48 protein-coding genes, 1 pseudogene and 1 riboswitch (1 of these 50 running past the window's edge) are annotated in these 57,303 nt (G+C 72.9%); of the genes and pseudogenes, 14 read left to right on the forward strand and 35 right to left on the reverse strand.

All coding sequences use genetic code 11. From position 1 onward, the window contains the following. Window positions 1–226 precede the first annotated feature (226 nt). Both ACGFZS_RS13185 and ACGFZS_RS13190 read right to left on the reverse strand, forming a co-directional pair. Window positions 227–715 carry a carboxymuconolactone decarboxylase family protein gene (locus ACGFZS_RS13185; protein WP_365694363.1) on the reverse strand — a complete coding sequence of 163 codons (489 nt, stop codon included), beginning with the start codon at window positions 713–715 and terminating at the stop codon, window positions 227–229. Window positions 716–767: 52 nt separating this feature from the next. Continuing rightward, a complete protein-coding gene (locus ACGFZS_RS13190; RefSeq protein ID WP_393795157.1) occupies window positions 768–2,195 on the reverse strand; it encodes a PLP-dependent aminotransferase family protein in 1,428 nt (475 codons plus the stop codon). 47 nt (window positions 2,196–2,242) lie between these two features. On the opposite strand from ACGFZS_RS13190, the gene ACGFZS_RS13195 reads away from it, so the two are divergent. Beyond that, a complete protein-coding gene (locus tag ACGFZS_RS13195; protein WP_365694360.1) occupies window positions 2,243–2,740 on the forward strand; it encodes a carboxymuconolactone decarboxylase family protein in 498 nt (165 codons plus the stop codon). Then, the gene (locus ACGFZS_RS13200) at window positions 2,737–3,447 is read left to right on the forward strand and encodes an isocitrate lyase/phosphoenolpyruvate mutase family protein (RefSeq protein WP_393795158.1); all 711 of its coding nucleotides are present in this window, start codon (window positions 2,737–2,739) and stop codon (window positions 3,445–3,447) included. The genes ACGFZS_RS13195 and ACGFZS_RS13200 overlap by 4 nt, the downstream gene beginning before the upstream one ends. Here ACGFZS_RS13200 and ACGFZS_RS13205 read toward each other — a convergent pair. From ACGFZS_RS13205 to ACGFZS_RS13255, 11 genes and pseudogenes are all read right to left on the reverse strand, one after another. Then, window positions 3,444–4,394, reverse strand: a complete 951-nt coding sequence (locus ACGFZS_RS13205; RefSeq protein WP_393795159.1) for an ABC transporter substrate-binding protein — start codon at window positions 4,392–4,394, stop codon at window positions 3,444–3,446. The genes ACGFZS_RS13200 and ACGFZS_RS13205 overlap by 4 nt on opposite strands. Before the next feature lie 2 nt (window positions 4,395–4,396). Beyond that, window positions 4,397–6,328: an ABC transporter permease gene (locus ACGFZS_RS13210; protein WP_393795160.1), complete on the reverse strand. Its 1,932-nt coding sequence runs from the start codon at window positions 6,326–6,328 to the stop codon at window positions 4,397–4,399. Beyond that, a complete protein-coding gene (locus tag ACGFZS_RS13215; RefSeq protein ID WP_393795161.1) occupies window positions 6,328–7,515 on the reverse strand; it encodes a glycine betaine/L-proline ABC transporter ATP-binding protein in 1,188 nt (395 codons plus the stop codon). Before ACGFZS_RS13215 ends, ACGFZS_RS13210 begins: the two co-directional genes overlap by 1 nt. Beyond that, window positions 7,515–9,038 (reverse strand): GMC family oxidoreductase, encoded by a 1,524-nt coding sequence (locus ACGFZS_RS13220; protein WP_393795162.1) that lies wholly within the window; start codon window positions 9,036–9,038, stop codon window positions 7,515–7,517. The genes ACGFZS_RS13215 and ACGFZS_RS13220 overlap by 1 nt, the downstream gene beginning before the upstream one ends. Before the next feature lie 61 nt (window positions 9,039–9,099). Continuing rightward, entirely contained in the window at window positions 9,100–10,611 is a 1,512-nt protein-coding gene (locus ACGFZS_RS13225; protein ID WP_393795163.1) for an aldehyde dehydrogenase family protein, read from the reverse strand. A 172-nt stretch (window positions 10,612–10,783) separates the two neighbouring features. After that, the gene (locus tag ACGFZS_RS13230; protein WP_393795164.1) at window positions 10,784–11,506 is read right to left on the reverse strand and encodes a DUF2637 domain-containing protein; all 723 of its coding nucleotides are present in this window, start codon (window positions 11,504–11,506) and stop codon (window positions 10,784–10,786) included. 369 nt (window positions 11,507–11,875) lie between these two features. Further along, window positions 11,876–12,037: a hypothetical protein gene (locus ACGFZS_RS13235; RefSeq protein WP_393795165.1), complete on the reverse strand. Its 162-nt coding sequence runs from the start codon at window positions 12,035–12,037 to the stop codon at window positions 11,876–11,878. A gap of 2 nt (window positions 12,038–12,039) precedes the next feature. Next, on the reverse strand, window positions 12,040–12,444 hold the full coding sequence (locus tag ACGFZS_RS13240) for a hypothetical protein (RefSeq protein WP_393795166.1): 405 nt from the start codon (window positions 12,442–12,444) through the stop codon (window positions 12,040–12,042). 33 nt (window positions 12,445–12,477) lie between these two features. Next, window positions 12,478–12,969: pseudogene (locus tag ACGFZS_RS13245) on the reverse strand (hypothetical protein); the annotation flags it as partial. A 100-nt stretch (window positions 12,970–13,069) separates the two neighbouring features. Then, a complete protein-coding gene (locus tag ACGFZS_RS13250) occupies window positions 13,070–13,630 on the reverse strand; it encodes a DinB family protein (protein WP_393795167.1) in 561 nt (186 codons plus the stop codon). Between the two features lie 10 nt (window positions 13,631–13,640). Next, the gene (locus tag ACGFZS_RS13255; protein ID WP_393795168.1) at window positions 13,641–14,579 is read right to left on the reverse strand and encodes a LysR substrate-binding domain-containing protein; all 939 of its coding nucleotides are present in this window, start codon (window positions 14,577–14,579) and stop codon (window positions 13,641–13,643) included. A gap of 100 nt (window positions 14,580–14,679) precedes the next feature. On the opposite strand from ACGFZS_RS13255, the gene ACGFZS_RS13260 reads away from it, so the two are divergent. Beyond that, complete coding sequence (locus ACGFZS_RS13260; protein WP_393795169.1) at window positions 14,680–16,083, forward strand: MFS transporter; 1,404 nt, start codon at window positions 14,680–14,682, stop codon at window positions 16,081–16,083. A 38-nt stretch (window positions 16,084–16,121) separates the two neighbouring features. Next, window positions 16,122–16,808, forward strand: a complete 687-nt coding sequence (locus ACGFZS_RS13265) for a siderophore-interacting protein (protein ID WP_393795170.1) — start codon at window positions 16,122–16,124, stop codon at window positions 16,806–16,808. Window positions 16,809–16,811: 3 nt separating this feature from the next. On the opposite strand, the gene ACGFZS_RS13270 is transcribed toward ACGFZS_RS13265, so the two are convergent. The 8 genes from ACGFZS_RS13270 to ACGFZS_RS13305 all read right to left on the reverse strand — a co-directional run bounded on the left by ACGFZS_RS13270 (window position 16,812) and on the right by ACGFZS_RS13305 (window position 25,276). Next, window positions 16,812–17,687, reverse strand: a complete 876-nt coding sequence (locus ACGFZS_RS13270) for a hypothetical protein (RefSeq protein ID WP_393795171.1) — start codon at window positions 17,685–17,687, stop codon at window positions 16,812–16,814. Between the two features lie 926 nt (window positions 17,688–18,613). Next, window positions 18,614–19,603, reverse strand: coding sequence for a malate dehydrogenase (locus tag ACGFZS_RS13275; RefSeq protein WP_393795172.1), 990 nt, complete (start codon window positions 19,601–19,603; stop codon window positions 18,614–18,616). A gap of 318 nt (window positions 19,604–19,921) precedes the next feature. Further along, window positions 19,922–20,962, reverse strand: coding sequence for a DUF2690 domain-containing protein (locus ACGFZS_RS13280; RefSeq protein ID WP_393795173.1), 1,041 nt, complete (start codon window positions 20,960–20,962; stop codon window positions 19,922–19,924). Window positions 20,963–21,293: 331 nt separating this feature from the next. Then, window positions 21,294–21,755, reverse strand: a complete 462-nt coding sequence (locus ACGFZS_RS13285; RefSeq protein ID WP_393795174.1) for a helix-turn-helix domain-containing protein — start codon at window positions 21,753–21,755, stop codon at window positions 21,294–21,296. A gap of 234 nt (window positions 21,756–21,989) precedes the next feature. Then, complete coding sequence (locus ACGFZS_RS13290) at window positions 21,990–22,667, reverse strand: response regulator (RefSeq protein ID WP_393795175.1); 678 nt, start codon at window positions 22,665–22,667, stop codon at window positions 21,990–21,992. After that, window positions 22,664–23,827: a sensor histidine kinase gene (locus ACGFZS_RS13295; protein WP_393795176.1), complete on the reverse strand. Its 1,164-nt coding sequence runs from the start codon at window positions 23,825–23,827 to the stop codon at window positions 22,664–22,666. The genes ACGFZS_RS13290 and ACGFZS_RS13295 overlap by 4 nt, the downstream gene beginning before the upstream one ends. A 197-nt stretch (window positions 23,828–24,024) precedes the next feature. Beyond that, window positions 24,025–24,432 carry a DUF3017 domain-containing protein gene (locus ACGFZS_RS13300; protein WP_355711180.1) on the reverse strand — a complete coding sequence of 136 codons (408 nt, stop codon included), beginning with the start codon at window positions 24,430–24,432 and terminating at the stop codon, window positions 24,025–24,027. Continuing rightward, window positions 24,422–25,276 (reverse strand): bifunctional methylenetetrahydrofolate dehydrogenase/methenyltetrahydrofolate cyclohydrolase, encoded by an 855-nt coding sequence (locus tag ACGFZS_RS13305; RefSeq protein ID WP_355711181.1) that lies wholly within the window; start codon window positions 25,274–25,276, stop codon window positions 24,422–24,424. Before ACGFZS_RS13305 ends, ACGFZS_RS13300 begins: the two co-directional genes overlap by 11 nt. Window positions 25,277–25,505: 229 nt before the next feature. Between ACGFZS_RS13305 and ACGFZS_RS13310 the strand changes: the two genes are divergently transcribed. Beyond that, on the forward strand, window positions 25,506–26,129 hold the full coding sequence (locus ACGFZS_RS13310) for an RDD family protein (RefSeq protein WP_393795177.1): 624 nt from the start codon (window positions 25,506–25,508) through the stop codon (window positions 26,127–26,129). Between the two features lie 93 nt (window positions 26,130–26,222). On the opposite strand, the gene purH is transcribed toward ACGFZS_RS13310, so the two are convergent. Then, window positions 26,223–27,794: a bifunctional phosphoribosylaminoimidazolecarboxamide formyltransferase/IMP cyclohydrolase gene (gene purH / locus ACGFZS_RS13315; RefSeq protein ID WP_393795178.1), complete on the reverse strand. Its 1,572-nt coding sequence runs from the start codon at window positions 27,792–27,794 to the stop codon at window positions 26,223–26,225. Beyond that, on the reverse strand, window positions 27,791–28,420 hold the full coding sequence (gene purN / locus ACGFZS_RS13320; protein ID WP_365694322.1) for a phosphoribosylglycinamide formyltransferase: 630 nt from the start codon (window positions 28,418–28,420) through the stop codon (window positions 27,791–27,793). The genes purH and purN overlap by 4 nt, the downstream gene beginning before the upstream one ends. Window positions 28,421–28,788: 368 nt before the next feature. Between purN and ACGFZS_RS13325 the strand changes: the two genes are divergently transcribed. Then, on the forward strand, window positions 28,789–29,523 hold the full coding sequence (locus tag ACGFZS_RS13325; protein WP_393795179.1) for a hypothetical protein: 735 nt from the start codon (window positions 28,789–28,791) through the stop codon (window positions 29,521–29,523). A 12-nt stretch (window positions 29,524–29,535) separates the two neighbouring features. Here ACGFZS_RS13325 and ACGFZS_RS13330 read toward each other — a convergent pair whose 3' ends face one another. Beyond that, window positions 29,536–31,278, reverse strand: coding sequence for a DUF6350 family protein (locus tag ACGFZS_RS13330; RefSeq protein ID WP_393795180.1), 1,743 nt, complete (start codon window positions 31,276–31,278; stop codon window positions 29,536–29,538). Window positions 31,279–31,347: 69 nt separating this feature from the next. On the opposite strand from ACGFZS_RS13330, the gene ACGFZS_RS13335 reads away from it, so the two are divergent. Further along, the gene (locus tag ACGFZS_RS13335; protein WP_393795181.1) at window positions 31,348–32,202 is read left to right on the forward strand and encodes an RNA polymerase sigma factor; all 855 of its coding nucleotides are present in this window, start codon (window positions 31,348–31,350) and stop codon (window positions 32,200–32,202) included. A gap of 120 nt (window positions 32,203–32,322) precedes the next feature. On the opposite strand, the gene sucD is transcribed toward ACGFZS_RS13335, so the two are convergent. The 7 genes from sucD to ACGFZS_RS13370 form a co-directional block, all read right to left on the reverse strand. Further along, window positions 32,323–33,207 (reverse strand): succinate--CoA ligase subunit alpha, encoded by an 885-nt coding sequence (sucD, locus tag ACGFZS_RS13340; RefSeq protein ID WP_355711188.1) that lies wholly within the window; start codon window positions 33,205–33,207, stop codon window positions 32,323–32,325. A gap of 20 nt (window positions 33,208–33,227) precedes the next feature. Further along, window positions 33,228–34,406 (reverse strand): ADP-forming succinate--CoA ligase subunit beta, encoded by a 1,179-nt coding sequence (sucC, locus tag ACGFZS_RS13345; protein ID WP_359215277.1) that lies wholly within the window; start codon window positions 34,404–34,406, stop codon window positions 33,228–33,230. Window positions 34,407–34,881: 475 nt separating this feature from the next. Continuing rightward, complete coding sequence (locus ACGFZS_RS13350; protein ID WP_393795182.1) at window positions 34,882–36,486, reverse strand: hypothetical protein; 1,605 nt, start codon at window positions 36,484–36,486, stop codon at window positions 34,882–34,884. 216 nt (window positions 36,487–36,702) lie between these two features. Next, complete coding sequence (locus ACGFZS_RS13355) at window positions 36,703–37,623, reverse strand: hypothetical protein (protein WP_393795183.1); 921 nt, start codon at window positions 37,621–37,623, stop codon at window positions 36,703–36,705. Between the two features lie 202 nt (window positions 37,624–37,825). Beyond that, window positions 37,826–39,019, reverse strand: a complete 1,194-nt coding sequence (locus tag ACGFZS_RS13360) for a VWA domain-containing protein (protein WP_393795184.1) — start codon at window positions 39,017–39,019, stop codon at window positions 37,826–37,828. After that, a complete protein-coding gene (locus ACGFZS_RS13365; RefSeq protein WP_393795185.1) occupies window positions 39,016–41,706 on the reverse strand; it encodes a DUF5682 family protein in 2,691 nt (896 codons plus the stop codon). The genes ACGFZS_RS13360 and ACGFZS_RS13365 overlap by 4 nt, the downstream gene beginning before the upstream one ends. Beyond that, window positions 41,703–42,821 carry an AAA family ATPase gene (locus ACGFZS_RS13370; RefSeq protein ID WP_393795186.1) on the reverse strand — a complete coding sequence of 373 codons (1,119 nt, stop codon included), beginning with the start codon at window positions 42,819–42,821 and terminating at the stop codon, window positions 41,703–41,705. Before ACGFZS_RS13370 ends, ACGFZS_RS13365 begins: the two co-directional genes overlap by 4 nt. Before the next feature lie 132 nt (window positions 42,822–42,953). Between ACGFZS_RS13370 and ACGFZS_RS13375 the strand changes: the two genes are divergently transcribed. Both ACGFZS_RS13375 and ACGFZS_RS13380 read left to right on the forward strand, forming a co-directional pair. After that, window positions 42,954–44,309, forward strand: a complete 1,356-nt coding sequence (locus ACGFZS_RS13375; RefSeq protein ID WP_393795187.1) for an SWIM zinc finger family protein — start codon at window positions 42,954–42,956, stop codon at window positions 44,307–44,309. 2 nt (window positions 44,310–44,311) lie between these two features. Then, a complete protein-coding gene (locus ACGFZS_RS13380; protein WP_393795466.1) occupies window positions 44,312–45,943 on the forward strand; it encodes a DUF5691 domain-containing protein in 1,632 nt (543 codons plus the stop codon). A gap of 161 nt (window positions 45,944–46,104) precedes the next feature. Here the strand turns inward: ACGFZS_RS13380 and ACGFZS_RS13385 are convergent, their stop codons facing one another. After that, window positions 46,105–46,521: a cobalamin B12-binding domain-containing protein gene (locus tag ACGFZS_RS13385; protein WP_393795188.1), complete on the reverse strand. Its 417-nt coding sequence runs from the start codon at window positions 46,519–46,521 to the stop codon at window positions 46,105–46,107. A 316-nt stretch (window positions 46,522–46,837) separates the two neighbouring features. Between ACGFZS_RS13385 and ACGFZS_RS13390 the strand changes: the two genes are divergently transcribed. Both ACGFZS_RS13390 and ACGFZS_RS13395 read left to right on the forward strand, forming a co-directional pair. Next, window positions 46,838–47,701: an esterase/lipase family protein gene (locus ACGFZS_RS13390; RefSeq protein ID WP_393795189.1), complete on the forward strand. Its 864-nt coding sequence runs from the start codon at window positions 46,838–46,840 to the stop codon at window positions 47,699–47,701. Window positions 47,702–47,943: 242 nt separating this feature from the next. Then, complete coding sequence (locus tag ACGFZS_RS13395; protein ID WP_393795190.1) at window positions 47,944–49,467, forward strand: M23 family metallopeptidase; 1,524 nt, start codon at window positions 47,944–47,946, stop codon at window positions 49,465–49,467. A gap of 55 nt (window positions 49,468–49,522) precedes the next feature. Here the strand turns inward: ACGFZS_RS13395 and pcrA are convergent, their stop codons facing one another. Beyond that, window positions 49,523–52,009, reverse strand: a complete 2,487-nt coding sequence (gene pcrA, locus ACGFZS_RS13400; RefSeq protein WP_393795191.1) for a DNA helicase PcrA — start codon at window positions 52,007–52,009, stop codon at window positions 49,523–49,525. Window positions 52,010–52,342: 333 nt separating this feature from the next. Next, window positions 52,343–52,515, forward strand: a riboswitch (cyclic di-AMP (ydaO/yuaA leader). An 8-nt stretch (window positions 52,516–52,523) separates the two neighbouring features. Between pcrA and ACGFZS_RS13405 the strand changes: the two genes are divergently transcribed. Both ACGFZS_RS13405 and ACGFZS_RS13410 read left to right on the forward strand, forming a co-directional pair. Beyond that, the gene (locus ACGFZS_RS13405; protein WP_393795192.1) at window positions 52,524–53,678 is read left to right on the forward strand and encodes an NlpC/P60 family protein; all 1,155 of its coding nucleotides are present in this window, start codon (window positions 52,524–52,526) and stop codon (window positions 53,676–53,678) included. Window positions 53,679–53,851: 173 nt separating this feature from the next. Further along, a complete protein-coding gene (locus tag ACGFZS_RS13410) occupies window positions 53,852–54,820 on the forward strand; it encodes a tellurite resistance/C4-dicarboxylate transporter family protein (RefSeq protein WP_393795193.1) in 969 nt (322 codons plus the stop codon). A gap of 23 nt (window positions 54,821–54,843) precedes the next feature. Here the strand turns inward: ACGFZS_RS13410 and ACGFZS_RS13415 are convergent, their stop codons facing one another. After that, window positions 54,844–55,197 (reverse strand): hypothetical protein, encoded by a 354-nt coding sequence (locus tag ACGFZS_RS13415; RefSeq protein WP_393538042.1) that lies wholly within the window; start codon window positions 55,195–55,197, stop codon window positions 54,844–54,846. 447 nt (window positions 55,198–55,644) lie between these two features. Here ACGFZS_RS13415 and ACGFZS_RS13420 point away from each other — a divergent pair, with 447 nt between their 5' ends. Continuing rightward, a complete protein-coding gene (locus tag ACGFZS_RS13420; protein WP_393795467.1) occupies window positions 55,645–56,703 on the forward strand; it encodes an NlpC/P60 family protein in 1,059 nt (352 codons plus the stop codon). A gap of 35 nt (window positions 56,704–56,738) precedes the next feature. On the opposite strand, the gene ACGFZS_RS13425 is transcribed toward ACGFZS_RS13420, so the two are convergent. Then, window positions 56,739–57,303 carry the 3' portion of a response regulator transcription factor gene (locus tag ACGFZS_RS13425; protein ID WP_359215235.1) on the reverse strand. 149 nt of this gene lie beyond the right edge of the window, so the window shows 565 of its 714 coding nt (coding positions 150–714); its start codon lies beyond the right edge, outside the window; it ends in the stop codon at window positions 56,739–56,741.

The following is a 57,303-nucleotide window of genomic DNA, read 5'->3' on the forward strand; positions in this document are numbered from 1 at the left end:
GCGTGCGCCGCGCGCGGCGCACGCCGGGGAATGGCGGACCTGGCTGGACGAGGAGGTGCCGGAGCAGCTGGAAACAAGCGGCTGAACAGCGCCCCTTCAGGGGCGCGGGGCTGTATCGATATGCGGCTCCGCCGCGTGGGCGCGACCAGCCCCCACTCACCCTCAGCCGAAACACACGAAAAACCGGCCCGGCGATAATTCACCGGGCCGGATAAAGGGCTGTTTTTTATTCGGCTCGCTTGGGCTGATAAGCCCCCGGCACCATCCGGGTGGCGATCGCGATCCGGTTGTAGGCGTTGATGACGGTGGCCGCCCAGACGAGGGCCGCGACCTGCGCCTCGTCGAAGACCCCGGCGGCCTCGGCATACACCGCGTCCGGGACCCGGCCGTCGGCGACGAAGGTCACGGCCTCGGTCAACGCCAGCGCGGCGCGCTCCCGTTCGGTGAAGAAGGGGGTCTCCCGCCAGGCGTTCAGCGCGTAGATCCGCTGCTCGGTCTCGCCCTGCGCACGGGCGTCCTTGGTATGCATGTCGAGGCAGAACGCGCAGCCGTTCAGCTGGGAGGCGCGAATTCTGACCAGTTCCAGGATTTCCGGTTCGACCTTCGCGTCCTGGGCCGCGGTGACGGCGGCGGCATGCAGCGAACCCATCGCCGAGGAGACGTCCGGGGTGATTTTCTTGAGGGCCACGCGGGATATCTGATCGCCATTGCTCATGAGGGAGACTCTAGCCTCCGGAATTCCATTCGGGGGACCATTGCCGGGGAATTCATCGGGCGCCGGTCACGGCCGGGTCCGAGAGGACCGTGCACAGGATGTCCAGCGCTCCCGACCAGGCGTGGTCGGCGGGGGTGCCGTAGCCGAGGACGAGGGCGTCCGGCGCCTGGCCGGTGGCGTCGGGGTGGCGGTGGCGGGGGGTGAGGCCCTCGATGGCGAGGCCGCGTTCGGCGGCGGCCCGGACCACCCGCTCCTGGCTGCCGGGCGGCAACCGCAGGACGACGTGCAGGCCGGCCGCGATGCCGGTGACCCGGATCGCCGGGGCGCGCGCGGCGAGGGCCGCGACCAGCCCGTCCCGGCGCCGCCGGTAACGGGAGCGGGAGGCGCGGACATGACGGTCGTAGGCGCCGGAGGCGATGAACTCGGCGAGCGTCAGCTGGTCCGGCGCCCCGCAGGTGTCCACCCCGCCCTTGACCGCCGTCACCTCCTCGGCGACGGCCGGCGGCAGCACCATCCAGCCCAGCCGCAGCCCGGGGGCGAGGGACTTGCTGGCCGTGCCGAGGTAGACCACCTCGTCGGGGGCGAGGCCCTGGAGGGCGCCGACGGGCCGGCGGTCGTAGCGGAACTCGCCGTCGTAGTCGTCCTCCAGGACCAGGCCGCCGGTGCGCCGCGCCCAGTCCACGACGGCCGCCCGCCGGTCGTGGTGCAGCGCCACCCCCATCGGGAACTGGTGGGAGGGAGTGAGCAGCACCGCGGCCGGTCCCGGGGTCAACTTGCCGGTGTCCGTGCCGAGTTCGTCCAGGGGCAGGGCGCGCATGCGGAATCCGGCCGCCGCCAGCAGCTGCCAGTGCTCGTCGAGGCCGTACGACTCCACGGCGACCGTGTCCGCCCCGCGCGCCCGCAGCATCCGGCCGAGCAGGCTCAGGCCGTGCGAGAACCCGGCGCAGATCACGATGCGTTCGGGGTCGGCGCGCACCCCCCGGGCGCGGGCGAGGTAGGCGGCGAGCGCGGTGCGCAGTTCGACGCGGCCGCGGGGGTCGCCGTAGCCGAAGGCGTCGTGAGGGGCGGCGGTGAGGGCGCGGCGGGCCGCCTTGAGCCACTCGGTGCGCGGGAAGGAGGAGACGTCGGGGAACCCGGCCCGCAGGTCGTAGGCGGGGTGATGGTCGGTCGTACCGGCGGCGGGGGCCGTGGGGCGCGGTCCCGGCGGCAGGGCCGGTACCCCGGTCGCCACCCTGGTGCCGGAGCCCTGCCGGGCGGTGAGCCAGCCCTCGGCGACCAGGTCGGCGAAGGCGTCGGCGACGGTGTTGCGGGCGATGCCCAGGTCGGCGGCGAGGGAACGGGACGAGGGCAGCCGGGTGCCGGGGACCAGCCGGCCGCTGCGGACGGCCTCGCGCAGGGCGTCGGTCAGACCCCTGCGCAGCCCTGGACCGGCCGGTTCAAGATGGAGGTCGACACCCAAAGTGGCCCATGATTCTGCCATGGAAATGGACCATACTCCTGGGCTGCCCGACGCCTAGAGTCGACATCATGAGCAATCAGGAAAACGCCGAGTACGTCCCGGAGCACACCCCCCGCCTCGCCTGGGCGCAGCACGCCCCCGAGGTGTACAAGGCGATGGTCCGGCTGGACGGAGCCGCCCGTAAGGGCCTGGACGCCAAGCTGTTCGAACTGGTGAAGATCCGTGCCTCGCAGCTCAACCACTGCGCGTACTGCCTCGACATGCACACCAAGGACGCGCTCGCGGCGGGCGAGAGCGTCGAGCGGATCGTCCAGCTCAGCGCGTGGGAGGAGTCGAAGCACTTCTACACCGCGCAGGAGCTCGCCGCGATCGAGCTGACCGAGGCCATCACCGTGCTGACCGACGGCTTCGTGCCGGACGAGGTCTACGAGCGGGCCGCCAAGCACTTCGACGAGGCGCAGCTGACCCAGCTGATCGCCTCGATCATCGTGATCAACTCCTGGAACCGGTTCGCCGTGACCACCCGGATGGTCCCCGGGCACTACACCCCGGGGCAGCACGGGTGAGCAAGGCCGAGGCCTTCCGGGCGCTGCACCACGGGCGCCCGCCGGGTGACCCGCTGATCCTGCCGGGCCCCTGGGACGCGGCGAGCGCCCGGGCCCTGGCGGCGGCCGGGTTCCCGGCGCTGGCGACACCCAGCGCGGGGGTCGCGGCCTCGCTCGGGTACGCGGACGGGCACACCCCGGCCGAGGAGATGTTCGCGGCGGTCACGCGGATCGCCCGCGCGGTGGACGTGCCGGTGTCGGCGGACGTGGAGGACGGCTACGGCCTCGCGCCGAAGGAGCTGGCCGAGCGCCTGCTGGAGGCGGGCGCGGTCGGCTGCAATCTGGAGGACTCCAGCGGGGGCGCCCTCAAGGACCCGCGCCGGCACGCCGACTGGCTGGCCGAGTTCCGCTCGGCGGCCGGCGGCGAACTCTTCCTCAACGCCCGCGTGGACACCTTCGTCCTCGGGGGCACCGACCCCGACCGGGTCATCGAGCGGGCCGCGCTGTACGTCGCGGCCGGCGCCGACTGCGTGTACCCGATCGAGGCGCCGGCCGCCCTGCTGCCCCTCCTGCGCTCCGGTATCCAGGGCCCGCTGAACATGTACGCCCGTCTGGACGGCGTCGGCCCCTCGCCCGCCGAACTGGGCGAACTCGGGGCCACGCGCGTCACGTTCGGACCGGGGCTGCTGCGGCGGGCGCTGCGGGCGGTCCACGAGGTACCGGCCTAGGACAGCCACTCCTTCCACACGGAGGGATGGCTGTCCACCCACTTCTTCGCGGCCTCCTCGGGGCTCAGCTTCTGGTCGGCGATCATCAGGGAGACCTGGTCCTGGTCCTCGGTCGTCCACCTGAACTTCTTCAGGAAGGCCGCCGCCTTGCCGCCGGTCCGCGCGAAGTCCGCGTTGAGGTACTTCCGCAGCGGGGTGTGCGGATAGGCGCAGGCGACCTTCGCCGCGTCGGCGTCGCACCCGTCCTTGTACGCCGGCAGTCGCACCTCGGTCATCGGCACCTTCCTGAACAGCCACTGGGGTGCGTACCAGTAGGTCAGGAAGGGCTTCTTCTCCTTGGCGAACTGCTTGATCTGGGTGATCTGGGCGGCCTCGGACCCGGCGAAGACGACCTGGTAGTCCAGCTTCAGATTGCTCACCAGCGCCTTGTCGTTGGTGACGTACGACGGCGAGCCGTCAAGGAGCTGCCCCTTGCCGCCGCTCTCCGCGGTGCGGAACAGCGAGGCGTACTTGTTCAGGTTCCTCCAGTCGGTGATGTCGGGATGCTGCTTGACCAGATAGGTCGGCACGAACCACCCGATGTGCCCGGTGACCCCGAGCTCCCCGGCACCGCTGATGGTCTTCTTGTCCCGGACGTACCGCTTCTCCTGGTCCGGGTGCCCCCAGTCCTCCAGGATCGCGTCGACCCGCCCCTGGCTGAGCGCGTCCCAGGCCGGGACCTCGTCGACCTGCACGGTGTCGACGCGATAGCCGAGCTTGTGCTCAAGGAGGTACTGGGCGACGGCCACATTGGACTGCGCGCCCACCCAGGACTGCACGGACAGCGTCAGGGTCTTCGCGCCCTGCGCGTTGGCGAACGGCGAGGCCTGCCTGGTCATGTCGGCGGCACCGCACCCGGTGGCGAGCACCAGCACGGAGGCGGCCGCGACAAGTGTCGTACGACGCATGGTCACGCTCCCTTCTCCGTACGGCGCTCCGTGGGCTGGGTGACCCGGTCGAGCATCAGCCCCAGGCAGACGATGGCGGCACCGGCCACCAGCCCGGTCGCCAGGTCGCCCTGCGCGAGCCCGAAGGCGACGTCGTAGCCGAGCGCCCCGCCGCCGACCAGACCGCCGATGATGACGACGGCGAGGACGAGCACCACACCCTGGTTCACGGCGAGCAGCAACGCGGGCCGGGCGAGCGGGAGTTGCACCTGCCACAGCTGCTGCCGGCCGGTCGCGCCGAGCGACCGCGCGGACTCCAGGGCGGCCGGGTCCACCTGGCGCAGCCCCTGCGCGGTGATCCGTACGACGGCGGGCAGCGCGTAGACCACGGCGGCGGCCACGGCGGGCGCGCGGCCGACACCGAACAGCGCGACGACCGGGATCAGGTACACGAACTGCGGCATGGTCTGGAAGACGTCCAGCACAGGACGGAGCGCGCGCTCCACCCGATCGCTGCGGGCGGCCGCGACCCCGATGCCGAAGCCGAGGACGAGCGTCACGGCGACGGCCGCGAGCACCTGCGAGAGCGTGTCCAGCGACGGCTCCCACACCCCCAGCACCCCGATCGCGGCCATCGCGAGGACGGCGGTGAGCGCGGTGCGCCAGGTGCCGATCGGCCAGGCCAGGGCGGCGACGATCAGCAGCACCGCCCACCAGGGCAGCCACTGCAGCCCGTCGCGGACGGGGTCGAGGACCCAGGTGGTGAAGTGCCCCGCCCAGTCGGCGGTGCCGCCGACGACCGGGACGCCCGAGTACAGATGGGCGGTCATCCAGTCGACGGCACGGTTGACCGGTTCGGTGAAGTTCAGGGTCCAGGCGGTGGGCCAGTCCAGGCGGCCGAGAAGACGGGCGGCGAGGGCTACGGCCACGGTGGCACCGAGGGCGTACGCCCAGGCGCGGGGCCGGGGCCGGGCGTCGGTGCGCTCGCCCGCGGCCGCCGTGATCCGGTCCAGTACGACCGCGAGGAGCACGATCGGGATACCGGCGGCGAGGGCCGCGCCGACGTCGACCGACGCGAGGGCCTGGTAGACGCGGTCACCGAGGCCGCCGGCGCCGATGACGGAGGCGATGACCGCCATCGACAACGCCATCATGATCGTCTGGTTGAGGCCGAGGAGCAGCTCCTTGCGGGCCAGCGGGACCCGGGCGGTCAGCAGCCGCTGCCTGCCGGTGGCGCCCAGCGACTCCACGGCCTCCAGGACCTCGGGGTCGGCTCCGCGCAGGCCGAGGGCGGTGAGCCGGGCCATCGGCGGAGCGGCGTAGACGACGGTGGCGAGCACGGCCGCGGGCACCCCGATGCCGAAGACCAGGACGACGGGCAGGAGGTACGCGAAGGCGGGCAGCACCTGCATCGTGTCCAGCACCGGGCGCAGCGCGCGGTGCAGCCGGTCCGAGAGCCCGGCCCCCAGCCCGAGCCCGAACCCGACCACGACGGACGCGGCGACGGCCACCACCATCAGCGCGAGCGTCTGCATCGTCGGCACCCACATGCCGAGCACCCCACACGCCAGAAACGCGACACCCGTACCGGCGGCCAGCCTCACCCCGGCCACCCGGTGCGCGACCGCGGCGGCGAGCACCGTGACCCCGGGCCAGCCGGCCGCGAGGAGCGCGAGGTAGACACCGCGCACGGTCAGCACCACGGCGTTGCTGATGTACCCGAAGAAGTAGAGGAACAGGGGGTGCGTGTCACGGTTGTCGATGACCCAGTCACTGGCCGAGGTCAGCGGCTTGGACAGATCGACGGTGAGACTGTGCGGCCACGCGGCGGACGCCCAGCGGGAGTCGGCGAGCGGGACGAGCAGGGCCGCGACCACGGCGAGGACGAGCAGCTTGCGTACGGCGGGATGCACCGTACGCACGGCTCGCGGCACGGGAAGAGTGATCGTCGCCATCAGACGCCCTCCGGATCCGTACCGGGGGCAGGGGGTGTCACTCGCCCGCGCTGGCGGGGTACCGCCTTACTGCCGACGGCTGTGGAGCGCCCCGTCAGGGGCGCGGGGAACTGCGCGACCGGCCCACGACTGCCCGCGGCCGAACGACCACCCGCATCTGTCTTCGCCACGACGCCGAGCAACGCGTCGGCGTCCACGACACCGACGCACCGGTCCCCCTCCACGACCCGTGCCGGGGCACCGGCCACCGCGACCGCGTCGATCGCCTCGGCGACCGTCGCGGATGGGCTGACCACCGGGCCCGCCTCGGCCTCGCCCGGCTCCGCCGCCCGCATGGCACGGCGGACCGTCATCACCTGCTCGCGCGGCACGTCCCGCACGAACTCGCGGACGTAGTCGTCGGCGGGCGAGCCCACGATCTCCTCCGGGGTGCCCAGCTGGACCACCCGGCCGTCGCGCATGAGCGCGATGCGGTCGCCGAGCCTGAGCGCCTCCGACAGGTCGTGGGTGATGAAGACCATCGTGCGGCCCTCCTCCCGGTGCAGGCGGACGACCTCCTCCTGCATGTCCCGCCGGATCAGCGGATCGAGCGCGCTGAACGGCTCGTCGAACAGCAGGACCTCGGGGTCGACGGCCAACGCCCGTGCCAGGCCCACGCGTTGGCGCTGACCGCCGGACAGCTGCGCGGGGCGGCGCTGCTCCATGCCGTCCAGGCCGACCTTGGCGACGACCTGGGCGGCCCGCTCGCGCCGCTCGGACTTCCGGACGCCCTGGATCTCCAGGCCGTAGGCCACGTTGTCGAGCACGGACCGGTGCGGAAGGAGCCCGAAGTGCTGGAAGACCATCGCGGCCCGGTGCCGGCGCAGCTCACGCAGCCGGCCCTTGTCCATCGCCCGGACGTCCTCGCCGTCGATGGCGATCGTGCCGGCCGTCGGTTCGATGAGCCGGGTGAGGCAGCGCACCAGCGTCGACTTCCCGGACCCCGACAGGCCCATCACCACGAAGACCTCGCCCTTGCGCACGTCGAAGGAGACGTCGCGGACGGCGGCCGTGCAGCCGGTGCGGGCGCGCAGGTCGGCGGGCGGGAGCGCGGTCAGCTCGGGGTCCGCGGGGACGCGGTCGGCCTTGGGGCCGAACACCTTCCACAGGCCGTCGACGGAGAACACCGGGGCAGGGGTCGTACTCATCACGCACCGCCCTTCATCAGGTCCACGGCCCGCTCACCGACCATCAGCACCCCGATCATCGGGTTCACGGCCGGCATGGTCGGGAAGACGGACGCGTCGGCGATCCGGATGCCGTCCAGGCCCCGGATCCGCAACTCGGGGTCGACGACGGCCAGTCGGTCGTCGGACGGCCCCATCCGGCAGGTGCCGGCCGGGTGGTACACGGTGTGCGCGACCTTGCGGGCGTACTCGCTCAGCTCGGCGTCGCCCTGGACCTCGGGGCCGGGGCACACCTCGCGCTTCAGCCAGCCGGCCAGCGGCTCGGTCCTCGCGACCTCGCGGGCGATCCGGATGCCGTCGACGAGGGTGCGGCCGTCGTAGTCGTCCTCGTCGGTGAAGTAGCGGAAGTCCAGCGCGGGCTTGACGGCCGGGTCGGCGCTGGTGAGGTGGAGGCGGCCGCGGCTGCGGGGCTTGGGGATGTTCGGGGTCATCGAGACGCCGTGCGCGGGGCGTTCGTAGCCCAGCCGCTCGGGGTTGTCGGTGAACGGCACCTGGTAGAAGTGGAACATCAGGTCCGGGCCCGCGTGTTCGGGGTCGCGGCGGACGAACAGTCCGGCGTCGGAGTCCATCGCGGAGTTCTCGGGGATCGGGCCGTGGGTCTCCCAGACGATCACCGACTCGGGGTGGTCGAGGAGGTTCTCGCCGACGCCCGGGAGGTCGTGGACGACCGGGATGCCGAGCGCTTCGAGGTCCTCCCGGCGGCCGATGCCGGAGTGCAGCAGCAGGCGCGGGGAGTCGACGGCGCCGGCGCACAGGACGACCTCGTTCCGGGCCCGTATCAGCAGGTCCTCGCCGTCCTTGGTGCGCACGCGCACGCCCTCGGCGCGGGTGCCGTCCAGCTCCAGCCGGTACGCCCAGGTCTCCAGCAGGATCGTCAGGTTCGGGCGTTCGTCCATCACGGGGTGGAGGTAGGCCACCGAGGCGCTGGAGCGCTTGTTGTTCTCGGGGTGGTAGGCGAGGTCGAAGAAGCCGGTGCCCTCGGTGAACGGCTTGCGGTTGAAGCCCTCCACGCGCGGGACGCCCAGCGCCTGCTGCGCCGCGTCGACGAAGTCACGGGCGATGGCGTTCCGGTCCTGCTCGTCGACCGGGACGATGTGGTTGAGGAGACGGGCGTAGTACGCCTCCATCGGGACCGCGCCCCAGCCCTTGGCCCCCGCCTCCTCCCACTCGTCCCAGTCGGACGGGAGCGGCTTGAAGGAGATGAGGGTGTTGTGCGAGGAGCAGCCGCCCAGCACCCGGGCGCGGCTGTGCCGGATGTGGGAGTTGCCGCGGGGCTGCTCGGTGGTCGGGTAGTCGTAGTCCAGCTCGCCGCCGAGCAGGCCCATCCAGCGGCGCAGGGTGAGGACGTCGTCGCGGTCGACGTCGCTGGGGCCGCCCTCGATGACGGCGACCGTGACATCGGGGTTCTCGGTGAGCCGGGAGGCGATGACGGAACCGGCGGTTCCGCCGCCTATGACGACGTAGTCGTAGGTGTGGTGGGACATGGGGGGTGCTCCAAAAGGCGTAAGGCTTGCCGGGTACGGCGATCGGTGTGGGCTCGGTCGGTCAGCCGGCGAACCAGCGCACCGGACTCGGCGCGAGGTTCTGGTAGACGTGCTTGGTCTCGCGGTACTCGGCGAGCCCGGCGGGACCCAGCTCGCGGCCGGTCCCGCTCTTCCCGAAGCCGCCCCACTCCGCCTGCGGGAGGTAGGGGTGGAAGTCGTTGATCCAGACCGTGCCGTGCCGCAGCCGGCCGGCCACCCGGCGGGCGCGTCCCGCGTCGGCGCTCCAGACCGCGCCCGCGAGGCCGTACTCGGTGTCGTTGGCGAGGGCGACCGCCTCGTCCTCGGTGCGGAAGGTCTCGACGGTGAGGACCGGCCCGAAGACCTCCTCGCGGACGACCCTCATCTCCCGGTGGCACTGGTCGAGGACGGTCGGCTCGTAGAAGTAGCCGGTGGCGGGCCGGTCGGCGGAGGGGTCCGGGCGCCTGCCGCCGGAGCGCAGCACCGCGCCCTCGGCCAGCGCCGACGCGACGTACGCCTCGACCTTCGCGCGCTGCTGCTCGGAGACCAGCGGGCCGCACTCTACGCCGTCCGCCGTGCCCCGGCCGAGGCGGATCCGCGCCGCCCGGCGGGCCAGTTCGGCCACGAACCGCTCCCGCAGCGGCTCCTCGACGATCAGCCGGGCACCGGCCGAGCAGACCTGGCCGCTGTGGATGAACGCGGCGTTGAGGGCCTGGTCGACGGCGGTGTCGAAGCCCTCGGGGGTGGCGCAGGCGTCGGCGAAGACGACGTTGGGGTTCTTGCCGCCGAGTTCGAGGGCGACCTTCTTGACGGTGGGCGCGGCGGCCTGGGCGACCTTGACACCGCTGACCAGGCCGCCGGTGAAGGAGACCAGGTCGACGTCGGGGTGTTCGGCGAGCCGGGCGCCCACGGTGTGCCCGGGGCCGGTGACGAGGTTCGCCACCCCGGCGGGCAGTCCGGCCTCCGCCAGCAGCTCGATCAGCGCGATCGTCGTCAGCGGGGTGATCTCGCTCGGCTTGACCACGAAGGTGTTGCCGGCCGCGAGCGCCGGAGCGATCTTCCAGCTCGCCTGGAGCAGCGGGTAGTTCCAGGGCGTGATGAGCGCGCACACACCGACCGGCTCCTGTACGACGACGCTGTGGACGTCGGCCGAGCCCGCGTCCACCACGCGGCCCGCGCCCTCCGCCGCCACCAGGTCGGCGAAGTAGCGGAAGGCGTCGGCGACGCAGTCGATGTCGACGCGGCCCTCCTCGGCGGTCTTGCCCGCGTCCCGGCTCTCCAGGAGCCCCAGCGCTTCGCGGTCGCGTACGAGCAGGTCGGCCAGCCGGCGGAGCAGGGCGGCGCGCTCGGCGACGGGGGTGCGGGGCCAGTCACCGGTGTCGAAGGCGCGCCGGGCGGCGGCCACCGCCGTCTCGGCGTCCTTCTCGTCGCCCTCGGCGACCACGGCGAAGGGCAGGCCGTCCGCGGGGTCGATGATCTCGCGCGTCGCGCCGGAGGCGGCTGCCAGCCACTCTCCTCCGGCATGGATGGTCGCTCGTTCCGCTCTGTCCGCCATGATCGGTATTGCCTTCCGTTCCTGTTCGGTGCCCCTGTGTGACCTTGAGGTCACACTCGGGGACCGTCACCGCCTGCCCTCGGTCGCGGATTGCATGCGCAATCGATGGCCGAAAGTGCGCTGCATCACTGAACAGTCGGTCAAAGCAGGACAAAAGTAGTCAGGAAGGTCGTCACGGCGTCGGGGCGCTCGAGGGCTCGGTCTGCGTGGCGTGCCGGGGGCGGCTCTTGGCCGAGATCTGGCCGACGAGCTCCCAGAAGCACACCAGGGCGGTGACCGGCGGAATCCCGAAGATCACTAACGAGATCAGCGCATGCGCGGAGTGGCTGACGCACAGCACCACCGCCATCACGGAGGCGGCCAGCACCACACACCAGGACCGCCGCGCGCTCCGGCGCTGGGCGGTGGCCCGCACGACGGAGAGCGCCGCCACGAACCACGGCCCGTACACCGTCAGCGGCCAGTACTGCGCCAGCCCCGGGGGCAGGATCGAGGAGGCGATCCCGCGCAGCTGACCGTACGAGTAGCAGACGGACCAGCCGAGCATGGACACCGCGCACAGCGAGACCGCGGCGATCAGCAGCGTGATGTGCGTGACGCGCCGGCCGCCGTCGAGCAGATGGGAGTCGTGGCGGACCCGGCGGCGGTTGCTCCTGCGCCGGGCCGGCACGTCCAGCAGGGTGGTGGCCGCGGTCACTCCGGTCGGTGCGGACAGTATCTGGGCCAGTTCCTCGACCGGATCCCAGTCACTCGGCGTGACATCCGGCTCGGGGGCTCCCCAGGCGTGGTCGTAGAGACCCGGGTGCTCGTAGAGGCCGCCGTGGTCGTACCGACCGGTGTGGTCGTAGAGACCAGTGGGGTCGTAGAGACCGGTGTCATGCTGAATCCCGTCCATCGGTAAAACCTCCGCAGCCCGCCTCAGAACGCCCTGTACAGATCCGCCAGCGTCCGCCGATATTCATTTTCCATCACGTTGATTCTCTTCAGGAAATCATCGAGCAGGTCCGAGCATGAGGTGATATCCATACTTCCGGACCAGCGGAGCACGGTCGTCGGGTGATCTTCCGTCGGGTGCCAGTCCAATCGCGTCACGGTCACCTAACGACGGCCACACGGGTCAGGATTTGGGGCGTTCGGGGGAATTCGGGTCACCCACACGAGAAGCTATTGAATACCCGGCGGGGCACAATTGAGGAAATTGTGAATATGCGGGCGGTTACATTCCGTGAATACTGAAACTAAAGGAATGACGATGTGACCGCACTCAGTCGACGGCGGGGTCGTCGTCACACTGCGTGTCCGGCGGGCAGAACCAGTCCACCGCGGTCGTGACCTGGGCCAGCTCGTCGCGCTTGAACTCGACGGCGAGCACCCGGGTGCTGTACGCGGCCCCGGCCCCGCAGAAAGGATCCGCCTCGTTGTACATGATCAGCGGGGCGTGCTGTTCGATCCGGATACGCTGCTTGAGCCGCTGGAAGCGCGGGTTGTCGACCTTCTCGGCGGGTCGTTCGCCGCGTCCGGGAAGCGCTGCGGGGAGAGTTCGGCGGCCAGCGCCTGTCTGAACTGGGTGCGCTGGGCGTGCGCGCACAGGGCGATGCCGGCCAGCACGGCGAGCGCGAACCAGGCCTGCCCGGGCTTCGCCAGGCCGCCGACGTCGCCGAGGTCCGGGGCCAGCAGACCGCCGACACCGGTCGAGCCGGAGTAGCCGGAGCCGTAGGAGGAGCTGTACGGGTCGTAGGACGAGGTGTCGTCCGAGCCGCCGCCGAACGCGAGGACCAGGGCGGCCGTGAAGAACACCCGGCCCCACCAGCAGACCAGGACGGCGTCGATCATCCGGTACATCGACGGAAGGACGGTGAACCGTTCCTAGAGACTGAGTGGGAGTGAGTCCTGTTGCCAGGACTCGTGCTCAGCCGAACGCCCCGGACGGTGTTGGGCGTTCTGGTCGACCGCGTTCGCTGCGCGTCCGGGCGGCACGGATCGTGTCCGTGGTCCGGGGATGCGGGGGCGGTGTCCCTCACGCCCTGGGGTGCCTGGTCGGGCCTGGACGGTCCGATGCCCCGCACGATCGCTCTGGTCGTGTGGGGGCGGTGCCGTCCTCCCCCAGTGCCTGAAGGGCCTGGGAGGTACCCCCAGCCGGATCGGGTGTCCCAGGGCGCGTCTTCCGATCGCCACGGCGGCCGCGTCGTGGCGGGTGGTCTTCCTGGTGCTGGTCGTGAGAGGTTTTTGCCAGTGCTGGGCGCCCCAGCGGCTGGTGTAGGCGGGGTCGACGGCGATGACGGGGATGCCGAGTTCGGCCGCCATGGACACGAGCCGGGCCCGCAGCCGGGCTACCGGCATGCCGGAGATCAGTTTCCCGATGCGTGTGAAGTGCGTTGTTGGACGTCGAGTTGACAAACCATCAGCATAGGGGGACGGCCGTGACCGGCGATACGGAATTCACCGAAGCCGCCGCTGGTCAGAAGTCGGCCGGCGGGTCCTCCCCCACGCGCCCGTCGATCGACTCCCGGATCAGGTCGGCCTGCCCGACGTGCCGGGCGTACTCCTCGATCATGTCGGTCAGCAGCCGGCGCAGGCTGGGCCGCGCACCGCTGCGGGACGTGTAGGCGATCAGGAGTCCGGCGTCCCCCTCGGCGGCCGCGGCGCGTATGTGCGCGCGGGACCGGGCCACCGCCGCCTCCCACAGCCCGTACAGCTCCTCGGCTCCGTCGGCGGCGGCCGACTTCCACTCCCAGTCCGGCTCGGCGTCCCAGTCCACCGCGTCCCACGGCGCGGGGAGTCGCTCTCCGGTCAGCCGCACGGTGAAGTACTGGTCCTCCACCAGGGCGAGGTGCTTCAGCAGCCCGCCGAGGGTGAGGGCGGAGGGGGCCAGCCGCCGGCCGAGCGCCGCCGCGTCCAGGCCCCCGCTCTTCCAGGCGAAGGTGCGCCGCTGCCGCTCCAGGGAGCCGATCAGGGTGTCGAGTTCGCTCCCGGCGACGGGCGGTTCCCACCACACGGCGGATCGGGTGTCGTCTGTCATGCCCCGAAGGCTACGGCCCGCCACTGACAACGCCCTCGCCCAGCAGCAGCTCCCGGACGCGGCGCCGCAGCCAGGCGTGCGCCGGGTCGGCGTCGTGGCGCGGGTGCCAGGCCAGGCCGAGGGGGAGCGGCGGGAGGTCGAGCGGCACCTCGAAGGTGACCAGGCCGAGCGCGGTGGCCAGCGGCACGCTCCAGGAGCTGATCAGGCCGATCAGGTCGGAGTCGCGGAGCACGAAGAGGGAGGCGGGGAAGGTGCCGACGCTGCCCACCACCCGGCGTTCCAGGCCGAGTCCGGCCAGGGCGTCGTCCACCGGGCCGCGCAGCTTGCCGCGCCGCGAGACGGTCAGGTGACCGCCCGCGGTCGCGAACCGCTCGGGCGTCAACGCACCGTCCAGGAGCGGGTGTCCGGCCCGTACGACCCCGCGCATGAGGTCCTCCTTGAGGTGCTCCACCCGTACCTCGGGCAAGGAGGTGTCGATCACCCCGATCTCCAGGTCGGCGGTGCCCTGCCGCAGGAACGGCGCGTCGACGTGGCTCTCGGCGAGGAAGCGGACGCGGATGCCGGGCGCCTCCTCGGCGGCCCGCGCGAACAGCGGGGCGCCCAGCGGGGCGGCGATCGCGTCGTGGCCGATGATCGTGAACGTCCGGGAGACGGTCCGCAGATCGGTGTCCCGGCCGGGTGCGAACAACGCCCGCGCCCGCTCCACGACCGCGCTCACCTCGGCGCGCACGGCGAGCGCGTGCGGGGTCGGCACCATCGCGCGTCCGGCCCGCACCAGCACCGGATCGCCGAGCGCCCGGCGGATCCGGCCGAGGGTGCGGCTCATGGCCGGTTCGGACAGATGCAGCCGCCGGGCGGCCCGCTGCACGCTCTGCTCCTCCAGCAGCACGTCCAGCGCGACCAGCAGGTTCAGGTCGAGGCTGCCGGCGGGCCCGGTGGATTGCGTCATGCGCAGGTATCCCTTGCAAAGGTTGCACTGGAAAGCAGGTCGGGGCCGAGCCTACGGTGACAGGGCATCCCCGACCACCCACCAGCTCCCGGGAGGAGCCGTGCCCTCGCACGCCCTGAACCGCCTGACCCTGCTCGTCCTGTGCGCCTGTGTGCTGGTCGCGCAGAGCATGGTCGCCGCCATCAACCTCCTGATACCCCAACTGGCTTCGTCCGCCCTGCACCCCTCGCACAGCGAGATCCTGTGGACCGTCGACGCCTACGTCATCGCCTTCGCCGGTCTGCTCATCCCGTCCGGCGCGCTCGGCGACCGGTACGGCCGCAAGGGCGCGCTGCTCGCGGGCCTCGCCCTGTTCGCGGCGGGCGCGGCCACCAGCGCGCTCGCGCGGGACCCGGCCGTCCTGATCGCGGGCCGGGGCGTGTCCGGCGCCGGGGCCGCGCTGATCACCCCGGCCACCATGTCGATCCTGATCCACCTCTCCGCCCCCGAGCGGCGCGCCCGGGCCCTGGCCTCCTGGACCCTGGCGCTCGGCCTGGGCGGCGCGGCGGGCAACATCGGCGGCGGCCTGGTCGGCCAGTTCCTGTCCTGGCGGGCCCTGTTCGCGGCGATGGTCCCGCTCGCGGCGCTGCTCGCGCTGGCGGTCGCCGTCGTCACCCCGCGCACCGAACGCTCCGCGCACAGCGCGCTCGACCCGCTCGGCACCCTGCTCCTGACGGCGGGTCTGGTGGCGGTGCTCTTCGGCATCATCGAGGGCCCGACGCACGGCTGGACGTCGGCCGCCATCCTGGGCTCCTTCGCGGCGGGCAGCGCGCTGATCGCCCTCTTCACCGGCCACGCCCTGCGCTCGCCGCGCCCCCTGTTCGACCCGCGGGTCTTCGGTTCCGCCCGGCTGCGCTCGGCGTCCCTCGGCACGGCGGCCGGCTTCTTCGGCCTGTTCTCCCTCTTCTTCGTCAACTCGCAGTACCTGCAAGGCGTCAAGGGCTACGACGCGGCCGTCACCGGGGTCGCGATCATGCCGCTGACCATCGGGATGGCCCTGGTGCCGAGGCTCGCCGCCCGCTGGTCGGGGCACCCGCGCCGGGTCGTCGGCGGCGGGCTCGCGTTGATCGGTCTCGGTCTGCTCGGGGCGTCCACCGTCGACGCGGCCACGCCGTACTGGGCGTACGCCTGCTGGCTGCTGGTCATCTCGGCCGGCACCGGCCTGTCCATGCCGGCCCTGACCCTGGGCGTGGTCACCTCGCTGCCGCCGCACCGGGCGGGCCTCGGCTCCGGTCTCGGCACCACCGCCCGGGAGACCGGCGCGGCCCTCGGGGTCGCGGTCACCGGCACGATCCTGTCCGCCCACACCGGCCTCGCCTCCGGCATGGGCCCGGCGCTGCGCACGGTCGCGCTGCTGGTGCTCGCGGCGACGGCGCTCGTGGTGGCCGGATACGGCCGTGACACCCGAACGCGCACTATCGCGTCCGGCAAGAAACGCGTACTATCGCGTTCTACCGGCGACTGAGCAACTCCCTCCACCGTACGGCCCGTCGAGGAGCCCCCATGCCCGCACTGCTGACCCCCGTCCTCGATCTGCTGACCCTGCGCGGCACGGTCACCGAGGCCGAACAGATCACCGCCCGGATGCGCCGCCTGCGCGTCGACGGCGACCAGCTCGCCGGCCTCGACGTCCGGCCGGGCCAGCAGGTCCGGGTCCTGGTGACCGGGCTGACCCTCCGCACCTACTCCGTCTGGCACTACGACCCGTCCGGTGTCGTCGAGTTGTGCGTGCTGGACCACTCCGAGGACGGGCCGGGCGCCCGGTGGGGCCGTACCGTCGGGCCGGGCGAGCAGGTCCGGCTGCGCAGGCCGGAGGGCGGCTTCACGCTCCGCCCCGAGGCCGCCCACCATGTCTTCGTCGGCGACGAGACGGCCTCGGCCGCCTTCGGCGCGATGCTGGCGGCCCTGCCCGAGGAGGCCGCGGTCTCCGGCTGCGTGGAGACGGCGACGGCCGCGGACCGCCTCCCCCTCGCCCACGCGGAGCGCCTCGACTGGGTGCTCCGCGGCGAGACCTCACTGCCGGAGGCGGTACGACGGCTCGCCCCCGAACCCGGCGGGATCGCGTATGTCGCCGGGGAGGCCCGGGATGTGCAGGCGGTACGGAAGGTACTGGTCCAGGAGGCGGGGTGGGACCGCCGGGCGGTGCTCACCAAGCCGTTCTGGACACCGGGGAAGAAGGGGATGGAATGACGCTCAGGAGCAAGCCGCGTCCGTCGGGCAGAAGGACTCGACCGCGATGGTCGACGGCCCCCGCACCAGACCGGCCGCGAGGCTCTCGGGGCCGCTGGACCGGATCGCGTACAGCGTGCCGTCGGCGGCCCTGAAGCGATGATCGATGACCTGGCGGGCGCCCCGGTCCGTGTCGTCGTAGCGATACGACAGCTCGGCCCAGGTGTCGCCCGAGGCGCGGTCCTCGGCTCGGTAGCCGGGCTGCTTCGCGTACCCGTACCCCGGGTCGTTCTCGGCGAGGTCGAGGGACTCGGCGGGGGTGGCCTCCGAGAGCGCGAAGATCTGCAACTGCCGCCCGTCTGACGGGGAGTCGTAGTACACCACCGGCGCCTTCTCGCCCTGCTTCTGCCGCCGGGTCCAGCCCTGGGGGACGTCGAGGGTGTAGCCGACGGGGTCGTGCGCGACGCGGTACCCGGAGGGGACGGAGGCAGCGGAGGAGGTGGGCGTCGGCGTCGCCTCGGGAGACGAGGGGGACGAACTCGCCGTCGAGGCGGTCGAGGCGGAGGAGTTCGCACTGACACTCACGGACGGGACGGCCCCGGCGCCGCTGCCCTTGCTGCCGTGGTCCCCGCCCAGATACCAGACCCCCGCCCCGGCGCCCACGGCGACCACCACGAAGGCGAGTACGGCGGCGGCCGTACGACCACTGGTCCGGCGGCGGCCCGGGACGGTCCCGGCCGGCGGAGGCGTCGGCGCAAGCCGGTGGCCCGGCGAGGTGGGGGCCGACGACCAGGGCGGCGGGGTGTAACCGCGCGGCTGCTCCGCGAACCCGGCCGGCAGCGGCGGCAGCGCGGCGGGCTCGGTCGGCGTCGGCGACCACACCGGCCGCCCACTCTCCACACCAGGCTCCCGCCCGGCACCGTACCCCTCCTGACCGCCACCGGAAATCTCCGACCGCTCCGGCGGTCCCGGCCACTCAGGGACACCCGGCCACCCCTCCGACACCTCCGCCCCACTCCCGAACTCCCGGCGCCCCGCCCCCTCCAGCCCACGCGGGACCTCCCGACGCCAGTCCGCCCCGGGCCCGTCCGCCACCTCCGGCACCTCCGCCCCGCCCCCGAACCCCCGACGCTCCACCCCCTCCAGCCCGCGCGGGACCTCCCGACGCCGGGCCGTGTCGGGTCGGTCCGCCACCTCCGACGCCTCCGCCCCACTCTCGAACTCCCGGCGCTTCACCCCCTCCAACCCACGCGGAGCCTCACGACGCCAGTCCGCCCCGGGCCGATCCGCCACCTCCGGCACCTCGGCCCCGCCCCCCAACTCCCGGCGCTCCACCCCCTCCAGCCCGCGCGGGACCTCCCGACGCCAGTCCGCCCCGGGCCGATCCGCCACCTCCGGCACCTCCGCCCCACTCCCGAACCCCCGACGCTCCGCCCCCTCCGGCCCACGCGGGACTTCAAGACGCCGGTCCGTCGTCTTCGGCCGCTTCGAGAAGTCCACCTGGCCGCGGTCCCGCGAGCCCGGGGCTTCTCGGCGCCCCGCCGCCTCCGGTTCTCTCGGGGCCGCCGTGGCCTCCGGGTGCCCTTGGTCCGCCGGTTCTGCCGCGGCCCCCGGGCGCCTTTGGTCCGCCGGGATTTCCCCGCCGGTCCGGTCGCTCCGGCTGTTCTCCCCCGGTCGGCTGTTCTCGTCGGTGCCGTCGCCGTGTCCGCTCATCGCGAATCCCCCGATCCACCGCGCTGTATGGCTCTTTCGACGGTAGCGGCGGAAACGGGAACGGGCCCCGTTCCGGATGAAACCGGATCGGGGCCCGTGGGGTGCGGGGTGGCTCAGATGAGGCCGAGGGCGCGGACCGCGTCGCGCTCCTCCGCCAGCTCCTGCACCGAGGCGTCGATGCGGGCGCGGGAGAACTCGCTGATCTCCAGGCCCTGGACGATCTCGTACTGGCCGCCCTTGGTGGTGACCGGGAAGGAGGAGATCAGGCCCTCCGGGACGCCGTAGGAGCCGTCCGAGGGGATGCCCATGGAGGTCCAGTCGCCGTCGGCGGTGCCGTTGACCCAGGTGTGGACGTGGTCGATGGCGGCGTTGGCGGCGGAGGCCGCGGAGGAGGCGCCGCGGGCCTCGATGATCGCGGCACCGCGCTTGGCGACGGTCGGGATGAAGTCGTCCGCCAGCCACTTCTCGTCGTTGACGACCTCGGCCGCGTTCTTGCCGGCGACGGTCGCGTGGAAGATGTCGGGGTACTGGGTGGCGGAGTGGTTGCCCCAGATGGTCAGGCGCTTGATGTCGGCGACCGTGGTGCCCGTCTTCTTCGCGAGCTGGGTCAGCGCGCGGTTGTGGTCGAGGCGGGTCATCGCGGTGAAGCGCTCGGCCGGTACGTCCGGGGCGGCGGCCTGGGCGATCAGCGCGTTGGTGTTGGCCGGGTTGCCGACGACCAGGACCTTGATGTCGTCCGCGGCGTTGTCGTTGATGGCCTTGCCCTGCGGCTTGAAGATGCCGCCGTTGGCCTCCAGGAGGTCACCGCGCTCCATGCCCTTGGTGCGCGGGCGGGCGCCGACCAGGAGGGCCACGTTGGCACCGTCGAAGGCGACGTTCGGGTCGTCGGAGATGTCGATGCCCTGAAGGAGCGGGAAGGCGCAGTCGTCGAGCTCCATGGCGGTGCCCTCGGCGGCCTTGAGCGCGGGGGTGATCTCCAGGAGGCGGAGCCGGACCGGCACGTCCGCGCCGAGCAGCTGGCCGGAGGCGATGCGGAAGAGCAGGGCGTAACCGATCTGGCCGGCCGCGCCGGTGACGGTGACGTTCACGGGAGTGCGGGTCATGGCGTTCTCCGTATGACAGCTGGCGGTGGGCGTCCTTGCCCTGGGTGCCCTGGGGTGCGGACGTACAAATGATCGATCTCTTGGCATCAAGAGATCCACCGGTCAGGCTATCGCGCATTCCGGATGCCGGACGTGGAGGGGTGGGTGTGGCTCACCCCACAAACGCGGCCCCGGACAAGGGGCGGCCGCCTGTCCGGGAGAGGTGAGACGAGGCGGCCGCCGCTCGGGGGTGCCGGTATCCGGACTCCCGTGGGGGGATACGTTTCGCGTGCCCAGGAAACGGGACGGCATTCCCCGGGCACCGCGACTTTCTCGTCCCTACGTCGTGCAGCCCGTCTGTCCCGAGGCCAGCGTCGCGCAGGCCTTCGCCTCCGCCGCGTCCTTGACCGCGACCATCGGCGTGTAGGCGATCGTGTCGCCGACGGCCGTGATGTCGCCGCGTTCCGTGGTGGTGCCGGCGGTGACCCGGACCGCGTCGCCCCGGGCGGCGCCGGTGATCCGGCCCCAGGCGGCACCGCAGGTCCTGCTGTAGCGGACCTCCAGGGTGGTCGCGCCGACCGTGACGGTCTTCGCGGTGGTCACGAGGTCGCCGCTGCACCCCATGGCCTCCGCGTCCTTGCCGGTGCAGCCGGCGCCCGCGCACTTCACCCCGGCCGGGAGGTCGCTGCTGACGCTGGTGGAGGGGGTGGCCGAGGCGCCGTTGCCCTGGTTCTTCTTCCCGCCGCCGTGGTTGCCGGTGAGGAAGAAGACCGCGGCGACCACCACGGCCACGCCGACGACCCCCGCGAGGAACATGGTGAGCCGTCGCCTGCCGCCGCCGGGTGCGGCGGGCGGCGGGGGCGCGGCCGGTCCCCGGGAGCCCGTCCCCTCCCGGCGGTTCGCGTCGGGCGCCGTCGGCTGCGGCGGGATGGTGGGCGAGACGCCCGCGGGCCCGGCGATCCCCGGTGTCGCCACGGCGCCGGCCGCCCGGCGCGGCGCCTTGCCGCCCGCGGGGGCCGCGGTGGTGGCCGGCGGCGCCCCGAACTCGCCCAGCGCGGCCCGCGCCTGGGAGATCCGGATCGCCTCCATGGTCATGTCGTGGCGCTGTTCCGAACGGCTCCAGGCCCGTTCGGCCAGCTCCCACATGGTCGTCAGATGGACGGGATCGGTGCCGGTGACCTCGGCGAGCGCCACGATCGCGCCCTTGGGTGCCAGCAGGCGGCCGCCCAGGTACCGCTCCCACGATGTCCTGCTGTAGCCCGTGCGGTCGGACAGTGCCGCGACGCTCAGCCCGCCGCGGTCCACGAGCCGCCGCAGCTGGGTCGTGAACTCCTTGACCTGCGGATCGAGTTCGTCCGGCAGGGCTTTCCAACGAGGCATTGCTTCCCCCCTCATTCCCCCGGTTCGGTGCCGTGTGTTCCCGCGCGTTTCCCCCTGCGCGTGGTGCCCCCGCGCGGGTCCCCGTCTGGCTACCCACCGGGATGCGGCGACCCCGGAACCCAGTCCCCGTACAGGGGGCGCACTGGAGCATCGACCCGCCCGCGTGCACCGTCGCACGCCGACCGCCGTGCGGTCCAACGGGCCCTCAGCTCGTCCCGATTGGACACGTTAGCCCGCTTGTGGGTCGGCTTCGTGACATATCCGCGAACTTGTCAACACATCGACACACCGGTCATCGAGCCGTGACCTCGCAGGTCACAGGGGGCACAGCTCACCCCAGAAGCACGGCCCCGACGACCGCCACCAGGAGCAGCACGAGCAGCAGCAGGACCGCGGAGAGCAGCAGGCGCCCGTGCGGGCGGGCGGCCGGTTCCTGCTCCGGGCGGTCCCACCAGGGCAGGGTCGGATCGTCCTCGTACTCCTCCGTGCCCGGCGGCCGCTCCGGCGCGCTCACCGGGCGCGGCCAGGCCTGGACGGCCAGTTCCCAGCGCACCGCGTGCCGTTCGGCGTCCGCGCCGGCCAGGCCCGCGACCCGGCACAGCGCGACGACGGCCTGGCGCGGCGGCGGCTGTACGGCGTTGAGGTAGCGCTGCCAGGAGGACTTGCTGTACGCGGTCCGGGCGCCCAGCGAGACCAGGCTGAGTCCGGTGTCGTCCTTGAGGAGCCGCAGCTGCTCCACGAAGTGCCGCACCTCCGCCGGGAGTTCCTCCGGCAGCGGCTGCCAGCCGCCCATCGCGCACCTCCACGGCGTTGCCCGTTGCCAGTTCGTTGCCAGTTCAGAGCGGGTGACGACGGGCGGCGGGTGGACGGTTCCCGCAGGTTGTGGCAGTGCGGGCGGTCCGTAGCGGAACTGTCACCTCTGTGCCACAGCCGTCGGACAGCCGTTGAACAGGTACCGCCCGGTGGGAAGGCTGCATCCCGACGGCGGTCCGTCCTGCTCGGGGGAGGGGATGGGCCGCCGTACGGTTCAGCCCGCCGGGCCGCCCGGGGTCACCAGCCCCGTCTCGTAGGCCACCACCACCGCCTGGGCCCGGCTGCCCAGGTCGAGCTTGGTCATGGTGCGGTTGAGGTGGGTCTTCACGGTCGCCTCGCTGATGTAGAGGCGGTCGGCGATCTCCAGGTTGGACAGTCCGCGCGCGGTGAGCTTCAGGACCTCGACCTCTCGGGAGGTCAGCACCTCCAGGTCGGGCGGCGGGCCGGTGCCGGAGTGGGAGCCGCGCTGCCGGGCGAAGGCCTCCACCAGGCGCCGGGTGACACTGGGCGCGAACAGGGCGTCACCGCCGTCCACCGCGGTGACGGCGGCCAGCAGCCGCTCCGGCCCGGAGTCCTTGAGCAGGAACCCCGAGGCGCCGGCGCGCAGCGCCCCGTACACGTACTCGTCGAGGTCGAAGGTGGTGAGCACCAGGATGCGGGGCGCGGGGGCGACGGCCTGCGCGAGGATGCGCTCGGTGGCCTCGATGCCGTTCAGGCCGGGCATCCGGATGTCCATGAGGACGACGTCGGGCCGGGTCTCGGCGGCCAGCCGCACCGCCTGCGCCCCGTCCCCGGCCTCCCCGGCCACCTCGAACCCGGGCGCGGCCTCCAGCAGCCCCACCAGGCCCGCGCGGATGAGGAACTGGTCGTCGACCACGAGCACTCTGGTCATCCGGTACGGTCGTCCCCCCGCCGTGCGAGTGTGGCCGAGGTCGGCAGGGCCATCTCGACCGCGAAGCCGCCCTCGGGGCGTGGGCCGACGCTGATCGTCCCGCCGTAGAGCTTGGCCCGCTCCCGCATGCCAATCAAGCCGTGTCCGGCGCCCGTTCGCACTCTGTCCGGATTCACCCCCTCTCCGTCGTCGAGGACGGACACGGTCAGCTCGCCGGCCCCGTACCGCAGCAGCACGCGCGCGTGCGCGTGACCGGCGTGCTTGAGGACGTTGGTGAGCGCCTCCTGGACGACGCGGTACGCGCACAGCTCGACACCGGGCGGCAGCGGCCGCGGCTCCCCCTCCACCGCGAGGTCCACGGACAGTCCGCCGGACCGCACCCGCTCGACGAGTTCGGCCAGCCGCTCCAGGGTCGGCATCGGGGCCCGCTCGGCGGCCTGCGGATCCTCGTCCCTGAGCACCTGGAGCATGCGCCGCAGCTCCTCCAGCGCCTCGCCGCTGGTGCCGGCGATGGTGCCGAGCGCCCCGCGCGCCTTGCCCGGATCCGACTCGAAGACGAACCGGGCGAGCCCCGCCTGCACGGAGATCACCGACATGTGGTGGGCGACGACATCGTGCAGCTCCCGCGCTATCCGCCCGCGTTCCTCGGCGACCGCCCGCCGGGCCCGCTCGGCCTGCTCGGCCCGCAGATGCCGGGTGAGCGCGGCGGACCGCTGCGCGAGATGCCCGAACCAGAGCAGCACCGAGGAGTACAGCAGCGCCTGCGTGACGACGGACGCCATCGAGGAGTGGTCGGTGACGATCCCGGCGTACACCCACACCCCGGTCATGCACACCGCACAGCCGACGGCGACCCGCACCGGCCGCACCGAGGCGACCGTGTACAGCGCCAGCATGGAGCCGAAGGTGCTCACCACGGGCCAGTAGCCGAGTCCGACATAGACGATCGCGGCCCCCTGCACGACGGCGAACACCCCGAGCGGCCACCGCCCGCGCAGGGCCACCGGCAGCTGCGCCACCCCGACCAGCGCGTACCCGCGGGCATCGAGCGGCGGCCAGCCCTGCGCGGCCGACTCCCGCCCCAGCAGCACGGCCGTCACGAGCGTCGCGCACGCGATCAACGTGTCGACGACGAGCGGGGGCGGGGTGCGCGGTCGCATCGCCGCAGCGTAACGCCGGGCTCCGGAACACCGAGTCAACCGCCGGGAGTACCACCAAAGTTGTACGGGTTTCCACCCCGGGTGGGATTCGCCCCCACGCCCGACCCCCTACCTTCGATCCGGGGGAAGCAGGCCCGCACCCACCGGGGGAGGTGCGGGCCACGCGCCCCCACCGGCCCGCAGCCGCACACGAACCCCTAGCTCTTCATCGTGAAGTGCAGCGTGTCCTTCAGGTAAGGGATCACCAGCCACGGCTTCGGCTGCGCCATCAACGCCAGCAGCACGATCGCCAGCCCCAGCACCCCGTACGTCGCGATGTCCGTGAACCGCGACCGGACCGCCAGCATGCCCACGCTCGGCAGTATCCACCGCATCACCGCCCCGGCGAGCAGCGCCGCCCCGATCAGCAGCGCCCCCACCCGGAACTGGTCGAGGGAGGTCAGCAGCAACCCCACCGCGACGGTCCCCAGCACCACCAGGATGGGCCACTGCCGCGCCGGCGCCGGGAGGTCCCCGGACGCGGCCCGGCCGCCGCCCTCGGGCCGTGCCGTGTCCCGGGTGAACAGCGGGAACCGCCGCGTCGTACGACGCCCGTCAGCCGACACTGCGCTCCGCCGCCTCGACCACGTTGACGAGCAGCTGGGCCCGGGTCATCGGCCCGACACCGCCGGGGTTCGGGGAGATCCACCCGGCGACCTCGGCGACCCCGGGGTGCACGTCGCCGACGATCTTGCCGTCGGCGTTGCGGGAGACACCGACGTCGAGGACGGCGGCGCCCGGCTTGACGTCCTCGGGGCGGATCAGGTGCGGGGAGCCGGCGGCGGCGACGATGATGTCGGCGCGCTTGAGGTGCGAGGCGAGGTCGCGGGTGCCGGTGTGGCACTGCGTGACCGTCGCGTTCTCGCTGCGCCGGGTGAGCAGCAGCGGCATCGGACGGCCGATGGTCACACCGCGGCCGACGACCACGACCTCGGCGCCCTTGATCTCCACGCCGTGGCGGCGCAGCAGGGTGAGCACGCCGTTGGGGGTGCAGGGCAGCGGCGCGGGCTCGCCGAGGACCAGCCGGCCGAGGTTCGTCGGGTGCAGGCCGTCCGCGTCCTTGTGCGGGTCCATCAGCTCCAGGATGCGGTTCTCGTCGATGCCCTTGGGCAGCGGGAGCTGGACGATGTAGCCGGTGCAGGAGGGGTCGTCGTTGAGTTCGCGGACGACGGCCTCGATCTCCTCCTGGGTCGCGGTGGCCGGGAGTTCGCGCTGGATGGAGGCGATGCCGACCTGTGCGCAGTCGCGGTGCTTGCCGGCGACGTACTTCTGGCTGCCGGGGTCGTCCCCGACCAGGATCGTGCCGAGGCCGGGCGTGACGCCCTTCTCCTTCAGCGCCGCCACGCGGACGGTCAGATCGGACTTGATCGCGGCTGCGGTGGCCTTGCCATCGAGAATCTGGGCGGTCATGGCTCCATCCTCGCGGATGCCGGTCTCCCGGTTCCAGTCGGGTGTGTGGTCATGATCAATGATGTTGCACTTGCACAACACATCGCTAATCGGACTGGACAACAACTCGCGTGTACTTGACGATGAACGGCGCAGTATCGCGGTCCGGTGGGGGGCAAACCGCTCAGATCATGACGTACCTCCGTGCTTGTCCGCGTCGTCCCCGCAGGTCCAACGGAGGAAGACCGCCATGAGTTTCGGCTCGCCCAACAACCCCTACGGTCAGCAGCCGCAGAACCCCCAGCAGGGCCAGCCCGGCTACGGCTACCCGCAGCAGGGCCAGCCCGGCTACCAGCAGGCCCCGCAGGGCGTGCCCCCGCAGCAGGGCTACGGCTACCCGCAGCAGCAGGGCTACCCTCAGCAGCCGGGTTACCCGCAGCAGGGCGGCTACGGCTACCCGCAGCAGGGCTACGGCGCGACGCCGCCGTACGCGAACTGGGGCTGGCGTGTCCTGAGCAGGCTGATCGACTCGCTGCTGTACGGCGTTCCGTACATCCTCGTGGGCGTGGGCAGCGGCAACAAGACCCCCGCGCTGACGATCATCGGCTTCCTCGGCCTGATCGGCCTGTTCGTCTACCAGGTCATCCTGGAGGGGCGCACCGGCCAGACCCTGGGCAAGAAGGCGGTCGGCACCCGCACGCTCAAGGAGACGACGGGCCAGCCGATCGGTGCGGGCATGGCGTTCGTACGCCAGCTGGCCCACATCCTGGACGGCCTGCCCTGCTACCTCGGCTACCTGTGGCCGGCCTGGGACTCCAAGCGCCAGACGTTCGCCGACAAGGTGTGCGGCACGATCGTGATCCGCAGCAACTGAGCGAGCGCGCCACCCGCACGCCAAGGGCCGTGTCCCCCGCACTGGGGGACACGGCCCTGGTAGTTCTCACCCGGACGCCCAAGCGCCCGCGGCTCAGTGGAAGAAGTGCCGCGTCCCGGTGAAGTACATGGTCACGCCGGCCTTCTTCGCGGCCTCGACGACGAGCTCGTCACGGACCGACCCGCCCGGCTGCACGACCGCCTTCACACCGGCCGCGGTGAGGATCTCCAGGCCGTCGGGGAAGGGGAAGAACGCGTCGGAGGCGGCGTACGAGCCGCGCGCCCGCTCCTCCCCCGCCCGCTCGACGGCGAGCTTCGCGGAGTCGACGCGGTTGACCTGGCCCATGCCGACGCCGACCGAGGCGCCGTCCTTGGCGAGCAGGATGGCGTTGGACTTCACGGCCCGGCAGGCCTTCCAGGCGAACGCGAGGTCCGCCAGCTCCGCCGCGTCCAGCGCCTCGCCCGTCGCGAGGGTCCAGTTCGCCGGGTCGTCGCCGTCGGCCTGCAGCCGGTCGGTGACCTGGAGCAGCACACCGCCGTCGACGGGCTTGACCTCGACCGGGTTGGCCGGGGCGCCCGGCGCCTTCAGCACACGGATGTTCTTCTTCTTGGCGAGGGCTTCGAGCGCCCCCTCCTCGTAGTCGGGCGCGACGATGACCTCGGTGAAGATCTCCGCGACCTGCTCCGCCAGCTCCTTGCTCACCGGCCGGTTGACGGCGATGACCCCGCCGAACGCGGACAGCGGGTCACAGGCGTGCGCCTTGCGGTGCGCCTCGGCGACGTCCGCGCCGACCGCGATGCCGCACGGGTTGGCGTGCTTGATGATCGCGACGCACGGCTCGTCGTGGTCGTACGCGGCACGGCGCGCGGCGTCCGTGTCCGTGTAGTTGTTGTACGACATCTCCTTGCCGTGCAGCTGCTCGGCCTTGGCGAGGCCGGCGCCGCTGGCGTCGACGTAGAGCGCGGCCGGCTGGTGCGGGTTCTCGCCGTAGCGCAGGGTGTTCTCGCGCTCCCAGGTGGCGCCGAGGAAGTCGGGGAACCGCGACTCGTCGACCGGGGCGTACTCCGAGGCGAACCAGGAGGCCACCGCCACGTCGTACGACGCGGTGTGCTGGAAGGCCTCGGCGGCGAGCCGCTTGCGGGTGGCGAGGTCGAAACCGCCGTCGGTGACCGCGGCGAGGACGTCGGCGTACCGCGCGGGGCTGGTGACGACGGCGACCGAGGGGTGGTTCTTCGCGGCGGCGCGGACCATCGAGGGGCCGCCGATGTCGATCTGCTCGACGCACTCGTCGGGCGAGGCACCCGAGGCGACGGTCTCGCGGAACGGGTAGAGGTTGACGACGACGAGGTCGAAGGGGGCCACGCCCAGCTCGTCGAGCTGCTTGCGGTGGCTGTCCAGGCGCAGGTCGGCGAGGATGCCGGCGTGGACCTTGGGGTGCAGGGTCTTGACCCGGCCGTCCAGGCACTCCGGGAAGCCGGTGAGTTCCTCGACCTTGGTGACGGGGACGCCGGCGGCGGCGATCCGGGCGGCGGTGGAGCCGGTGGAGACGAGTTCGACACCGGCTCCGTGCAGCCCGCGCGCGAGCTCCTCGAGCCCGGTCTTGTCGTAGACGCTGACGAGCGCGCGCCGGATGGGCCGCTTGTTGCTCTCGGCGGTGGCGGTCACTGGATAACTACCTTTCGTCCCTCAATGCGATAGCCGTTGCGGGCGATCCGCCCCACGACCTCGACGAGCAGCCTTCGCTCGACGTCCTTGATGCGCTCGTGCAGAGCGCTCTCGTCGTCCTCGTCCCGGACCTCCACCACGCCCTGAGCGATGATCGGCCCGGTGTCGACGCCGTCGTCGACGAAGTGGACGGTGCAACCGGTGACCCTGGCGCCGTACGCGAGCGCGTCCCGGACGCCGTGCGCCCCGGGGAAACTGGGCAGCAGGGCGGGGTGCGTGTTGACGGTCCGCCCCCCGAACCGCGCCAGGAACTCCTTGCCCACGATCTTCATGAACCCGGCGGAGACGACGAGGTCCGGCTCGTGGGCCGACACCGCGTCGGCCAGCGCGCGGTCCCACTCCTCCCGGCTCCCGAAGTCCTTCACCCGGGTCACGAAGGTCGGGATCCCGGCGCGCTCGGCACGCGCGAGCCCCTCGATGCCCTCGCGGTCGGCGCCGACCGCGACGACCTCGGCGCCGTAGGCCTCGACGCCGTGCTCGGCGATCGCGTCGAGGAGCGCCTGGAGGTTGGTGCCGGATCCGGAGACCAGCACGACGAGGCGCTTGGCCACGGGCTTGGCGGCCACGGCGGGGCCCTTTCTCGGGGGAGCGTCGGTACGGCGGCCGGCCCCGCACGGTGCTTGTACATTCGTACGAGTGCTTCGCGCCCCGGGATACGGGGAAGTCTACGAAGCGGCCGACCGTCAGCAACGATACCGGCACACCGGGCGGCCCCCACGGGACGGGGGCGTGGCCGGAAGGTAGCGTCTGGGAGGTACCGGGGCGGGAACGCGTCCGGGACACGACGCGTTCACGAGGTAACCAGCCGCTTCGCCGGCCGTAGTCGTAACCCAGCAGCCCTACGTATCAGCCGTACACACCAGCCACACGTATCAGTCGTACACATCAGCCGTACACATCTAGTCGTACACATCTAGGGGAAGACGCTCACTTGATGCCGGACCGCAGCCTGGGACTTCGCATGCTCCCCCCGCAGTCGGTACAGGGAGGGCCGCGTTCTGCCGTGCTGTTGCGGGAGCGGCCGGCCTCGCCGCCGGAGGCGCCCTCGGACCGGCCGAAGGGCGACCAGCAGGACGACAACCCCTTCGCCCCGCCGCCGGAGGGCGCGCCGGACAGCCCGTGGCGGCCGCGCCGCCCCTCCGGGGACGGTGACCAGGGATCCTCGCCCTGGGGCAACCAGTGGAGCGACCGCCAGCCCGGCCGGGAGGGCGGCGGCTTCGGCCAGCGTCCCGACGGCGGCCCGGGCGGCGGGCAGGGTGGCCCCGGCGGTCCCGGGATGCGCTGGGACCCGACCGACCCGGCCCAGCGCCGGGCGCGGTACGCCCTGCTGTGCGGCATGTGGGCCTTCTTCTTCGCCCTGTTCAGCTGGCCGTACGTGGCGCTGCTGCTGGGTGTGCTGGCCGTCTACTGGGGTGTCAGCGCGCTCCGCATGAAGCCGCGCGGCCCCGAGGAGGCCACCACCGGCCGCCCCCAGACGACGGCGGCGATCAGCGGTCTGGTCACGGCCTCCCTGGCGCTGGCCCTGGTCGCGGCGACCTTCACGGCCCAGCTGGTCTACCGCGACTACTACACCTGCGTCACGGACGCCCTCACCAACGAGGCGAAGCAGTCCTGCGACCACCTGCTGCCGCAGGAACTGCGCACCGTCCTGGGCACCTCGAACAGCTAGCGGCCGGGGCGGTCAGGGGCCGTCCGGACCCTCCGGTGGCGGCTCGGACATCTTCCGCAGCGCGGCCCAGCGGGCCTTGCGCGCCGCCGTGTCCTTCCAGGGACTGGACGGCGGATCGGGGAGCAGCGGCTCGTAGGGGTCGGGGAGCTCGGGCGGCAGCGCCTCGTACGGTTCGAAGGTGTAGCCGTCGCCCTGGTCGGGCAGCACCACGACCGGGCCCCGGGCCGGTGCGGGTGCCGAAGCGGGGGCCTTGGCCCGGGCTCGGGCCGACGGCGCCGCGCCCGGCCTGCCCGGGGCCTGCCACTCCCCTGCGGCCGGGGACTTCCCGAAGCCCAGCCAGGCCGCGAACGAGGCGGCGCCCTCCGTCCGCCACGCCCTGAACGCCAGGGCCGCCGGTACGCCCACGCCGAGCAGCCAGGCGGCCGCCGCCGCGCCCGTCTGCCACCAGACCGGGCCGAAGCGGTGGAGCGCCGAGACGCCCAGGGGGCCGCCGGCCAGCTCGGCGAGCGCCGCGAGCAGCAGCGCGCAGAGCAGCGCCGCCAGCGTCACCACCCCGGCCGTGCGCCCCGCCGGCCAGCCCCGCCCCACCGCCCGGCCCACCACGAACCAGGCCAGCGTCACCCCGGCCGCCACCGGCACCAGCCCGGCCAGCCAGGTCACCGGCGTGCCCGGCCCGTGCGCCGGCACGGCCGCCAGCAGCGGGAAGGGCGGCAGCAGTGGCGCGGGGTCCGAGGCCAGGGGGCTGACGACATGTCCGGCGCCGAGCGCGAAGCCGGGGCCGACGGCGTACGACGCCGACCACACCGCCGCGTTGGGGATGAGGGAGACACAGAGCAGCAGCACCGCGAACCGGCCCGTCCAGCTCTCCGTCAGCTGCAGGAACGACGCGCGCGTGGCGTCGCCGTGCCCGACCAGCGACACCGCGAGCAGCAGCGTGCCGCCCCCGAAGAAGACGGTCACCCCGGCCAGGGCCGCGCGCAGGGCCGTACCCCACCGCACCCGGGTGTCCCGTCCGAGGAGCAGCCGCCGTACCGCACGGGGCAGCGTCACCACCAGATTCAGCGCCGGTTCGCGCGGACGGCCGTACGCCGTCCAGACCCCGGCGCCCGCCGCGAGCCCGGCGAGCAGCGGCAGACACACCGCCACCCATCCCCATGCGGGCCGCAGTTGGCCGCCGGACGCGTAGAGCGCGGCACAGCCGCCGACGCCCAGGTAGCCGGCGACGACCCCGGTCCAGGCGGTGCCGGCCCGGACCGGCGGCGGTGGGTCGGCGGCGTGGCCGTCCCGGGCGTCCACCGCTTCCCGCGTGCCCCGGTACAGCAGCAGCGCCGGCACCACGAGCAGCAGCAACGGCGTCACCCCGACCGGCGCCGGCGCCCCGGACAGCGTGTCGGTGCGGACCAGTTCGACCCCGTGGGCGAGCAGCCACAGCGCGACCGCGATGTGCAGCGCGCCGCCAGGCCCGCTGTCGGGATACGGCGAACTGACCCACAGCACGATCGCCAGCACGGTGAACGCGGCCAGTCCGAGCCCGGCCGCGAGCGCACCGGCCACCAGACTCCCGGCCAGTCCTGGGGAACGGTCGCGCACCCGGTCGAACAGCGGCGACAGGGACGGCCGACGGGACGACAACGACCGTCGGCGGGACGACAACGGCAGCCGTCGGGACGACAACGGCAGTCGTCGGGACGGTGACGAGGGTCGGCGGCGGGACAGCGACGGTCGGCGGGCGGGCATCCGGATCACGACCGCCATGCTCCCAACGACACGCGCTTTCCCGTCGTAACAGGCCAACCGCCGAAGTGTCGCCCAATATATGTTTATGTGCTTTTTCGTAGGGAGGTACGCCCGGTGACGCAGAGCCCTGCCCGCACCGACGAGGCACTGACGCCCACTCAGGCCTTCGACGCGCTCTACGCCTTCTGCGCCCCGGCCCTGGTACGGCAGACCTATCTGCTGACCGGGCGCCGGGAACTGGCGCGGGAAGCCGTGGAGCAGGCCTTTCAACTCGCCTGGCAGAACTGGCCGCAGGTGGCCCGCGACCGGGACCCGGCCGGCTGGGTGCGGGCGGTGGCGCACGAATGCGCGCTCTCCCCCTGGCACCGGTTCCGACTGCGCTACCGCCACCCCGAACCCCCGCCGGCCGACGCGGCCGACCGCGCCCTCCTGGACGCGCTCCTCGCCCTCCCGCCGACCTACCGCCGCACGCTCCTCCTCTACGACGGAGTCGGCCTCGACCTGCCGGAGACGGCCGCGGAGACGGAGGCCAGCACCCCCGCCGCGGCCGGCCGGCTCACCCAGGCGCGGCGGGCGGTCGCGGCCGGCGTGCCCGAGCTGGCCGACCCCGCCGCGCTGCACCGGCGGCTCACCGAACTGGCCTCGGCGGAGCGGCTGCACGCCGCCCAGCCGCCGGCGGTCCGCACGTACGCCGAACACCGGACCCGTTTCTGGACCCGGTCCGCGCTCGCCTTCACGGCGGCGATCATCGCCGCCACGACCCTCACCCTGCGGACGGCGCCGACGCACTACGAAGCGCCCATCGGCCCGGCACAGGCGATCAGCGGGGTGCCGGCGAAGGTGGGGATGGGGCCGCTGTCGGCGGGTGAACGGGCGCTGCGGACGAAGCTGCGGACGCAGCCCGCGAGCGGCCCGGAACGGTTGGTACCGGTGTCGAGATAGCCCGCGGGGTACGGACCGAAGGGGTCCTGCAACGACGGCAGGCCCGCCCCCACCTCGGGGAACGGGCCTGCCGTCGTATTGCTGTACCGCTACGGCGTTGTTCAGCCGGCCGGGCTGTACTTAATTGCCGAGAATGGCGCGGGCCAGCTTCGCCGTCTCGGTCGGGGTCTTGCCGACCTTGACGCCCGCGGCCTCCAGGGCCTCCTTCTTCGCGGCGGCCGTGCCGGAGGAGCCGGAGACGATGGCGCCGGCGTGGCCCATGGTCTTGCCCTCGGGCGCGGTGAAGCCCGCGACGTAGCCGACGACCGGCTTCGTCACGTTCTCCTTGATGAAGGCCGCGGCGCGCTCCTCGGCGTCGCCACCGATCTCACCGATCATCACGATCAGGTCGGTGTCGGGGTCCGCCTCGAACGCGGCGAGCGCGTCGATGTGGGTGGTGCCGATGACCGGGTCGCCACCGATGCCGACGGCGGAGGAGAAGCCGATGTCACGCAGCTCGTACATCATCTGGTACGTCAGCGTGCCGGACTTCGAGACCAGGCCGATACGGCCCGGCTTGGTGATGTCGCCCGGGATGATGCCGGCGTTCGACTGACCCGGGGTGATGAGACCGGGGCAGTTCGGGCCGATGATCCGGGTCTTGTTGCCCTTGGACACGGCGTACGCGTAGAACGCGGCCGAGTCGTGGACGGCGATGCCCTCGGTGATGACCACGGCGAGCGGGATCTCGGCGTCGATCGCCTCGACCACGGCGGCCTTGGCGAAGGCCGGCGGCACGAAGAGGACGGACACGTTCGCGCCCGTCTTCTCGATCGCCTCGGCGACCGTGCCGAACACCGGGATCTCGGTCCCGTCGATGTCGACCGTCGTGCCCGCCTTGCGCGGGTTGACGCCACCGACGATGTTGGTGCCGTCGGCGAGCATGAGCTTGGTGTGCTTCATGCCCGTGGAGCCGGTCATGCCCTGGACGATGACCTTGGAGTCCTTGTTGAGGAAGATAGCCATGGCTGTGTGTCCCTCGTCCCTTACTTCGCAGCCGCGAGCTCGGCGGCCTTGTCGGCCGCGCCGTCCATGGTGTCGACGCGCTGGACCAGCGGGTGGTTCGCGTCGGTGAGGATCTGCCGGCCCAGCTCGGCGTTGTTGCCGTCGAGACGGACGACGAGCGGCTTGGTGACGTCCTCGCCGCGGTCCTCCAGGAGCTTCAGCGCCTGCACGATGCCGTTGGCGACCTCGTCGCACGCGGTGATGCCGCCGAAGACGTTGACGAAGACGGACTTGACGTCCGGGTCGCCCAGGATGATCTCCAGGCCGTTCGCCATGACCTGCGCGGAGGCGCCGCCACCGATGTCGAGGAAGTTGGCGGGCTTGACGCCGCCGTGCGCCTCGCCGGCGTACGCGACGACGTCCAGGGTGCTCATCACGAGACCGGCGCCGTTGCCGATGATGCCGACCTCGCCGTCGAGCTTGACGTAGTTGAGGTTCTTCGCCTTCGCCGCGGCCTCGAGCGGGTTCGCCGAGTCCTTGTCGTGGAGTTCCTCGAAGTCGGGGTGACGGAACTCGGCGTTCTCGTCCAGGGTCACCTTGCCGTCGAGGGCGATGACCTCACCGGAGGCGACCTTCGCGAGCGGGTTGACCTCGACGAGAAGGGCGTCCTCCGCGACGAACGTCTTCCACAGGGTGACGAGGACGTTCACGACCTTGTCCGCGACCTCGGCCGGGAACTTCGCGGCCGCGACGATCTCGCGGGCCTTCTCCTCGGTGACACCCTCGTTGGCGTCGATCGGCGTCTTGGCGACGGCCTCGGGGCGGGTGGCCGCCACCTCCTCGATCTCCATGCCGCCCTCGACGGAGGCGATGGAGAGGAAGGTGCGGTTGGCACGGTCGAGGAGGAAGGAGACGTAGTACTCCTCGACGATCTCCGGGGCGGTCTCGGCGATCATCACCTTGTGGACCGTGTGGCCCTTGATGTCCATGCCGAGGATGTCCGTCGCACGGGCGACGGCCTCGTCCGCGGAGGCGGCCAGCTTGACGCCACCGGCCTTGCCACGACCACCGACCTTCACCTGCGCCTTGACGACGGACTTGCCGCCGAGCCGCTCGGTGATCTCGCGCGCCGCCTCAGGCGTGTCGATGACTTCACCGGCCAGCACCGGTACATCGTGCTTGGCGAAGAGGTCCCTCGCCTGGTACTCGAACAGGTCCACGCGCTTCCGTCCCTATCAGTGATCTCGCGGTTCGTTGGATGCGTGGGCGTGCCGCGAAGGGCAACGTGACGTCCGCATGGGTCACAGGGGAAGCGCACACGGTGTCCGAGCGCGCGGCATGTCCGTCTCGCAGGTTATCGCCGGTTGCGGGGGCACCCTAAATCGAGGGTCACACCTGAGCGGTGATACCTGTCACATGATGCCGGGTATCCCTGGTTTTGCTGGCACGGCGTGCCGTCTTGGCGGTGATGTGCGAGGCCTCACCGGGCTGGGGTTGGCCCGGTGAGGCCTCTCGGACTCCTGAGCCGGCCTTAAGGAACGGCCCTGGAATCCCGGCCGGCGATCACCGCCCCAGTGGCGATCCGCCGGCCGCTTCCGCGGGGCGCCGGCCGGACCGACCGACGGTGTTCGGTCGGTCCGGGCGCGGCCACCCCTCGGAGTCTTGGGGATATTCGGAATATCGGGATATGTGGAGTCAGACGGAGTAGGCCGCCGCCTGCGGGCCGTGCGGGTGGCCCGGGGTGACCGCCTCCGCGAGCTGCTGGACTCCGGTGACCGCGTGTGCGGCCAGCGGGGTGCCGGTCACGTCCTGGGCGAGCGGGCCGGTGGCCGCCACGACCGGCCGGACGTCGCCGGCCACCCCGTACCCGAGCGCCTCGGCGCCGTCGACGACCGGTCCGACCAGGTCCTCCGCATAGGTGGCGACCTCCCCGGTCACCCCGTACGCGAGCGGCGGCACGGCACCGACGACGGGCCGGACGTCGCCGGCCACGCCGTACGCCAGCGCCCGCGCGTCCACCACGGCCTGCCCGGCGACCGGCACCACTCCGTGCACGGCGGTCGCCGCGACGGGCGGCAGCACGGCGCCGACGGCGTCCCGGGTGACCTCCCCGACCAGCCCGGTGGCGTACGGCGGCACGTCCGCGACGGCCGGGTACACCTCGCCGACGGCACCCGCGGCGACACCCCGGACACCGCCCACGGCCCCCGTGGCGGCACCGTGCACACCGGCCACCGCGTCCCCGGCGGCCGGCACCACCGCGGCGACGGCACCGGTGGCGGTACCGCCGACACCGTCCACCGCCCCCCGGGCGACCGGCACCACCCCCGCGACCGCTCCGGCCGCAGCACCGTCCACACCCCCGACCACACCCACGACCACCGGTCCGACCCCGCCCACCGCGTCACCGGCAACCGGCGGGACCACGGCAACGACCGTCCCGGCGACGACCGGCGTCACGGCCCCTGGAACGGCAGTCACAGTGCCGACAACTCCCTGCCCGACCCCGCCGACCGTGCCGGTGACGTGCGCGGGAACGTCGGCGACGGTGGTGACGGCCGCGTCCGTCGCCCGGTCGGCCGTGTCGGTCACCGGGCCCGCGGTACGGCCCGCGCCGGCCACCGTGTGCCGCACCTGTGTACGCACGGCCGCCTGGGCGGCCTGGGTCGCCTGGACCTTGGTCTGGGCGGCGGCCAGCGCCTGCTCGACCTCCGGGGCGAAGGAGGCGAGCGGACCGAAGAGGTAGTCGATGTCGTCCCGGGGCACGGCCGGGGAGCCGGTGTGCGCGGCGGTGGCGACGGCCGTGTGGTGGGCGGTGTGCGCGGCCTGCGCGGTGTGGGCGGCCGCCGCCCGGGACACGGTCCCGGCCTCGGCCTCGGCCTCGGTCTCGCTCTTGGCCTTCGCCTTCGCCGCGCGGGCCGCCCGGGCGCCGTTGATGGCCTCGCCGCCCCTGATCTTGGTCGCGGCGGTCGCGGACTTGGCCTTGTTGGCCTTGGCGTCGGCCTTGGCCTTGGCCGACTGCTCGGCGTCCTGCACGGTACTCGTCGCCTTCGTCGTCGTGTCGGTCGTCGTGTTCGCGGCCGTCGTGTTCGCGGCCGTCGAGGCGACGGTGCCGGTGGCATCGGACACGACTCCGTCGACCGTGTCGGTGAGGGTGCCGGTGAGGGAGGGCGTGGTGGCGTCCGGCGCGGAGACGGACGTGGCGGACAGTTCGTCGGCGCTGGCCGCGGCGGAGCCGAGCGCCCACGCGCCGGAGACGCCGGCGGCTATGACGATGGAGCGGCGGATGTTCTTGTTCATGCGTGCGTCAGATCCTTCGGGGCCCCGGTGCGTTCAGGACGCGGACACGGAGCCGGGAGGGCTTCCGGTGGGTGCCGGAAGCGCGGCTGGGGACATCGCCGTCCGGAAGGTTCGGAGGGGGATCCGGGGGAGGGATCCGCAGGGGTCCGGACGGACGGGGCAGACCTGTTCCGCCCCCGCGCGACAGGTCTGTGGCGGGGAAGGTGGTCGCCGGTCCTAGCCGGGGAAGACGGGGATGTCCCGGTACCTGTCCCGGGTCCCGGCCGCGTCGACACGCGCGGCGGCACCGGACACCAGCCGCAGCGGCGCCCGGTCGACGAAGGTCACGGCGTGCGCGTCACCGTGCCGGGAGGCGGCGCCGTCGACCGCCGACTTGCCCACCGCACCGTCCGGATCACCAGCGGGCGCGGGACGGGTGGGAGCGCCGACGGGCCGGGCGGCACCGTGGCCACCGGCCTGCGCCGCCCTGTCCGACGTAGACGTAAGGGTGACGACGGTGAACCGCGGCCCGTACGACACGGCCGCCGTCACCGACGCCCGCGTACCGGACTTCTCGTGCCCGGTGCCGGGCGTCACCGGCGACTGCGGCTGCGGCTGCGCTGGGCTCGGCACCGTGACGACCGGCGCCGGGAGCAACTCGCCCGGCAGCTCGGAGACGACCGGCAGCTCCGGCAGCTGGACCACCGGCACGGCGGGCAGCACGGACACCTTCGCCGGAAGCTCCGCCACCTGCCGCACGGTCTCGTCGAGCGACTCGGTCACGGCGGTCACGGAATCGGTCACCGACCGGACGACCTTGTGGACCTGCTCCGCCTTGAGCGCCTCGTCGACCACCGGAACCACGGGCGGAACCACCTTGGGCGGCGCCGACGTCTGCGGCTCTGGCGTCTTGTGTGCCGTGTGCACCTTGTGCGCCTTGTGCGGTGTCAGCACGTCCCGCAGCGGCAGCTTCTGGGCCACGACCGACGTCAGTGACGGCGTCGAGGACACCCCTTCGGCCGCCTGCGCCCGCGCCCCGCAGAGGAGGCCGAGCGCCAGCAGTCCGCCGACCAGCAGCGCCAGTTGCAGCGCACGTCGGCCCGTCGCCGTGCGCGGGGCGCGCACGGCGGTACCGGGCAGAACTGCTGGCGAGGTCAAGACGGGGAGGACCCTCCCGTGCGGCGGAACGGAGCAGAGGCAACGCGACGGCGTGAAGGCCGGTGAAAGACCGGTGGAGGCCTCGATCCTTGCACGGGCCTCCCGAGGTCGCGCAAGCCCTCCGTTACCGATGGGTAGTCATGTCCGTTTTGACGGCCGAAGTCGGATCACCGAGTCGACAAGTCACCCTCCGGTTCCGGCCTCACACGGTGTCCGGAACCGGTATCGGCCGCTTCTCGATCGCCGCCGCCATCACCTCCGGGAAGAGATCGGGCGTGCACGCGAACGCCGGTGCCCCCAGTGCCGCGAGCGCCGCCGCGTGCTCCCGGTCGTAGGCCGGCGCCCCCTCGTCCGACAGTGCCAGCAGCGCCACGAACTGCACCCCCGACGCCTTCATCGCCGCGACCCGCTTGAGCATCTCGTTCCGGATCCCGCCCTCGTAGAGGTCGCTGATGAGGACGACGACGGTCTCGGCCGGCCGGGTGATCTGCGACTGGCAGTACGCCAGCGCCCGGTTGATGTCCGTACCGCCGCCGAGCTGGGTGCCGAACAGCACGTCCACCGGGTCGTCGAGCTGGTCGGTGAGGTCCACCACCGCCGTGTCGAAGACGACGAGCCGGGTGTCGATCGACCGCATGGACGCCAGCACCGCCCCGAACACCGAGGCGTACACCACCGACGCGGCCATCGACCCCGACTGGTCGATGCAGAGCACCACTTCCTTCTTCACCGACTGCGACGCCCGCCCGTACCCGATGAGCCGCTCGGGCACGATCGTCCGGTACTCCGGGAGGTAGTGCTTGAGGTTGGCCGCGATGGTGCGGTTCCAGTCGATGTCGTGGTGGCGGGGCCGGTTGATCCGGGCGCTGCGGTCGAGGGCGCCGGTGAGGGTGGCGCGGGTGCGGGTGGCCAGCCGCTTCTCCAGGTCCTCGACGACCTTGCGGACCACCGCCCGCGCCGTCTCCTTCGTCGTCTCCGGCATCGCCTTGTTGAGCGAGAGCAGGGTGCCGACCAGATGCACATCGGCCTCCACCGCCTCCAGCATCTCCGGTTCGAGCAGCAGCGCGGCCAGGCCGAGCCGGTCGATGGCGTCCCGCTGCATGACCTGGACGACGGAGGACGGGAAGTACGTCCGGATGTCCCCGAGCCAGCGCGCCACCGACGGCGCCGACGCTCCCAGCCCCGCCGAACGCTCCCGCCCCGGCTGCGCCGCCCGGTCCCCCTTTCCGTAGAGCGCGGCCAGCGTCCCGTCCATCGCCGCGTCCCGCCCCGACAGCGCGCACCCGGTGCCGTCGGCGGCCTCGCCCCCGAGCACCAGCCGCCACCGCCGCAGGCGCTCCCACGCGGGGTCGCCGGGGCCGACTCCCGTGCCTGTTTCCGTCACGTCCGTGGTCATCTCCCCGCCCCCACAAGGTCGTTGTCCGGTTCCGTCTCGTCGAGTCCGAGCAGCAGCCGCAGCACCGGCAGTACGGCGTCCGCCCGCTCCTCGTCCGCCTCCGCGCCGAAGCCCGGTGTCCCGGCGGTCCGCCCGGGTCCCCGCGTCCGCTCCCCCGGACCGCGCCGCACCAGCTCGCCGAGCGTTCTGCGCACCCCCGGCTCGTACGCCGAGAACGTCCGCCGCAGCAGCGGCAGTACGTCCGTGAACGCCTCCGCCGGCACCCCGGTCAGCCAGGCGTCGACCAGGCCGAGCAGCCGCTCGTCGTGCACCAGCAGCATCCCGCCGCCACCGCTCCCCCCGACGAACCCCTCGATCCAGGCCGCCGCGTCCGCCGGCGGGGTGCCCGGCGAGAGCACCAGCCCCATCAGCCGTGCCGCCTCCTCCGCCCCCAGCTCCCCCTCGTCCAGCAGGATCCGCACGGCCCGCCCACGCAACACCCCGGCCACGGTGTCCCGCCCGGCCAGCCTCCGCAGCACGGCCCGCCAGCGCCCACGGAGGCCACGGTGGCCGAGGTGACCGGAGTCAGCCACCTGCGGCGCCCGCGCCATCTCCGTCTCTGCGTCCTCGGTCCCCGCCCCACTGGCATCGGCCGCCGTCCAGCTGGACTCGGCCGCCGTCCCGCTGGTGTCGGCCGCCGCCCCGCTGACGTCGGCCACCGCCCCGCCGGACTCGGCCGCCGCCCCGCTGACGTCAGCCACCGCCCCGCCGGACTCGGCCCCCGCCCCACTGACGTCGGCCACCGCCCCGCTGACGTCAGTCCCCGCCCCGCCAGCGTCAGTCCCCGGCCCGCTGACGTCGGCCGCCGTCCCGCTCCCGGTCTCCCCGAGCAACGCCACCGCCGTGTGCACCGCGTCCACATGGCCGCGCATCTCCTCGGCCGCGTCCGCGTCGAGTGCGGCGCAGGCCGGGGGGAGTCCGACGAAGACGCGCTCGGCGAGGCCGCCGGCGACCTCCGCGAGCGCCCGGGTGTCGGTGCCCCGTACGTCGCCGTAGCGCAGCGAACGGACCAGGGCCGGAAGGGCCTGGGCGAGCCGGCCGACGTCCGTGTCCAGCGCGGCCCGGTCGGCGAGCGCCCGCATCACCACCGGCAGCGCGTCCGGCAGCCCGGCGAGCAGGCAGTGCTCGGCGAGCGCGGTGACATCGGCGAGGGCGTCGGCGTCGGCCGCGTCGGCGGCGGCCCTGGCCGTCGCCGCGCCCTCCACGGTCGTCCCCCACACCCCGGCCTCGGCCACCCGCACCGACAGCTCCGGTTCCCATCGCAGCCGCCAGGTCTCCCGGAACGTGCCGGTGCTCCCCCGGGACTGCACCGGCTCGCCCCAGCCGATGCCGAGCAGCCGCAGCCGGTGCAGCAGCCGGCTGCGCCCGGTGTCCGTGTCCTTGCGCAGATCGAGCTCCAGCTCGCGCTCCAGCGCCTCCGGCTTGAGCCGGAGCCGGCGCTGCTCCCGGGCCAGGTCCCGCTGCAGGGGCACCGCGGGCGCCGCCTCCGGCACCTCCCCCAGCACGTCCCCGACCACCAGCCGGTCGTGCACCAGCGCCAGCGGGACGTCCGAGCCCTCGCAGAGCACCGCGCGCACCGCGTCGGTCGTCTCGCCCAGGCCGGGCAGCGGGCGGCCGCGCATCACCGCGAGGGTCTCCGCCAGCCGTACCGCCTCGATGACATGGGCCGAGGACACGATCCGGTCCTCCTCGCGGAGCAGCCCGGCCACCTTGACGAGCCACCGCTCGACCGGCCGGTCCGGGGCGCGGAACAGATGCCCGTACCAGCCCGGCGAGTCGATGCCCGCGCCGTACCCGCTCGCCCGGGCCAGCCGGCGGTTCGTCCACGGCACCCAGGTCATGTCCGTCCTGACCTTGGGCAGCCCCTTGAGCAACTCCTTGTCGGCCGCGACGGTGCTCCTCGCGCTCAGCGCCGGCACATGCCACGCCCCGCACACCACCGCGACCCGCTCGCCGAACTCCCGCCGCGCGGCGCGGAGCTGGAGCCGCATGTACGCCTCCCGCACGGGGTCACGGTCGCGTCCGCCGCTCCCGTACGTCTCCCGCAGCGCCCCCATCGCCTCCTCGACCGCGGCGAAGGGCGCGAACACGTCCCGCTCGCCGGCCGCGCCCCGGTGTTCGACGACGTCCTCCCACCACCGCTCGGGGTCGTCGTATCCGGCGGCCTCGGCGAGGGCGGCGAGAGGATCGACGCGCAGCTGCCGCGCGGTGCCGGGTCCCTCGGCTCCGGCGTCCGCACCCGCCTCCGCACCTGCCCCCGCGCCCTCTTTCACCTCCTCCGCCGCTTCCTCTTCCGCCGCCTTCCCCCACGCCAGGGTGTGCGTGGCCGGCAGGTCGATGAAGCGGGCCGGGACCTGGTGCTCCAGGGCCCAGCGGACGGCCACCCACTCGGGGCTGAAGTCGGCCAGCGGCCAGAAGGCCGAGCGGCCGGGTTCGTCCACGGCGTGTGCGAGGAGGGCGACCGGCGGCCGCATCTCCGGGTCGGCGGCGAGCGGGATCAGCGCGTCCGCCTCGGGCGGCCCCTCGATCAGCACCACCCGCGGCCGGGCGGCCTCCAGGGCGGCCCGCACCGCCCGCGCGGAGCCGGGCCCGTGGTGCCGTACCCCCAGCAGCAGCGGCCCGCTCCACCGCCACTCGGTGTCGCTCACGCGCTCGCCTCCCGGCAGGCGCGGTAGAAGTCCTTCCAGCCGTCCCGCTCGCGGACGACGGTCTCCAGGTACTCCTGCCAGATGACCCGGTCGGCGGCCGGGTCGCGGACGACGGCCCCGAGGATGCCGGCCGCGACATCGCCCGCCCGCAGCACGCCGTCCCCGAAGTGGGCGGCCAGGGCGAGGCCGTTGGTGACGACGGAGATCGCCTCGGCCGTGGAGAGCGTGCCGCTCGGCGACTTCAGCTTGGTACGGCCGTCGGCCGTGACACCGTCGCGCAGCTCGCGGAAGACGGTGACCACCCGGCGGATCTCCTCGATGCCGTCGGGCGCGGCGGGCAGGTCCAGGGAGCGGCCGATCTGGTCGACGCGGCGGGCCACGATGTCGACCTCGGCGTCCGGGCTCTCCGGCAGGGGCAGCACCACGGTGTTGAAGCGGCGGCGCAGGGCGCTGGAGAGGTCGTTGACGCCCCGGTCGCGGTCGTTGGCGGTGGCGATCAGGTTGAAGCCGCGGACCGCCTGCACCTCCTGGCCCAGCTCCGGGATCGGCAGGGTCTTCTCGGACAGGATCGTGATCAGGGTGTCCTGGACGTCGGCCGGGATCCGGGTCAGCTCCTCGACCCGTGCCGTCATGCCCTCCGCCATGGCCCGCATGACCGGGCTGGGCACGAGGGCGTCCCGGCTCGGGCCGTTGGCCAGCAGCTGCGCGTAGTTCCAGCCGTAGCGGATCGCCTCCTCCGGGGTGCCGGCCGTGCCCTGCACCAGCAGGGTCGAGTCGCCGCTGACGGCGGCGGCCAGGTGCTCGGAGACCCAGGTCTTGGCGGTGCCGGGCACGCCGAGCAGGAGCAGGGCGCGGTCGGTGGCGAGGGTGGTGACGGCGACCTCGACGATGCGGCGCGGGCCGACGTACTTCGGGGTGATCACCGTGCCGTCCGGCAGGGTGCCGCCGAGCAGATAGGTGGCCACCGCCCACGGCGACATCCGCCAGCGGGCCGGGCGCGGCCGGTCGTCCTGCGCGGCCAGCGCCGCCAGTTCGGCGGCGAAGGCGTGCTCGGCGTGCGGTCGCAACGCGCCGTCGACGGTCGTCGGGTCGGTCGGTTCCACGGACACAGTCATGGCTGAGGCCCCCTCCAGCTCGGCCGGTTCGGATCTGGTGTCCACCGTGCACCACGCCACTGACAATCGCCCTGACCTGTGCAAATGCGCTCGCAGGGCCGATTGTCAGTGGGGGGATCTACCTTCGATGACATGACTCAGCAGGGGGTGCGCTGGAGTGCGGACCAGGTGCTGGCACTGGCGCCTGACGCCGCGTCACGCAAAGCGGGAAGCAAGCTCGGAGCGGCGGGGCCGTGGTCCGGGGCGGGGAGCAGCGAGGAGGGGACGGTATGGGGACTGTGCAAGGGCAGCGGAAGCAAGCCGTACCAGACGGTCGTGGACATCGCGGACCCGGCGGGGCCCGCGTACAAGTGCAGCTGTCCTAGCCGGAAGTTCCCCTGCAAGCATGCCCTCGGGCTGCTCCTGCTCTGGGCGGGCGAGGACGACACGGTGCCGGCGGCGGACCGGCCACCGGACTGGGCCGCGCAGTGGATCGCGGGCCGGCGCGGGCGTGCGGAGGACAAACGGGCGGCGAGCGGCGGGAGTTCCCCGGCGGCCGCCGATCCCGAGGCGGCCCGGCGCCGGGCGGAGAAGCGGGCCGAGCGGGTCACCGCGGGGGCCACGGAGCTGGAGCAGCGGCTGACCGACCTGCTGCGCGGCGGCCTGGCCGCGGCCGAGCAGACGGGGTACGGGCTGTGGGAGGAGACGGCGGCCCGGATGGTCGACGCCCAGGCGCCCGGACTGGCCGCCAGGGTCCGTGAGTTGGGGGCGATACCGGCCTCCGGACCGGGCTGGCCGGTGCGGCTGCTGGAGGAGTGCGCGCTGCTGCACCTCCTCGACCAGGGCTGGCTGCGCCGCGACCGGCTGCCGGAGGCGCTCGCCGCCACGGTCCGCTCCCGAATCGGCCTGCCCGCCTCGGCGGACGGCCCGTCGGTGCGCGACCGCTGGCTGGTCCTCGCCCAGTACGACACGGTGGACGCGAAACTGACGACCCGCCGGATCTGGCTGCACGGCGCCGACTCGGGCCGTACGGCGCTGCTCCTCTCCTTCGGCGCGGCCGGCCGCGCACCCGAACTGGCGCTGCCGGTCGGCCTCGCCCTGGAGGCGGAGCTGTCCTACTACCCCGGCGCGGTCGGCCACCGGGCGGCGCTGGGCGAGCGGTTCGCCGCGCCCGCTCCCCTCCCGATACGGCCGCCGGGTCTGACGACGGAGCAGGCGGCCGCCCGCTACGGGGAGGCACTGCGCGAGGACCCGTGGCTGGAGTCGGTGCCGGTGACCCTGGACCGGGTCGTGCCCGTCCCGGACGGCGACTCCTGGCAACTGGCCGACGCGGCGGCCGAGCGCGCGCTGCCACTGTCTCCCGTCGCCCGTTCCCGGCCGGGTCTGTGGCGGCTGGTCGCGCTGTCCGGCGGCGCCCCGGTCACGGTCTTCGGCGAGTGCGGCCACCTCGGCTTCACCCCGCTGGCGGCCTGGCCGCAGGCAGCGGGGCAGGCGGTGCCGCTGTGCTGACCATCGGCGACCGAACCGACTCACAGAAGGGGAACCCCGTGACCGCTTGGGAGGAGCTCGTCACCACGGCGCTGCTGGGCACCGACCGGCGGCCGCCCGCGACCGGCGGGTCCGGCCGGGAGGCGCCGTCGGCCCTGCTGGACGAGGCGGCCGTGGCGACCGTACGGCGACGGGCCGGGCTGCGGCCGGCGACGGCACCGGCGGCCCGCCGCCCGGAACCGGCCCCCGCGGACCCGCGCCCCGCGCTGCCCGCCGCCGCGGCGCGCAGGCTGACGATGCTGCTGTCCGACCGCCCCGGCACCGGGACCGGCGGCCGTCGGGGCACCTCGCCCGACCTGATGGAACTGCTGCCGCAGTGGCTCGCGGCGGCCAACGCGCACGGGTTCGCCGCGCCCCCGCAGACACTGCCCGCGCTGCTGGACGCGGCCCGGGGGCGTACCGATCTGCGGCCCGCCGCGCTGGCCTTCGCCGGACCGCGCGCGCTGTGGCTGGCCCGGCTCAACCAGGACTGGCGGTTCGCCCTGCGCGCGGCCCCCGGCGGCGGCACGACCCTGCCCGATCCCGAGGACGCCGAGGCGACGGGGAGGCTGTGGCAGGAGGGGCTGTTCGCCGAACGGGTCGCGCTGCTGGCCGCGCTGCGCGCCCGTACGCCCGGGGCGGCGCGCGAGTTGCTGGCCGGGACCTGGGCCACGGAGCGGGCCGAGGACCGGCTGATGTTCCTCGACTCGCTGCGCACGGGCCTGGCCGCCGGGGACGAGCCGTTCCTGGAGCAGGCGTTGTCGGACCGCAGCCGCAACGTGCGGACGACGGCGGCCGAGTTGCTGTCCGCGCTGCCGGGTTCGGCGCTGGCGGGACGGATGGCGGTGCGGGCCGCGGCGTGTGTGGCGGTCGACCACACCGGGGGCGGGCCGGTGATCGCGGTGGAGGCGCCGCCCGAGTGCGACGCGGGCATGGAGCGCGACGGGGTGGTGGCCAAGCCGCCGACCGGTCGTGGCGAACGGTCCTGGTGGCTGGGGCAGTTGGTGGAGGCGGCCCCGCTCACCACCTGGCCGGCGCGGCTCGGCGGCCGTACGCCCCGGGAGATCGTGGCGCTGCCGGTGGCGGACGGCTGGCAGGGCGAGTTGCACGCGGCCTGGTGCCGGGCCGCCGTGCGGCGGCGGGACGCCGAGTGGGCGAGGGCGCTGCTCGGGGTCCCGGCGGCGCCGGAGGCGGGCGGTCCGGGGGCGGTGTCGCTGGCCGAGCGGGCCAAGCTGCTGGGCACGCTGGAGGGCGTGGCGCGGGCCGAGTGGGTGGCCGGGTTCATCGCGGCACACGGCCTGTCGGAGGCGTTCCAGCTGCTCGGCGTGTGCGCCGTCCCGTGGTCCGCGCCCCTCGGCCGGGCCGTGGTGGACGCCCTCGACATCGCGCGGGACGCGGGGAGTTACCCCTGGAGCTTCAGCGGGGTGATGGGCCTGGCCGAGCGCTGCCTGGACCCGGCGGAGGCGTCCCGGCTCGACGCCCTGCTGGCGGTACCGGACGAACGGGAGGACGCGTCACCGGGAGCCGGCGGCTACTGGGCGGAAGCGTTCCAGCGCCTGATGACGACACTGAGACTCCGGGCGGCGATGCTGACGGAACTGGAACACGCACCGTAATACGCGCCCCGTCAGGGGCGCTGGGGGTACCCCCGGCCGAAGGCTGGGGGAGGAACTGCGCGACAAGCCACAACGGCGCCGCAGTCCACACACGACCCGCAGCCCCGTGGACGGCACCTCGAACGCCCCGCACCACCACTGTCGGCCCACCGCACCGCGGCCTACGCCTCCGTCGGCTGCCGGACGTTCTCCCGTACCCACTCCACGATCGCCCCCGTCGTCGCCCCCGGAGTGAAGATCGCGGCGACGCCCTTCTCCTTGAGGGAGGCGATGTCGTCCTCGGGGATGATGCCGCCGCCGAAGACGAGGATGTCCTCGGCGTCCCGCTCCTTGAGGAGGTCGATGACCGCGGCGAACAGGGTGTTGTGGGCGCCGGAGAGGATGGAGAGACCGATCGCGTCGGCGTCCTCCTGGATGGCGGTGTCGACGATCTGCTCGGGCGTCTGGTGGAGCCCGGTGTAGATGACCTCCATGCCGGCGTCGCGCAGCGCCCGCGCGATGACCTTGGCCCCGCGGTCATGGCCGTCGAGCCCCGGTTTGGCCACCACCACACGGATCGGACCGGCTGCCACACCCATCGCTGCCTCCATGACCATGTAACGAACGTGCCGACATCCATCCGTACCGACAAGTACCGCACATTCGGCGCGTTCTACCACCCGCCGCGAGTGAACGAACGTTATCTCCAGCATCCCGCAACCGGCAGTTTCACGGAGGTTACCGAGGGGGAAATCACAGACAGTGGGACACGTCAGGGAGCCGCAGCGTGGTCCGCGGGGGCGATACGGGCATGCGATGCGGCCCGTCGTCGTACCCTCGCCACCTCCGCCCGGCCCCCCATGAGGGCACACGGGGGACGGAGCCGCTCTCCGCGTGCCGACAGGAGGTCGGCCGATGAAGGTCACCGGGGCACTGGAGCCCTTTCTCCCGCTCTGCCGCCGCCTCCTGCCCGGCAGGCTCGCCGACCTGTCACTGGCCCTCCTGAAGGCGACCGCCCTGGAGGCCGCGATCCTCGCCGGGCACCTGCTGCTCTACCCGACCGGCCTCACCCCGGAGCGCCGCCCGCCCGCGCCGCCCGCGCGGCCCACCGAGCGTGACGGCGCGGCCCGGCTGCCGGTCCGGGCGGCCCCGCCGGTCGTGCTGCTGCACGGTTTCATCGACAACCGCTCGGTCTTCGTCCTGCTGCGCCGCGCCCTCGCCCAGCACGGCGGCCAGCGCGTCGAGTCCCTCAACTACTCGCCGCTGACCTGCGACATCCGCACCGCCGCCGAACTGCTCGGCCGGCACATAGAGGAGATCTGCGAGCGCACGGGCAGCGACCGGGTCGACATCGTCGGGCACAGCCTCGGCGGACTGATCGCGCGTTACTACGTGCAGCGGCTCGGCGGCGACCTGCGCGTCGGCACCCTGGTGACGCTCGGCACCCCGCACGCCGGCACACGGGTCGCGCCACTCGCGGACGCGCATCCGATCGTGCGCCAGATGCGCCCCGGCTCGGAGGTGATCGAGGAGCTGACCCGGCCCGCGCCCGGCTGCCGTACCCGGTTCGTCAGCTTCTGGAGCGACCTCGACGCGCTGATGGAACCGGTGGAGACGGCCCGTATCGACCATCCGGACCTCGACGCGACCAATGTCCAGGTGACCGGCATCGGCCATCTCGCCCTGCCCGTCCACCCGGCGGTCGCCACCGGTATACGACAGGCCCTGGACGAAACACGCGCGGAGGAGCGGACAGCGGGCGGTCTGACGGTGGCCTGACGGCCGGTCCGGGCGGACCGGGGCGGGCAAGGACCGGCCGCCGGAGCGGGCTTGGGACCGCCCAGCCATCGAACACTCCTCGAACACAAGGCCAAACCCGCGCCCGCCGTCCCCCGAAACACGGCCGAATGCCCGTTTCCCGAAACCACGAAACCTGCCGAAGATTGTCGCGCCCGCATACCGCCGGGTACAGTCGCCGCACTGCTCTGGCAGCCCCTGTTGTCGAGGCGAAAGAGAAGTTGGTGAACGACCGTCACCCGTCGGGGACCATGACCACCCCGGCCCCGGCTTCCGACGCCGGCCAGGCGCACTACGCGCCGTACGGCACCCAGGAAGCCCAGTACGGCGACTTCACCACGTACGGCGACCAGGCCGCTACCGGCGCCTCGTTCCACAGCGACCCGCTCTTCGGCAGCCTGCCGGGCCAGACCCAGACCACCGGCGCGTACGACGCCACGCAGTGGCAGACGGTCGGCGACCAGACGCTGAACTACGACCCGTACGCGGCCCAGCACCACGCCGCCTACGACTCCGGCGCCTACGACAGCACCGCCTGGACCGTCCCGGCGCAGGCCGCGCACCCGGCCCACCCGACGGTCGCCGACACCAGTGGCCACTGGGACGCCAACGCCTGGCTCCAGCCCGACCAGCCGGTCGCGGCCGGCGCCACCCAGCAGTGGGAGTGGGGCACCCAGGCCTTCGACACCGGCGCGTACGACGCCACGCAGTGGAACTCCGACGGCACCCCGGCACAGCCCGCCGACCACGAGCCGCAGGAGCAGCACGCGCAGTACGAGGGCCACGAGCAGTACGAGGCGCACGACCAGTACGAACAGCACGACCAGCACGAAGCGCACGAGCTGTACGAGGGGCACCCGGAGCACGAGGAGTTCGCGGAGGATCTCCCGGCCGAGGGCGAGTTGTCCGCGACCGGTGAGCTACCTGCAGTAACGCCACTGCTGGAGGATCAGGAAGAGGTCGCCCCGGACGTTTCGGCCTCGACGACACGCGCCGGCTCCCGTGCGGGGGCGCGTTCCCGCCGTCGTACGCCTCCCAAGCGCTCCGCGCTGCTGACCGTCGCCGTGCCCTCCGCGTGTGTGATGGGCGTGGCCGGGATCGCGGCCGCTTCCGTGGGCAGCCTGACCGGCGAGGGCAAGGACACCACGGCCTCCGCCTCGGACGCGCAGTCGGTGAAACCGTCCGCCGCCAACAGCAAGCTGGACGCCCAGCTGAAGACGCTCTCCGCGGGTGCCGACGACTTCGCCGACCGGGCCAGCCGGACCCAGGAGCGCATCGACCTCAAGGCCCAGCAGGACGCCGAGAAGAAGAAGGCGGCGGCGGAGGCGGCCCGCAAGGAGCGGCTGCGCCCCAAGTACGCCCTCCCGGTCACGCAGCGGGGGCTCAGCGCCTACTTCGGCCAGGCCGGCGTGAACTGGATGTCCGTCCACACGGGCATCGACTTCCCCGTCTCCTACGGCACGACGGTGATGGCCGCGACCGACGGCGTCGTCTCCACCAAGTGGAACAGCGCCTACGGCAACATGATGATCGTGACGGCGAAGGACGGCACGGAGACCTGGTACTGCCACCTCTCGTCGTACCGCGTCGCCTCCGGTACGACCGTGAAGGCCGGCGATGCGATCGCGTACTCCGGCAACTCCGGCAACTCGACCGGCCCGCACCTGCACTTCGAGGTCCGGCCTGCGGGCGGCTCCGCCATAGACCCGCTGCCGTGGCTGCGGAGCCACGGGCTCGACCCGACCTGATGCCGATCCGATCGATGAGCCCCGCTTCCGGGAAGCGGGGCTCATTCGTCTGCGGCTACAGCTTCTCCACCGGCGCGTACCGCAGCAGCAGCCGCTTCGGCTTGTCGTCCCCGAAGTCGATCGTCGCCTCCGCGTTCCCGCCGGTGCCCTTCACGCCGACGACCGTGCCGAGGCCGAACTGGTCGTGGGTGACCCGGTCGCCGACGGCCAGCGAGACCACCGGCTTCTCCGAGGTCCGCCGGGTGGCGAAACCGGACGCCCCCGACGCCGAGGAGCGCGAGCGGGACGAGGAGAGCGAGGCGGCCACACTCGACGCGGGCCCCGAGGACACCGGCGCCATCGCCCCGGTCCGCTTCCACTCCAGATACGCGCCCGGGATCTCCTCCAGGAAGCGGGAGGGCGGGTTGTACGACGGCTGGCCCCAGGCGCTGCGCATCGACGACCGGGTGAGGTACAGCCGCTCCCGCGCGCGTGTGATGCCGACGTACGCGAGGCGCCGCTCCTCCTCCAGTTCCTTGGTCTGGCCGAGGGCGCGCATGTGCGGGAAGACGCCGTCCTCCATGCCGGTCAGGAAGACCACCGGGAACTCGAGGCCCTTGGCGGTGTGCAGGGTCATCAGGGTGATGACGCCGTCGCCGTTCTCGTCGTCGTCGGGGATCTGGTCGGAGTCGGCGACCAGGGCCACCCGCTCCAGGAAGGCGGCGAGCCCGGCGGGCTGCTCGCCCTCGCCGGACTCCTGCTCGAACTCCAGGGCCACGGCGGCGAGTTCCTGGAGGTTCTCGATCCGGGTCTCGTCCTGCGGGTCGGTGGAGGCCTGCAACTCGGCGAGGTAGCCGGTGCGTTCGAGGACGGCTTCGAGGACGGTGGCCGGTCCCGCGCCGGACTCCACGATCGTACGGAGGTCCTCCATCAGCGTGTTGAACCGCTTGACCGCGTTGGTCGACCGCGCGGCCATGCCGTACGCCTCGTCGACGCGCCTGAGCGCCTGCGGGAAGCTGATCTTCTCGCGCTGGGAGAGGGCGTCGATCATCGCCTCCGCGCGGTCGCCGATGCCGCGCTTGGGGACGTTGAGGATGCGGCGCAGCGGGACGGAGTCCTCCGGGTTGGCCAGCACCCGCAGATAGGCGAGGACGTCCCGGACCTCCTTGCGCTCGTAGAAGCGGACACCGCCGACGACCTTGTACGGCAGGCCGACGCGGATGAAGATCTCCTCGAAGACACGGGACTGGGCGTTGGTGCGGTAGAAGACGGCGACATCGCCGGCCTTCGCCTCGCCCGCGTCCGTCAGACGGTCTATCTCGTCGGCGACGAACTGCGCCTCGTCGTGCTCGGTGTCGGCGACGTAGCCGGTGATCTGCGCGCCCGCGCCCGCGTTGGTCCACAGGTTCTTGGGGCGGCGGGACTCGTTGCGCTCGATGACCGCGTTGGCGGCGGAGAGGATCGTCTGCGTGGAGCGGTAGTTCTGCTCCAGGAGGATCGTCGTCGCGTTCGGGTAGTCCTCCTCGAACTGGAGGATGTTGCGGATCGTCGCGCCCCGGAAGGCGTAGATCGACTGGTCGGCGTCGCCGACGACGCAGAGCTCCGCCGGGGGCAGGTCGTGCTCGGCGGGCGGGGTGGTCTCCTCGGGCGCACCGGTGCCGACCAGCTCGCGCACAAGGGCGTACTGGGCGTGGTTGGTGTCCTGGTACTCGTCGACCAGGACGTGCCGGAAGCGGCGGCGGTAGTGCTCGGCGACGTCCGGGAAGGCGCGCAGCAGGTTGACCGTGGTCATGATCAGGTCGTCGAAGTCGAGGGCGTTCGCCTCGCGCAGCCGCGACTGGTAGAGGGCGTAGGCCTGGGCGAGGGTCTTCTCGAAGCCGTCGCTCGCGCGGGCGGCGAAGTCCTCCTCGTCGACCAGCTCGTTCTTCAGGTTGCTGACCTGGGCGCTGAACGACTTCGGCGGGTAGCGCTTGGGGTCGAGGTCCAGGTCGCGGCAGACCAGGGCCATCAGCCGCTTGGAGTCGGCCGCGTCGTAGATCGAGAAGGAGGAGGTGAAGCCGAGCTTCTTGCTCTCCCTGCGCAGGATCCGCACGCAGGCGCTGTGGAAGGTCATCACCCACATCGCGTTCGCGCGCGGGCCGACGAGCTGCTCGACGCGCTCCTTCATCTCGCCCGCGGCCTTGTTGGTGAAGGTGATCGCGAGGATCTGGCCCGGGTGGACATGGCGCTCGCCGAGGAGGTGGGCGATGCGGTGGGTGAGCACGCGCGTCTTGCCGGAGCCGGCGCCGGCCACGATGAGCAGCGGGGAGCCGGCGTGCACGACCGCCGCCCGCTGGTTGTCGTTCAGTCCGTCCAGGAGCGCCGCCGCGTCCAGGGCGGGGCGGGGGGCGCCGTCGCGGTAGTGGGCGTCCCGGTCCGGGGGCGCGTCGAACTTCCCGCCGAACAGGTCGTCCGGAATCGGCTCCGGTACGTGCTCGTCCTCGGGCGGCGGCGGGGGTTCCTCCTCGTGGCCGCGCGGGGGCTGGAGGCTCGCCAGGAAGCTGTCGTCAAAGAGGCTGCTCATCGCTCTCCGAGTCTAGGCCGCCCCACTGACAACCGGCCGCCACCCCGAAAACTCGCCCGGGTGACCGCACGGATTCCCTCCGTCACGGCCGGTCGGCGCACGTCACGCGCGGCTGCGAGCGGCCGAGGGCGACCACGCGGGTCCGGAAGCCGCCGCATCGAACACCCGGCAAATCGCCCACAACACCCTGAATCACCCGGCCCGAACTCGCCCGAACGCCAAGGTCACGAAAATGTATCGGGCATATCGCACATCAACCTTCACACGGGCCACACGAGTTGGCTAGCGTGCCGGTCAGGCCGTACGACACCCACCGGCGAACGTCGCCGGGCCGTACGGCCTCCGCCGAGTCCGGGACGCCCTCGCGCGTCCGGAGCCGGGGACCCACACCGACCTTGGGGTGAATCGGTCCCAACTCCCCTCCCGGGGAGGGACCGTAGGGCAACCCTTCCGAACCACCCGCCCGAACCCGACAGCTAACTCGGTAGGCGGAACATGGAAGGAGTCGCCTCCGTTGGCGTCGCACCGCAAGTCCCGCCCCTCGGGAACGCGCGTAGCAGGCATACGCACCCCCGCCCTGGCCACCGCCGCCCTCACCTCCGTCGCCCTGCTCTCGCAGACGGCCAACGCCGCGCCCTCCGCGGACGGCAAGCCGAGCATGGAGGAGGTGGAGAAGAAGGTCGACGACCTCTACCGGCAGGCCGAGTCGGCGACCGAGAAGTACAACGCGGCCAAGGAGAAGACCGGTACGCAGCGCAAGCAGGTCGACACCCTGCTCGACGACGTGGCCAAGCGCACGGACCGGCTGAACAAGGCGCGTGAGGAGCTGGGGTCGTTCGCCGCGGCCCAGTACCGGACCGGCGCCAGCGCCCCCGACACGGCGACCTTCCTGCTCGCGGACAGTCCGCAGGACTACTTCGACCAGACGCAGCTGATGAGCCGGCTGACCTCGCGCCAGAAGGACGCGGTCGACGACTACGCCACCCAGCAGTCCGCGACCATGAAGAAGCGGCAGGAGGCCGCCAAGAGCCTCGAGACGCTCACCGAGACGCAGGACGACCTCAAGACCGCCAAGACCACCGTCCAGACGAAACTGGCCTCCGCGCGGGAGCTGCTCTCCAAGCTGACGGCGCAGGAGAAGGCGCGGCTGGCCCAGATCGAGAAGCAGAAGCAGGAGGCGGCGGCGCGCAAGGCCGCGGAGCTCGCGAAGCAGCAGGCGGCCGCCGCTGCCGCGGCCGAGCAGGACACCTCGTCGTCCTCCTCGTCGACGTCGTCCTCCAGCGGCTCCTCGTCCTCCGACTCCTCCTACGCCACGAAGGCCGCCAAGGCCATCGCCTTCGCCCGCGCGCAGATCGGCAAGCCGTACGTCTGGGGAGCGACCGGCCCCGGCTCCTACGACTGCTCCGGGCTCTCGCAGGCCGCCTGGAAGGCCGCGGGCGTCTCCCTGCCGCGCACCACCTACGACCAGGTGAACGCCGGCACCACCGTCTCCCTCGCCGACGCCCAGCCCGGCGACCTGGTCTTCTTCTACGACGACGTCAGCCACGTCGGCATCTACATCGGCAACGGCATGATGATCCACGCCCCGAAGCCCGGCGCGTACGTCCGGGAGGAGTCGATCTACTACGGCGGCGAGTCGATCATCCACAGCGTGGTGCGACCGGCTTGAGCTGACGGGGACAGGGGGCGGGACCGGGGCCGGGGCGGGCCGGGCCGGGGGCGCACGTCGCCGAGCCTCGGGCGCCCCGCGCCCACTCCCCTGTCCCGCGCCCGCGCGGTTTTCGCACTCCTCGCGCGCGTGCCCCGGCCACACCGCGGGTGATGCTCCTTAGCATCGGCGACATGTCGGGCAATTCCCCCTTCCGCGCCTGGTGGGCGCAGCGTCCGCCGGCGGCCGGGGCCGCCGTGATGGCCACCGGCATCGTGTCGGTCGGTCTGCATCTCACGGGGGCCGAGACCCTGTCCCGGATCGCGCTGGTGCTGGCGTGTGTGGCGTGGGCGGGGCTGGCCGTGGACTTCGTCGCGCGCCTGCTGCTGGACCGCGGGCGGTGGCTGACGGACGCGCGGACGCCGGGCGCGCTCACCGCGGTGGCGGCCACGACGGTGCTGGGGACGCGGTTCTCGGCGCTCGGCCGGCAGACCCTCGCCGAGGCCCTGCTGGCGCTGTCGGCGGTGCTGTGGCCGCCGCTGCTGATCCTCGTCGTACGGCACTGGACGCGGCGCATGCCCGGTGCGGTGTTCCTGGACTGTGTGGCCACGCAGGGGCTGGCCGTCCTGGCCGCGACGCTGGCGGCGGCCCTGACGGCGGCCTGGCTCGCGCACGCCGCGCTGGTGCTGTTCTGGCTGGGGCTGGTGCTGTACGGGTTCGCCCTGGCCCGCTTCGACCGGCGGCAGGTCCTGGAGGGGCCCGGCGACCAGTGGATCGCGGGCGGGGCGCTCGCGATCTCCGCGCTGGCCGGGGCGAAGCTGCTGGCCGCCGACAGCGCCCGGCTGTACCTGTGGAACGACGACGACCGGGGCGTGCTGCGCACGGTGACGGTGGCGCTGCTGGTCCTGGACCTCGCCTGGTACGCCGTCCTGCTGGTCGCGGAGGCGGTACGGCCCCGGCCGCGTTACGACGTGCGCCGCTGGGCGACGGTGTTCCCGATGGGGATGACGGCAGTGGCGACGCTGTCCACCGAGGCCGCTCTCGACATCCCGTGGCTGAAGGGGCCGGGGCAGGTGCTGGTCTGGGTCGCGGTGGCGGCCTGGCTGACGGTGGCGGCCGGGGCGGCGGCGGCCGGGCGCGCCGCCCTCGGGAAGGTCTCCTGACCGTCAGGACCCCAGCGCGGCGATCAGGTCCACAGCACGGCGATGAAGATGTTCGCCATGGTCAGCAGGCCGACCAGGCCGAACGCGCCCTTCTCCACCTTCTCGTCGTCCCGCTTCACGTAGACGAGGCCGAGGATCACGATCAGCAGCGCGAGCTTGACGCCGATCTTGACGGTGTTGACGTGGTGGTCGTCGGCCTCGTTGAGGCCGACCAGGATCACCCCGGTCGCGAGCATGGTGAACGCGCCGTGCAGCATCCCGGGGACGAACCGGGCCGTGCCCTGGCCCATCGCCTTCATCTGGGTGAGGAAACCGCCGAGCAGCGCGGCGATGCCGATGATGTGCAGGCCGACGAAGAGATGGATGAGTACGCCCATGGCCCCGGAGCCTAATCAGGGTCCCCTGGCGCCCCGGTCACCGGCCCCCTCTCCCGGGTCCGCATATATGCACCCCATAGCACCCCACCGCCCCCGCCAGCCCTGGAACCGCCGCTTCGGTCATCCCGCCCCGCGAAGCCGACGGCTCCGGGCCGGAATCACCGCCACATACCGGTCGGTAACGATCCGGTCACGCCAATTCCGCGCATCGCGTTACCAAGCCGACACATCCGGGCCTAGCGTCCTCCCCCAGGTGACCGACTCCCCACCGCCGCCCGGGCCAGGGGCGGCAGTCGGACACCACCGCCGAGAAGGTCCGGCGGCGGTCCGCTCCCCCTGTGCGGGCCGCCGCCGGACGCGTCCTCCGCTCCCCCGCGGCCCCCGCACGCTCCCCCTGGCGTGCTCACGGACGAGACGGCGGTCGTACGAAAGGACGTGACTGTCCAGGTGGCAGTGCACCGCAAGCCCCGACAGCGCTCGCTCAGCGGCCATACGGCCCGCACGGCCGCCACCCTCGCCCTGGCGGGCGCGGCCACCGCGACGGGCTTCGAAGGGACCGGACACGCCGAGCCGCAACTGACACCGGCGCAGGTGAAGGCCAAGGTGGACCAGCTGTACCAGGAGGCCGAGGTGGCCACCGAGAAGTACGACGGGGCCAAGGAGAAGGCCGACGCCACCCAGCGGCGGCTGAAGTCGTTGCAGGACGAGACCGCCCGCAAACAGGAGAAGCTCAACTCCGCGCGGGACGCCCTCGGCTCGATAGCGGCCGCGCAGTACCGCGACGGCGGTATCGATCCGGCGTGGCAGCTGGCGCTGTCCAGCGATCCCGACCAGTACCTGGAGGACGCCGCCCTCGCCGAGCGGGCCGGGGACCGGCAGGCCGGTGCGGTGACCCGGGTGCGCGGGCAGCTGCGGGAGATCGAGCAGCTGCGCGGCGCGGCCCATGTCGAACTGGCCTCGCTGCGGTCCCGGCAGGCCGAGCTGAAGCGGCAGAAGACCGCCATCAACGGCAAGCTCGGCGAGGCCCGGCAGCTGCTGGACCGGCTTTCGCCACAGCAGCGGGCGGCCGTCACCGCCTCGGACGGCAGCGCACGCGCCTCCCGCTCGGCCCCGGACGCCCGCGCCCCCCTGAGCCAGGGCAGCGTCGCCGCCCCCGACTCCCGTGCCGCGGCCGCCGTCTCCTACGCCTACGCCAAGCTCGGCAGCCCCTACGTCTGGGGGGCGACCGGCCCCGACTCCTTCGACTGCTCGGGCCTCGCCCAGGCCGCCTACCGCTCCGCCGGCGTCTCCATCCCCCGCACCACCTACGCCCAGATCAACGCCGGCCGCCGGGTCTCCCGCTCCGAACTCCAGCCGGGCGACCTGGTCTTCTTCTACTCGGGCATCAGCCACGTCGGCATCTACATCGGCAACGGCCAGATGATCCACGCGCCCAATCCCTCGGCGCCGGTGCGGATCGCCCCCATCGACGAGATGCCGTTCGCGGGGGCGACCCGGGTCGTCTGAGCGACCGCGTCCGGACAGCCGGACGCCTTTCTGCCTCAGACCAGGCGGCGCGCCGTCGCCCAGCGGGTCAGCTCGTGCCGGTTGGACAGCTGCAGCTTCCGCAGCACCGCCGACACATGGGACTCGACCGTCTTGACGGAGATGAACAGCTGCTTGGCGATCTCCTTGTAGGCATAGCCGCGCGCGATCAGGCGCAGGACCTCGCGCTCGCGCTGGGTGAGGCGGTCGAGGTCCTCGTCGACCGGCGGGGCGTCGGTGGAGGCGAAGGCGTCCAGGACGAACCCGGCCAGCCGCGGCGAGAAGACGGCGTCGCCCTCCTGGACCCGGAAGACCGAGTCGACCAGGTCGGTGCCGGTGATCGTCTTGGTGACGTAGCCGCGGGCGCCGCCGCGGATCACGCCGATCACGTCCTCGGCCGCGTCCGACACGGACAGCGCGAGGAAGCGCACCGGCTGCTCGGCGTCCGCCATCAACGGGGCGCACCGGCGCAGCACTTCGACCCCGCCGCCGCCCGGCAGGTGCACATCGAGGAGGACCACCTCGGGCCGGGTCGCGGTGATCACGGTGACCGCCTGGTCGACGTCGGCGGCCTCGCCGACC

The organism is Streptomyces sp. NPDC048288, from assembly GCF_043201555.1.
Taxonomy (GTDB): Bacteria; Actinomycetota; Actinomycetes; order Streptomycetales; family Streptomycetaceae; genus Streptomyces.

Coding starts and splice junctions, on each gene's coding strand:
- sucD (WP_355711188.1), bottom strand. CDS start 33,207: ATGGCTATCTTCCTCAACAAGGACTCCAAGGTCATCGTCCAGGGCATG.
- ACGFZS_RS13330 (WP_393795180.1), bottom strand. CDS start 31,278: ATGGCGGTCGTGATCCGGATGCCCGCCCGCCGACCGTCGCTGTCCCGC.
- ACGFZS_RS13390 (WP_393795189.1), top strand. CDS start 46,838: ATGAAGGTCACCGGGGCACTGGAGCCCTTTCTCCCGCTCTGCCGCCGC.
- pcrA (WP_393795191.1), bottom strand. CDS start 52,009: ATGAGCAGCCTCTTTGACGACAGCTTCCTGGCGAGCCTCCAGCCCCCG.
- ACGFZS_RS13360 (WP_393795184.1), bottom strand. CDS start 39,019: ATGACCACGGACGTGACGGAAACAGGCACGGGAGTCGGCCCCGGCGAC.
- ACGFZS_RS13190 (WP_393795157.1), bottom strand. CDS start 2,195: ATGGCAGAATCATGGGCCACTTTGGGTGTCGACCTCCATCTTGAACCG.
- ACGFZS_RS13350 (WP_393795182.1), bottom strand. CDS start 36,486: ATGAACAAGAACATCCGCCGCTCCATCGTCATAGCCGCCGGCGTCTCC.
- ACGFZS_RS13295 (WP_393795176.1), bottom strand. CDS start 23,827: ATGCGACCGCGCACCCCGCCCCCGCTCGTCGTCGACACGTTGATCGCG.
- ACGFZS_RS13185 (WP_365694363.1), bottom strand. CDS start 715: ATGAGCAATGGCGATCAGATATCCCGCGTGGCCCTCAAGAAAATCACC.
- ACGFZS_RS13275 (WP_393795172.1), bottom strand. CDS start 19,603: ATGACCCGCACTCCCGTGAACGTCACCGTCACCGGCGCGGCCGGCCAG.
- ACGFZS_RS13375 (WP_393795187.1), top strand. CDS start 42,954: ATGACTCAGCAGGGGGTGCGCTGGAGTGCGGACCAGGTGCTGGCACTG.
- ACGFZS_RS13310 (WP_393795177.1), top strand. CDS start 25,506: ATGAGTTTCGGCTCGCCCAACAACCCCTACGGTCAGCAGCCGCAGAAC.
- ACGFZS_RS13205 (WP_393795159.1), bottom strand. CDS start 4,394: ATGCGTCGTACGACACTTGTCGCGGCCGCCTCCGTGCTGGTGCTCGCC.
- ACGFZS_RS13250 (WP_393795167.1), bottom strand. CDS start 13,630: ATGACAGACGACACCCGATCCGCCGTGTGGTGGGAACCGCCCGTCGCC.
- ACGFZS_RS13210 (WP_393795160.1), bottom strand. CDS start 6,328: ATGGCGACGATCACTCTTCCCGTGCCGCGAGCCGTGCGTACGGTGCAT.
- ACGFZS_RS13255 (WP_393795168.1), bottom strand. CDS start 14,579: ATGACGCAATCCACCGGGCCCGCCGGCAGCCTCGACCTGAACCTGCTG.
- ACGFZS_RS13280 (WP_393795173.1), bottom strand. CDS start 20,962: ATGCCTCGTTGGAAAGCCCTGCCGGACGAACTCGATCCGCAGGTCAAG.
- ACGFZS_RS13195 (WP_365694360.1), top strand. CDS start 2,243: ATGAGCAATCAGGAAAACGCCGAGTACGTCCCGGAGCACACCCCCCGC.
- ACGFZS_RS13370 (WP_393795186.1), bottom strand. CDS start 42,821: ATGACTGTGTCCGTGGAACCGACCGACCCGACGACCGTCGACGGCGCG.
- ACGFZS_RS13265 (WP_393795170.1), top strand. CDS start 16,122: ATGCCCGCACTGCTGACCCCCGTCCTCGATCTGCTGACCCTGCGCGGC.
- ACGFZS_RS13285 (WP_393795174.1), bottom strand. CDS start 21,755: ATGGGCGGCTGGCAGCCGCTGCCGGAGGAACTCCCGGCGGAGGTGCGG.
- ACGFZS_RS13240 (WP_393795166.1), bottom strand. CDS start 12,444: ATGATCGACGCCGTCCTGGTCTGCTGGTGGGGCCGGGTGTTCTTCACG.
- ACGFZS_RS13220 (WP_393795162.1), bottom strand. CDS start 9,038: ATGTCCCACCACACCTACGACTACGTCGTCATAGGCGGCGGAACCGCC.
- ACGFZS_RS13415 (WP_393538042.1), bottom strand. CDS start 55,197: ATGGGCGTACTCATCCATCTCTTCGTCGGCCTGCACATCATCGGCATC.
- ACGFZS_RS13215 (WP_393795161.1), bottom strand. CDS start 7,515: ATGAGTACGACCCCTGCCCCGGTGTTCTCCGTCGACGGCCTGTGGAAG.
- ACGFZS_RS13305 (WP_355711181.1), bottom strand. CDS start 25,276: ATGACCGCCCAGATTCTCGATGGCAAGGCCACCGCAGCCGCGATCAAG.
- ACGFZS_RS13230 (WP_393795164.1), bottom strand. CDS start 11,506: ATGGACGGGATTCAGCATGACACCGGTCTCTACGACCCCACTGGTCTC.
- ACGFZS_RS13325 (WP_393795179.1), top strand. CDS start 28,789: ATGCCGGACCGCAGCCTGGGACTTCGCATGCTCCCCCCGCAGTCGGTA.
- ACGFZS_RS13225 (WP_393795163.1), bottom strand. CDS start 10,611: ATGGCGGACAGAGCGGAACGAGCGACCATCCATGCCGGAGGAGAGTGG.
- ACGFZS_RS13290 (WP_393795175.1), bottom strand. CDS start 22,667: ATGACCAGAGTGCTCGTGGTCGACGACCAGTTCCTCATCCGCGCGGGC.
- ACGFZS_RS13410 (WP_393795193.1), top strand. CDS start 53,852: ATGTCGGGCAATTCCCCCTTCCGCGCCTGGTGGGCGCAGCGTCCGCCG.
- ACGFZS_RS13385 (WP_393795188.1), bottom strand. CDS start 46,521: ATGGGTGTGGCAGCCGGTCCGATCCGTGTGGTGGTGGCCAAACCGGGG.
- ACGFZS_RS13235 (WP_393795165.1), bottom strand. CDS start 12,037: ATGTACAACGAGGCGGATCCTTTCTGCGGGGCCGGGGCCGCGTACAGC.